We start from the raw sequence: 56,927 nt of genomic DNA, 5'->3' as shown, positions 1-56,927 counted from the left end.
CCTGTTGTGTGGACGTAAAGCGTCAGCAGTCCACACAACAGGCGCCGGAGGGCCGAACCCGCACCCCCCACCACCAGGCGCCCCCGGCCCAACAACCCCACCCCGCCGAAGGCGGAAGAAACAGCAACCCTCACGGCGGGAAAGCCGACAACGTACGGGTCAGCGGGACGAAGTCCTCCGCAGCAGCAGGACATCCGCCGCCCCGCCGAGAACGACATAGTGCGCCCGCGGATGCCGAGCAACGGCATCCGCGACCGCCTGGCGCACCGTGTGCCCGTCCCGCAGCTGAACCGCGATGTAGTCGGGCGCCAAGCCCCCCGTGTTGCCGAGCCAGAAGACCCGCGTGTGGTCGGTGAGGCGGCTCAGGGGGCGGATGTCGGATTCGACGGTGGCGCCGTCGGGGATCCGGGAGAGCAGCCGTGCGGCGGCCGCGACGTCCGGTGGCGTGCGGTACGTCGCGGACTCGGTGAGCCGGGCCAGCGGCAGGTTGGCGGTCAGCGCGAGGGCCGCGGCGAGGACGGCGGCCGGCAGGTGGTGGGCGTAGGAGCGCAGCCAGGGGCGGGCGGAGACCCGGGCGCGGGGGAGCGCGTCGATCAGGGCGAGGAAGACCACCGGCATCAGGACGGCGTTGTAGTGCCAGTCGATGCCCCAGTAGTGGGGTTCGTGGGAGAGGAACCGCCAGCCCAGGGTGGGCAGCGCGACCAGGAGGAGGGGGGAGCGCAGGGCGAGCAGCCCGGTGGTGGGGAGCAGCACCCACAGGGTGGTGCGCAGCGCCGTGTCGAGGGGGATCGTCGCACCGCCGCCGTCGGCGCCGAACTTGCTCCAGTAGTCGTACGAGCCGGACCCGTTGAAGGCGGGGATGAGGACGCCGAGGGTGAGGGCCGCGGCGCCGAGGCCGAAGCCGACCAGGGCGATGGGGAGGGGGCTGGCCCTCCGGGTGCGTATCAGGGCGAGCGCCCCGATGGCGGCGGCGGTGACGCCCAGGTCCTCCTTGACCAGGACCAGCGGCGCCGCCCAGCACACCGCCGCGGTCCAGCGGCCGCGGAGCACCGCTTCGAGCGCGAAGGCCAGCAGCGGCAGGGCGAACGCGATCTCGTGGAAGTCGAAGTCGACGGCCTTCTGGAGGCCCCAGGAGGTGCCGTACGCGATGCCGAGGGCGAGGCCGGGGAGGCGGCCGAGGGCGCGGGCCGCGGCCCGGGTGACCGGTATGACGGACACCGCGAACAGCGCGGCCTGGGCTATCAGCAGGGTCAGTGAGGAGGGGAAGACGCGGTAGAGGGGGGCGAGCAGGACCAGTACGGGGCTGAAGTGGTCGCCGAGGATGTTGGTGCCGGGCCCCTTGAGGTCGACGATCGGCGCCCGGAAGTGGGCGTAGCCGCGTATCGCCTGCTCGAAGATGCCCAGGTCCCAGGAGGACGTGGACAGGGTCTGGAAGCGGTGCAGGGCCAGCAGCGCGAAGGCGAGGAAGAAGAGGAGGGCGGCCCAGTACGGGTCGAGGCGGGGGACCCGCAGCGGCGCCGTGCGGTCCAGCAGGCGGCGGGCGGTGCTCCGGAGGGGGCCGGCGGGCGGCCCGGGGGTGGCGGTCGCGGCCGGGTCGGCGGCGGTCCGGGGCGGTGGCACGGTGTGGCCGTCCTGCCCCAGGTCCCGTCCGGGGGCACCCCCGGCCGTTGCGGCGGCCGTGTCCATCAGGGTCCTCACTCACTCTCAACTGCCGGAAAGGTACCTGACGCGGCCGGCCCGGAGGCCGGGCGCCCGTCGGGCAGTGAGTCAGACGCCGCGCCGGCACGGTCCGTTCCCGCCCGCCGGACGGCGCCGGCCCGGCACCGCGGGTCGCGGTACCGGGCCGGGAGGGGGAGGAGGAAGGGGCAAGACCCCGTGGCGTCAGAGCGCCAGCTTCCAGTTCGCCGGGTCGAGCAGCAGGTCCGGCGTGATCTTGATGTCGAGCTGCTTGGCGGTCGGCGGGGCGTCGAAGACCATCTCCACGCTGTCGGACTCCTTGGGGTCGAGCTGCTTCTCCCAGTCGTGGTGGAGGATGCCGTGCTTGTCGTCGTCGACCTCCTCGGCCTTCTTGCCGTCGGCCTCCGCCTCGGTCGTCATGAGGGGGTTGGTGGCCGCCTTGGTGCCGGTGTTCTTGAGGGTGACGGTGACCTTCCAGGCCTTGTTGCCCTCGGTGTGGCCGCTGATGAGGGTGTTCTTGTCGACCGTGTACGGGGTCGGCTTCGAGACGGTCACTTCGAGGCCGTTGTTGTACTTCGCAGCCGCACCCGCGCCGAGGTCCTTGATGTTGCTGCTGCTGCCCGACTGCTTCTCGTACTCCTTGTGCACCTCGTCGACGGCCTTGTTGACCGCCATCAGGGTGACGATGACCCCGACGACCGCGAGGATGATCGAGAGGGCGCCCAGGATCGTGCCGGTGATCGCCACGCCCTTGTTGGTGGCCTGGCCCTTCTTGGCCCGGCTCATGCCCACCAGGCCGAAGATCAGGGCCAGGATGCCCAGGGGTCCGGCCAGCCAGAACAGGATCATCGGGATGCCGCTGAGCGCGCCGATGATGCCGAGGATCAGGGCGGCGATGCCGAGACCGTTACGGGCCTGCTGGGGGGCGGCGTGCCCCTGCGGGGCGGGCTGGAAGTGCATCTGCTGGGACATGCGTGGGAGCCCCTTCCGGGCTGGTGGATCGAAGACCGTTGCGGTGATGGGTCAATAACAGCAGAGGCTGTGAACCGAGTCAACATGAATGAGCGAAGAGGATTAGTTCACGCTGTGAAGGGGGAGGATCTTGACGGATGGGTATGCTGGCCGACACAGCGTCGGGGGTCACAGGAGGTCGGGGGTTCACGGAATGGGAGTCAGCCAGGTGCCGCACAACGCGTCAGCGGACCAGGGGGCGGACGGCCGCCCGACCGAGGTGACCGCCGCCGGCATCGCCCGGCTCGCCGGCGTCGGCCGGGCCGCGGTCAGCAACTGGCGGCGCCGCCACGCCGACTTCCCCAAGCCCGTCGGCGGCACCGAGACCAGCCCCGCCTTCGCCCTCCGCGACATCGAGCAATGGCTGCGCGACCAGGGCAAACTCGCCGAGGTCCCGCTGCGCGAGCGGGTCTGGCAGCAGCTCGTCGGACACCCCGCGGGCGCCGCCGCCGCGCTCCGCCAGGCCGGCGCCGTCCTGCTGCTGGCGCACGACCGGCCCGCCGCCTGGCAGCAGCTGCGCGGCGCCGCCGACGACACCGAGCTGACCGGTGTGCTGCCCGCGATGCTCGACTCCGTGCTCGTCGCCCGGCTCGGCCCCGGTCACCCCGTCCGCGGCCTCACCCGCGAGGCGCTCGCCCCTTCCGCCGCGCTCGTACGGTCCACCGGCGAGCTCGCGGTCCTGGACGGCGCCCCCGAGGCGTACGCCTTCCTGCTCGGCCGCCACCTCGACGCCAACCCCCGGCAATACACCCTCACCCCGCCCGGACCGGCCGCGCTGATGGCCGAACTCGCCGCCGTGGCCGGCCCGTTGGCCACCGTCCTCGACCCCGCCTGCGGCGCCGGCGCACTGCTCGCCGCCGCCCGCGAGCGCACCGCCGACGAGACCGACGGCACCGCCGTCACCCTCCACGGCCAGGAGTCCGACCCCGACCTCGCCGCGCTCACCGCGCTCCGCCTCGCCCTGAGCGCCCCCGCCGCCGAGGTCCGGGTGCGTGCCGCGGACACCCTGCGCGCCGACGCCTTCCCCGAACTCACCGCGGACGCCGTGCTCGTCCACCCGCCGTTCAACGAACGCAACTGGGGCCACGACGAACTCGCCTACGACGCGCGCTGGGAGTACGGCTTCCCGGCCCGCACCGAATCCGAACTCGCCTGGGTCCAGCACGCCCTGGCCCGGCTGCGCGAGGGCGGCACCGCCGTCGTGCTGATGCCGCCCGCCGCCGCGTCCCGCCGCTCCGGCCGCCGGATCCGCGCCGATCTGCTGCGCCGCGGCGCACTGCGCGCGGTCATCGCGCTGCCGGCCGGCGCCGCCCCGCCCAACGGCGTCCCGCTGCACCTGTGGGTGCTGCGCAAGCCCGGCGGCACCACCCCGCCCACCCCGCAACTCCTCGTCGTCGACACCGCGGGCCCCGCCGCCGGCCCGGCCGCCGGCCGTGACCGGCCCGACTGGCAGACCGTCCGGGACACCGCCGTGGAGGCCTGGCGGGCCTTCGACCGCGACGGCGGCATCGAGGAACGGCCCGGCGTCCGGCGCTCGCTGGCCGCCATCGACCTCCTCGACGACGACGTCGACCTGGCCCCGGCCCGGCACCTCCCGCCGCCCGCCGCGGCCGGCGGCCCGGCCGCACTCGCCGAGGTGCACGACCGGCTGACCGCAACCCTCGTCCGGACCACCCAGCTCACCCCGCGGCCCGCCGACGCCGACGCCGGACCGGCCCGCTGGCCGCTGACCACCGTCGGCGAACTCGCCCGCTCCGGCGCCCTGGTGCTGCGCACCGGCGGCCCCGGCACCGCCCCCGCCGACGGCGCGGACGCGCCCCCGGTCCTCACCGACCACGACGTCATCGCCGGCGGCGCCCCCTCCGGCGCCCTGCCCGAGACGCCCGCCTCCGGGCCGGCCGAGGAACCGGTCCTGATCCGCGAGGGCGACGTCGTCGTCCCGGTCCTCGGCGGCGGCACCATCGCCCGGGTCGTCGACGCGGCCACCGCCGGCGCCGCCCTCGGCCGCAACCTCACCCTGCTGCGCCCCGACCCGGCCGCCCTCGACCCGTGGTTCCTCGCCGGCTTCCTGCGCGGCACCGCCAACAACCGCCAGGCCAGCAGCTACGCCTCCACCGCCACCCGGCTCGACGTCCGCCGCCTCCAGCTGCCCCGGCTCCCGCTGGCCGAACAGCGCCGCTACGGCAGCCGGTTCAGCGACCTGGCCGCCTTCGAGAGCACCCTGCGCCAGGCCACCCGACTCGGCGAACAACTGGTGCAGGGCCTCTACGACGGACTGACGGACGGGTCGGTCAGGCCGGACTGACGGGCCGGTGGGGCGCGCGGCCCGGTGCGTTCTCCGGCACCGAGCGCCCCCGACCGACGGACGGATCGGGTATAGCGGACGGACCGGCGAAAGGGCGGGCCCTGAGGGCCTCCGCGGCCCGCCGGAGGTCGCAGAATGGGCCCGGCACATCGCCCCGGCCCATTCCGTACAACCCCGCACGCGCGGCCGGTGTCGTATATACGCTCGCAAGGCACGTGCGGCGATGGGCGCACCACCGCCGGCGTGCCAGGCCGCCGTGCCAGCACGGCCCCACCGGCCACGAACCGATCCGTCAGGAGCAGTGATGCACGGCCCCGTCCCGGCCCACCCCCCGCACCGTCCGCCGGCGCAGGGCACGGTCATCCTGCTGCGGGTGGTGTTCGTGGCCACCGCGGTGCTCAGCCTGGGGCTGCTGGCCTGGGTGCCGATGCTGCGGGCCGCGATCGTGCAGCGCGGGCAGCTGGGCTGGTGGCTGTTCGGCGGTGACCTGGTGGCGGTGATCGGCGCGTGCGTGCTGATCACCAGCTACGCCGAGACGGACTGGCGCACCAACGTCGGGGTGGGCCTGCTGCTGATGCAGATCGCGGCGGCCGTGGCCTACTACCTCGTCGTCGACACCCGTGCCCGGCGCACCGCCGCACCCGGTGCCGGCCACGCCCCGGCGCCCTACCCGGGCCTCGCCGGCATCCCGGGCATCCCGCCCCTCGCGCAGCCCTACGGCCCGCCGCAGCCGGCTCCACCGGGCGCCTTCCACAGCCGGGAGACCCAGCCGTACCAGGGCCCCCGCCCGGCCAACCCGTACGCCGTGACCGAGACCCGGCTGCCCCCGCCGCCGGCGCCCGGCCACCACCCCGCGCCCGCCCCGTACCTCCCCGCGCCCGCGCCCCAGGAGCGTCCGCAGCCGCAGCGCATCGACCGGGTGCGGGCCGAACTCGACGAACTCAGCGACTACCTCCGCAAGGAGGAAGGGCGGTGAACGGCCGGGTCATCGGCGACCGTTACGAACTCTCCGCGCTGCTCGGGCAGGGCGGGATGGGCCAGGTCTGGATCGGCTACGACCGCCGGCTGGACCGCCGGGTCGGCGTCAAGCTGCTGCGCCCGGACCGGGTGGCCGGGACCCCCGACGGCGAGGAGATGCGGCGCCGCTTCGTCCGCGAGTGCCGGGTCACCGCGCAGGTCGACCACCCCGGGCTGGTCACCGTCCACGACGCCGGCAGCGACGGCGAGGACCTCTATCTGGTCATGCAGTACGTCGAGGGCGCCGACCTCTCCGACCACCTCGCCGAGCACGACCCCTACCCCTGGCCCTGGGCGGTGTCGGTCGCCGCCCAGCTCTGCGCCGTGCTCGCCTCCGTGCACGCGGTGCCGATCGTCCACCGCGACCTCAAGCCCCGTAACGTCATGATCCGCCCGGACGGTTCCCTGGTCGTCCTCGACCTCGGCATCGCCTCCGCGCTGGACACCGACACCACCCGCCTCACCCACACCGGCTCGCCCATCGGCAGCCCCGCCTACATGGCCCCCGAGCAGGCCATGGGCGGAGCCGTCGGCCCGTACACCGACCTCTACGCGCTGGGTGTCCTGCTGCACGAACTCCTCAGCGGCGAGGTGCCGTTCGCCGGGTCGACGGCGCTCGGAGTGCTCCACCGCCATCTCCACGAGGAGCCCGTGCCGGTGCGGAAGCTCCGCCCCGATGTCCCCGAGGCCCTCGAAGCCCTCGTCCTGCACCTCCTGCGCAAGGACCCCCAGGCCCGCCCGGCCGACGCGCAGGAGGTCTACCAGGCCCTGGCCCCGCTCCTGCCCACCGCCACGGTGGGCTCCCCGGCGAACCCGCCCGCACCGCTCGCCCCCATGGACCCCACCCGTCCCTTCCGCCACCCTCAGGCCCCCTGGCCCCTCCGCTCCGCCCACCCCCCGACCTCCACCGCCCTCTCGACCCCCCGGGCCGCGACACCGCCCCCACCCGCCGCCCCGGCCGACCCCCGGGTGTCCGCCCTCTCGGGTGCGCTGACGTCCGGCGGCGCCGTGAACCCGGGCCCCGACGAACCGGGCCCGCCACCGGCAGCGCCCCATACCTCCCGCCCGCCCGGCGCCTGGACCTCCGCCGCCCCCCCCCTGGTGCCCCCGCCCCCGTCCGCTCCCCCCTCCACCGGACCGGACGTCGCCGCCGCCGTCGACGAGGTCAAGAACCTGCTCGACCAGGGCCGGATCACCCACGCCGTGGACATCCTCGGCAACATCCTCCCGGCCGCCGCCGAGCGGCACGGCGCGCACTCCCCGGTCGTCCGCACCCTGCGCAAGCAGTACGCCGCGACCCTCATGGACGACGGCCAGTACCGCCGCGCCCTGCCCGAACTCCGGCTGCTGGCCGAGGAGTACGCCAAGGAATCCGGCGCCGGCGCCACCCGCCAGGCCCTCCAGTTCCACTACGAGGCCGCCCAGTGCCTCGAACAGCTCGGCGAGGTCACCCAGGCCCTGGAGGAATACCGCGCCCTGCTCCCGTACTTCGAGCACTACGCGGACGACCCCCTCCGCCCCCTGGAAATCCGCCGCTCCATAGGCCACCTGCTCCTCGCCCAGGGCGAACGCGGCGCCGCCCAGGAAGCCCTCTCCCGCCTCCTCTACGACGCCGAACGCCTCCACGGCCCCCACCACGCCTTCCCCACCGAACTCCGCCGCACCCTGTACTGGCTGAGCCAGGTCCAGGGCTAGGGGCGCTCGCCGAGACGCTCGTGGTCGTGTCCGCCACCGGCGTCCGCTACGGGCATATCCAGCAGTAAAGGTGCTGCCCGCGGCTGACGGCGCGACGGGCCAGGGCGGCGAGGTCGGTAGTCGGGGACGTCGTCGACGACCACGGAGCCGGCCGCGACGACCGCGTCGTGACCGATGCGGACGCCGGGCATCACCATCGACCGGTGGCCGAACCACACGTCGAGGTGACCTGCGGCTTCAGCAGGACGACCCGGGGCTGTTGCGGCATCGGGTGGAGGACGGTCGGGTCGGCGGGCACACCGGCGGGCCCCTCGGGGACAGCGGTCATGGCGCAGCACTCCTCGGGCGACTTTTCCCACGCGACACCTCACGTGATGTCACACGCGGGCCATGACCGCCGACTTCGGTGCCGGACGCCCGTGCGTTTCAGAGCCGGGCCGGCTCGCAGGTGACCAGGTAGTCCGCGGTGTCCAGGGGCTGGTCGGTGAAGAACCGGACGACCAGGTCGACCACCGCCTGGGCGCGTTCGAGGGCGACCCAGTGGTCGGACTCGGCGATGGTCAGGAAGCGGCTGTCCTCGATGGTGGCCGCGAACGCCCGCTGCTGCGCGGGCGAGGACACCGTGTCGTGCTCACCGCAGAAGACCAGCGCGGGCACCCCGGTCAGCCCGCCCGACGGGTTCAGCTCCTCGGTGGCCGAGCGGTCCAGGACCGTGAAGCCGTGCGGGATGTGCGTGACGGCATGCATGATCAGGCGCTTGACGTAGCGGTGCACCAGCTTGCGGTGGCGTACGAAGCGGCTCTCGTCCTGGCACAGCCACAGCTTCAGCGCCAGATCGACGAACTCCTCCGGCTCCCCGGCCGCCATCCGGGCCGCGGCCTGCCGCCACAACGCCAGCTGGGCGTTGGTGATGTGCGCCGGCACACCGCCGAGCAGCAGCCGCGCGATCCGGTGCGGGCGGCGCTGCGCGAAGGCGAACGCGATCGCCGAACCGAACGAGTAGCCGAAGAGGTTGACGCGGGACACCCCGAGGTCGTCGAGGACGTGCTCGACCGCCCGGCACATGGTCGCCAGGCCCTGGTCGGGGCGGAGCGGATCGGCGTTGCCCGAGCCCGGCAGGTCGATGGTGATCAGGCTCGCCAGCGGTGACACCGGTTCGTCGAGGTGCTGCCAGCCGTATTTGTCCTGCAGCGCGCCGCCCAGCACCAGTACCGGTTCGGTCCGGGGAGCCGGCTGCCGCACCAGACGGTAGGAGTAGGACAGCCCGTCCACCCTCAGGGCGTGGACCGCTTCGTTGGTCATGCGTCTCCTTCGCGTGGGTGCCACGCCGGGACCGGCGGTGGGCTCACCCGCGGCTGACGACCAGGGCGGCGTTGTGCCCGCCGAACCCCAGTGAGGTCTTCACCGCGCAGTCCAGCCGCGCCGGCCGGGCTTCCTTGGCCACCACCTCGACGGGGATGTCGGGGTCGGGCGATACGAGGTTCGCCGTCGGCGGCACCAGCTGGTGCTGCACCGCCAGCACGGTGAACGCGGTCTCGATGGCGCCGGCCGCGCCGAGGGTGTGGCCGGTCATGGCTTTGGTCGAGGTGACCAGGGGGTGTTCGCCGAGCACCCGGCGCAGCATGGTGCCCTCGATCAGATCGTTGAGGACCGTCGAGGTGCCGTGCGCGTTGACGTGCCCGATGTCGGCGGGGGCCGCGCCGGCGTCGGCCAGCGCGGCGCGCAGCGCGCGTTCGGCGCCGGCGCCGTCGGGATGCGGGGCGACCGGGGCGTACGCGTCGTTGGACGAGCCGTAGCCGGTGATCTCGGCCCGGATCCGGGCGCCCCGGGCCCGGGCGTGCTCGGGCCGCTCCAGGACGAGCAGGCCGGCGCCCTCGCCCAGGACGAAGCCGTCCCGGTCGGCGTCGAACGGGCGGCAGGCCGCGGCCGGGTCGTCCCGCCGGGTCGAGAGGCCCTTCATCTTGCACATGCTCGCCACCAGCAGCCGGGAGCAGGCCGATTCGGCGCCGCCGGCGAGGGCGATGTCGCACATGCCGGCCCGCAGCAGCTGCCGCGCCAGGCCGATGGCGTCGGTGCCGGAGGCGCAGGTGGTGTTCACCGCGAGGCTCGGCCCGCGGGCGGCCAGGTCGCGGCAGACGCTCGCCGCGGCGCTGTTGCCGGTGGTGAGCGCGGCCAGCACGGGGGAGACCCGGCGCGGCCCGCGCTCCAGGAGGGTGGTGTGCTGCTCGTCGTAGGCGGGGAGCCCGCCGTTGGCGGTCCCGATGAGGACCGCGACCCGGTCGCCGTCCCACTCGGCGGGGTCCAGCCCGGCGTCGGCCACGGCCTCGCGGGCGGCCAGCACCGCCAGTTGGGAGAAACGGTCCATCAGACGGCGGGAGGCGACGTCCAGGGCCTCGTCGACGTCCAGGCCGTCGACGAGATACATGAAGTCCGTGGGCAGATCGCGCAGTTCGGCCGGCCGGCGCACCCCGGACGGCGTGGTGGTGCGGGTGATCTCCCGCCAGCTCGCCCCGGCCCCGGCGCCGGCGGCGGTCAGCATGCCCAGACCGGTCACGGCAGCCGCGTACGGCTGCTGCGCGGGACCGGTCGCGTACCGGCCCGGGACCGGGTGGGGCTCCCGGCCCGGGCGGCTCACGCGGCCGCCACGTGCACGGCCGCCAGCAGCTGGCCGTAACTGTCCCGGGGCGTCAGCTCGACGTCCTCCAGGTCGACCTGGAGACCGTCCTCGATGAGCAGCCGCAGCTCCTCCAGCGCCAGCGAGTCGACCCCCAGCTTCCGCAACGGGACCTCCGGGCTCACGGAGAGGGGATCCACCCCGAATTTCGTCGTCAACAGGGTCCGCACCTGTTCCGCGATGTCCACTCCAGCCACCTTTCTCACCGGTTGGGGCCCGCCGGACTATGGGGACAACGCCACAGACGCCCGTTGAGTCACGGCACGCCCGGCGTTCGTGGGGCGGCGCGGGCCGCGGACCGCCCGGATCGGGCGGGCGGCCGGGCGGGGCCGGGCGCGGGGCGCAGAAACCGACCCCGGCATAGATCGTTGGCCGAAGCAGTGGCCTGGGCCACGCCGACTTCATAGCATCGATCACTCAAGGTCGAGACTCCGTCGCACGATCTGCCGGGAGGCCATGTGTTCCGCCGTAGGACAGCGCTCTCCGTATCCGCCACCGCCGCTCTGCTGGCCGCGACGCCGCTGCTCGCCGCCTGCGGGAGCCAGCCGCACCCCGGTGCCGCCGCCATCGTGGACGGGAAGCGGATCACCGTCGCCCAGCTCCAGGCGAAGGTCCGGGACGTACGGACCGCGCAGGCCAGGTCGCCGCAGGGCGGCCAGCTGATCATGAACACCGGCCGGCTCAGCCTGGCCACGCTCAACGGCATGATCTTCGACGAGGTGCTGGCACGCGGCGCGAAGGACGCCGGGGTGACGGTCACCCGCAAGGACGTCCAGGCGTGGCGCGGCAAGGCCGAGAAGCAGGCCGGCGGGGCCGAGCGGCTGAAGGCGATGTGGCTGCAGCAGGGCATCGCCCCCGACGAGGTCGACGGCACGGTCCGCAACCAGCTGCTGCTCGACGGCATCGCCCGGCACCTCGGCGCGGACCGCGGCACGCCGCAGGGCCAGCAGAAGCTGGCCCGGTCGCTGGCCCGGACGTCCCGGTCGATGGGGATCGACGTCAATCCGCGCTTCGGCAGGTGGGACGACCAGCAGGTCATCCTCGGCGAGACCAAGGACCCCTGGATCGCCACCGCCCCGGCGCGGCAGCAGACCTGATCCGGGCGGGCGGCGGCGCGGGCACTGCCGGCGGGGAGGTCCGCGTGGCCCGGCGGTGCCGGTGGGGTTGTCGGTGGGGTGCGTTACGTTCGATGCGTGAACGCTGACGCCTCCGCCGCCGATCCCGGCGCCGCCGCCCGCCCCGAGGGCCCCGGCACCGGACGCCTGGTCCTGCTCACCACCAGCCACCGGGTCGCCCCCGGGCTGCTGTCCTGGCCCGCGTGGCAGGTCCTGCGCGCCGCCGAGCGGGTGCTGTGCGCCGATCCGGACCATCCGCAGCTGCCGTATCTGCGCGAGGCCGGCATCGTGGTGGAGACCGCCGTCCCGACCGCCCGCGAGCTGGTCGACCACTGCGTGCCCGAGGACCGTACGGTCGTCGTGCTGACCTCGGCGGAGGGCGAGAGCACGCTCACCGACGGGCTGGCCCGGCTGGCCGGCTCCGGCCGCGAGACCATGCCCGACCTGGAGCTCCTGCCCGGCTCCTACGACCTGCCCGGCGCCCGGCTGCTCGACCTCGTCCAGGTCATGGACCAGATCCGCGCCGAGTGCCCCTGGAGCAGCATCCGGACCCACCAGGACCTCGCCAAGTACGGCCTGGAGGAGGCGTACGAGATGGTCGAGGCCATCGAGGCCGGCGACCGGGTCGAGCTGCGCGAGGAGCTGGGGGACGTGCTCCTCCAAGTGGTCTTCCACGCCCGGATCGCGCAGGACGACCCGGAGGAGCCGTTCTCCATCGACGACGTGGCGGGCACGATCGTGGAGAAGCTGATCCACCGCCATCCGCATGTCTTCGGGGAGGCGGAGGCGGCCACCCCGGAAGACGTCAAGGCGCACTGGATACGCACCAAGGCCGTGGAGAAGCAGCGGGGATCGGTGACCGAGGGCGTGCCGCTGGCCCAGCCCGGCCTGGCCCTGGCGGCGAAGCTGGCGTCGCGGGTGCGCACGGCGGGCCTGGACGTGCCGCTGCCGGCCGGCCGGGGCGTCGGGTACGAGCTCCTGGCCATGGCGGTCCGCGCCGAGGCGGAGGGCACCGACCCGGAGGCGGCGCTCCGCGCGGCGGCCCGCGCCTACCGCGACGCGGTGCTGGCCGCGGAGGGCGGTACTCCTTAGTACCGTTGGTGCAGGGCGTGTCGAGGGGGCGGGCGTGGAAGCGGAGTTGGTGACGCTGGCGGGTGCGGCGGGGACCGCGCTGGTGCAGGCCATGGCGACGGACGCCTGGGCCGACGTCCGGCTGAGGGTCTCGGAACTCTTCCGGCGGGCGGCGGCCGACGCCCCCGCCGACGCCCCCGCCGAGGCGCCGGACCCGGCGGGGACGGCCGCCCCGCAGCAGACGCCGGAAGAGCCGTCCTCCGGTACGGCACCGGAGTCGCCGGACGAGGTGACCGCGCGCTGGCAGGCCGGTCTGCGCGGCCTGCTGGAGCAGCACCCCGAGGCCGCGGTCGAACTCCGGGCGATCTGCGCGGAGCTGACCGGTGAGTTGTCCGACGGCTTGTCCGGCCGGGTGACCGATCCGGCGGCCGATCAGGTGGCCGACGAGTTGACGGTCGGGTTGACCGACGAGCCGGCCGCCGGGCCGGACGGCCATCCCGGCCCCCGGGTGCGCAACTCCATCACCGGTGGCCTCCAGGGCAACGTCATCCAGGCCACCTCCATCAACTCACTGACGTTCCACGCCAGTTCGCTCCAGGGCGCGCCGCCCGACCCGGACAGCTGGCCGCGGGCCGAGGAGGTCGACCCGGTCGCGCTGGGCGTACGCCCCACGCACCGGATCCCGGCCCTCCCGCAGCTGCCGCCGTACGTCCTCCGGGACCGCGACGACGCCCTCCTCGCGGCGGTCACCCGGGCCCGGGAGGCCGGCGGTCTGGTGCTGGTGCTCGGGGAGCCGTTCGCCGGCAAGTCGCGCACGGCGCTGGAGGCGATGGCCCAAGGGCTCGCCGGATTCCGGGTGTTCGCGCCCGCGCGCGGCGCGGACCTGCGCGGTCTGCCCGCCCTGTTACAGGGGCGCGCGGGCCGGTACGTCCTGTGGCTGGACGACCTCGACGGGCATCTCGGCGACACCGGCGGCGGGGGCGGCGGCCTGGAGCCGCGGCTGCTGGCCCAGCTGACCGCGCTGCGCGTGACCGTGCTCGCCACGATGCGCGAGGACGCCTACGACGAGCACCGGCACGCCCCGCACGGCCGGGTACTGGACCTGGCGACCGTCGTCGAACTGGCCCGTGAGTGGAGCCCGGCCGAGCGGGCGCGGCTGGCGCACCGGGCCGGGCGGGCGGGCGACCCGCGGCTGGTCGACGCGCTCTGTTCCAGCGGCCCGGAAGGCGCGGCCGCCTATCTGACGCTCGGACCGCTGCTCTGGGACGAGTGGTGGCGGGCCCGCCGCGCCGACCGTCACCCGCGCGGCCACGCCCTGGTCCGGGCCGCCCTCGACCTGGCCCGCTGCGGGCTGCGCGGCCCGCTGCCGATGGACCTGCTGACCAAGGTGCACGAGGGCTACGCGGACGTCACCGGCATGGACCGGGAGTCGCTGGCGGACGCCCGGGCGTGGGCGACGGAGCGGCGCCACGGGGGGCTGCGTCTCCTGGTCCGCGGCACCGGCGACACCTGGCGGGTCGCGCCCTTCCTCCTGGAGGCGGCCGAGCGGCACGACACCCTGCCGCCGGTGGACGGCCAGATCTGGGGCTGCGCCCTGGACGTGGCGCGGGCGGACGACGCGTACGACTACCCGGCGGTCGCGGCCGCCGCCCGCGAGGCGTTCCGGCGGGCCGCCGAGGCGGGCGACGGCACCGCGCTGCACAACCTCGGGGTACTGGCCGAGTCGCTGGGGGAGCGGGCGGAGGCCGAGGAGTGGTTCCGGCAGGCGGCCGACGACGGGCAGGCGCAGTCCGCGGGGCGACTGGGCCGGATGCTCGCCGACCGCGGCGAGGGCAAGGCCGCCGAACCGTATCTGGAGCTCGCCGCGGAGGCGGGGGACACGGAAGCGGCGACGCTGCTGGGGAAGCTGCTGCGAGCCCGGGCGGAGCGCTGGCTGGGTGTCGGCAAGGAGGGCGGAAGCGCGGAGGCGGCGTACCTCTGGGGTGATCTGCGGCTGGCCGCGGGGGACGACACCGATGCCTTCGACAGCTACCACGACGCGCTCCTGGCCGGCTGCGCCGATGCGGCGGGGCGTTACGGCAGCCTGATCCTGCTGTGGGCCGACCGCAAGATGGCGAAGGTCTGGTTGCGGCGCGCCGCCGACGCCGGTGACAAGCAGGCGGCGGAGCGGCTGTACGACAACTTCGAGGCGCCGCCGTCGGTGGACACGATCGAATCCGAGCTCAACGAGCACGCCGTCAAGGGCAGACCGCTCGCCGCCGCCAACTACGGCGTCTTCCTGGAGCTCCAGGACCGTCCGGACGAGGCCCGACCCTGGCACGTCAAGGCGTACGAGTCCGGCGACCCCTACGGCGCCTTCCGCCTCGCCGAGCTGCACAAGAAGGCCGGCGAGCCCGCCGAGGCCCGGGCCTGGTACCGCAAGGCCGCCGCCCTGGGCCACCCCGGTGCCAAGCGGGCCCTCGACGAGGAGGACGGCACCGTCATCGTGTGACCGGTACCGCCGCGGCGGCCGGCTCCTGCTCCCGCCCCGCCCCGGCCGGCCGGGCACGGCGGCGGCGTACCAGCCGGTCCAGCAGCCACACCGCCACCACGGCCGCCGCCAGTCCGGCCCCCATGACGCACACCCCGCCCCAGCCCGCGGCGGACCACACCACCGAGGTCAGCGCCGAGCCCACCGCGCCGCCCGCGAAGTAGCTGGTCATGTAGGCGGAGTTGAGGCGGTTGCGGGCCTCGGGGCGGACGCCGTAGATCAGGTTCTGGTTGCTGACGTGCAGGGCCTGCGCGGCGAGGTCCAGCACGATCACCCCGGCCAGCAGCGCCGCCAGCGACCAGGCGCCGCCCGCCCCGCCCAGGGCCAGCAGCCCCCAGGAGCCGAGCAGCAGGAACGCCGCGGCGCCGGCGGCGTGGTGGACCAGGCCGCGGTCCGCCAGCCGGCCGGTGGCGGAGGCCGAGAGCGAGCCGGCCGCGCCGACCAGCCCCAGCAGACCGATGGCGGACTCCTGCCAGCCGTAGGCCGGCCCGGACATCAGGAACGCCAGCGCCGTCCACAGCGCGCTGAAGCCCGCGAAGGTCAGCGCGCCCAGCGCCGCCCGCCACCGCAGCACCGGCTCGTGGGCGAACAGCGCGAGGGTGGAGCGCAGCAGCGCCGGGTAGCGCAGTCCCACCGTGGTGCGCAGGGCCGGCAGCCGGAGCCGCAGCAGCACGGCCATCAGCGCCATCAGCCCGGCGTTGACCCAGTAGGCGGTGCGCCAGCCGCCCAGCTCGGCAAGGGTTCCGGAGGCCGTACGGGCGAGCAGGATGCCGAGCAGCAGACCGGTCATGACGGTGCCGACGGTCCGCCCGCGCTCCTCGGGGGCGGCGAGGGTGGCCGCGTACGGCATGACGACCTGCGCCGCGACCGAGGTCAGACCGGTCAGTGCGGTGCCGGTCAGCAGCAGGGCGGCGTTGGTCGCGCTCGCCGTCACGGTGAGGAAGACGGCGGTCGCCGCGCACAGCGTGACGGCCAGCCGGCGCCGCTCCAGCAGGTCGCCGAGCGGGACGAGCAGCAGCAGCCCGAGGCCGTAGCCGGTCTGTGCCACGGTCACCACCAGCGCGGCGGTGGACGCCGAAAACCGCAGGTCATGGCCGATGACGTCGAGCAGCGGCTGGGCGAAGTAGTTGCCGGCGACGGACAGCCCGGTGGCGACGGACATCAGCAGCAGCGTGCCGCGGCCGAGCCGTCCCGGTCGGCCCTGCGCGGACCCGTGTGTGTCCTCGGCTGTCATACCTGACCTCCCCGTTCGTGCCCCGCGGCCACCGTGGCGGCGGGCAGCACCCAGCCTCGGGCCACCACCATCGATGAGTCCAACACATCGTTTTCATCGAATCCATCGCGAATCACGATCGATCCCTTCCGCCGGTGGCAGGATCGGTGGGCATGGAGCTCCAGCAGATGCGCTATGTCGTGGCGGTGGCGGAAACGGGCGGGTTCACCCGGGCCGCCGAGCGGTGCCACGTCGTGCAGTCGGCGCTCAGCCACCAGATCGCCCGGCTGGAGAAGGAGCTCGGTGCGCGGCTCTTCGACCGGACCAGCCGCAGCGTCCGGCTGACCGTCGCCGGTGAGGCGTTCGTGCCCGTCGCGCGGCAGGCGCTGGCGGCGGCCGAGCGGGCCCGGGCCGAGGTGGCGGCGGCGACCGGGGAGGTGCGCGGCCGGCTGGCGGTGGGTGCCATCTCGACCGTGGCGGCCGTCGACCTCGCCCGTGAGCTGGGCGATTTCCGCGGCCGCTATCCACAGGTGCGGGTCGGCCTGCAGATGGAGATGAGCGATCCGCTCATCGAGAAGGTGCGGGAGGGGACGCTGGACGTCGCCTTCGTCGGGCTGGTGCCCGGCGCCCGCCCGTCCGGCGTACGGGAGCGGGTGCTGGCCCGCGGGGAGCTGGTGGCCGTGGTGCCGCCGGGGCATGCGCTGGCGGGGCGGGAGTGGACGACGCTGGCGCGGCTGGCGCGGGAGACCTTCGTGGACTTCACGGCGGGGTCGGCGGCCCGGCGCCAGCGCGACGAGGCGTTCCGGGCGGCGGGGCTGTCGTCGGAGGTGTCCTTCGAGGTGACCACGGTGGAGTTCCTGGCGAAGCTGGTGCGGGCCGGGCTGGGCATCGGCATGGTCCCGGAGGCCATCGCCGCCGAGCTGCCCGGGCTGCACATCGTGCGGGCGCGGCCGGCGCCGGAGCGTACGGAACGGGTGGTGTGGAGCGCCCTGGGGCCGTCACCGGCGGCGGTGGCCTTCCTGGAGGGGCTGGGGGTGGATCCGGGCGGCTCCTGAGGGCGCCGCCGGGTGCCCCGGTGGCGGGCCCGCCGCCCGTGCGCGGGGCGTCTTCCGGGGCGGTTACGGTCAGAGGGTGCACGACGAGCCCCGCCCCACCTCTACGGACCCCACGCCCGCGGACAGCGCTCCGGGCCGCCCCGCGGGCTGCCCGGCCAACCGGCCGGTCCCGCCCGCGCCCGAGCTGTTCACCTGGGAGTTCGCGTCCGATCCGTATCCGGCGTACGCCTGGCTGCGCGAGCACGCGCCGGTGCACCGCACGGCGCTGCCCAGCGGGGTCGAGGCATGGCTGGTGACCCGCTACACCGAGGCGCGGCAGGCGCTGGCCGACGCCCGGCTCTCCAAGAACCCGGTGCACCACAGCGAGTCCGCGCACGGCAAGGGCAAGGTCGGCATCCCGGGCGAGCGCAGCGCCAACCTGATGACGCATCTGCTCAACATCGACCCGCCGGACCACACCCGGCTGCGCCGGCTGGTCAGCAAGGCGTTCACGCCCCGTCGCGTCGCCGAGTTCGCGCCCCGGGTGCAGGAGCTGACCGACCACCTCATCGACGGGTTCGCCGGTCGCGGCGAGGCCGACCTGATCCACGAGTTCGCGTTCCCGCTGCCGATCTACGCGATCTGTGACCTGCTGGGCGTCCCGCGCGAGGACCAGGACGACTTCCGGGACTGGGCGGGCATGATGATCCGCCACGGCGGTGGCCCGCGCGGTGGGGTCGCACGGTCCGTGAAGAAGATGCGCGGCTATCTCGCCGAACTGATCCACCGCAAGCGCGAAACCCTGGAGGGTACCCCCGCCCCGGACGAGGACCTGATCTCCGGGCTGATCCGCGCCTCGGACCACGGCGAGCACCTCACCGAGAACGAGGTCGCCGCGATGGCCTTCATCCTCCTGTTTGCCGGCTTTGAGACGACCGTGAACTTGATCGGTAACGGCACGTACCAGCTGCTCCGGCACCCCGCCCAGCGCGAGCTGCTGCAGAAGTCGCTGGCGGCGGGCGACACCGAGCTGCTGACCACCGGGGTCGAGGAGCTGCTCCGCTTCGACGGCCCCGTGGAGCTGGCGACCTGGCGGTTCGCCACCGAGGAGCTGACCCTCGGGGGGCAGCGGATCGCCGAGGGGGACCCCGTCCTGGTGGTGCTGGCCGCCGCCGACCGCGACCCGGCGCGCTTCCCCGACCCGGACCTGCTCGACCTGACCCGGCGTGACAATCAGCATCTGGGATACGGGCACGGCATCCATTACTGCCTGGGCGCCCCGCTCGCCCGGCTCGAAGGGCAGACCGCGCTCGCCACCCTGCTGACCCGGCTTCCGGACATCCGGCTTGCGGTGGAACCGGCCGAATTGCGGTGGCGTGGCGGGCTCATCATGCGCGGACTGCGGTCGCTGCCGGTGGAGTTCACGTCCGAGCGGCCCTGACCAGCGACGGAGGCCGATGGTGACAGAGCGTCAGGACGTGACCTGCGCGTGATCTTTGCTACACCGACTTGTGACTACCCGTGACCCCGGCTACCTTTCGATCCACGATCGACGGCTCCTCGAACACAGTGCCGAGGAAACCGTCGGATCGCGACAACTCAACCGCCGCGCGAAAGGCATCCGCATGCGTTCCGGGAACGGCCGACACCGTCGCCCCCGTCAAGCACCGGCCATCTTTGTCACGGCGGGAGTGACCGGCTCGGCACTCGCACTGCCTCTGCTCTCCGCCGGTGGCGCCCACGCCGCCGACACCGCGACCTGGGACCGGGTCGCCCAGTGCGAGAGCGGCGGCATCTGGAGCTCGGACACCGGCAACGGTTTCTACGGCGGGCTCCAGCTCACCCAGGACATGTGGGACCGGCACGGCGGCGCGGCCTACGCCTCGCGGCCCGACCTCGCCAGCCGCGCCCAGCAGATCGCGGTGGCCGAGACGATCCTCGACGACCTCGGCCCGGACGCCTGGCCGAGCTGTGCGGTGAACGCCGGTCTGACGAAGGACGGCCGGGTGCCGCGGGTCGACCCGGGCGGCACCAGCACCCCGATACCCGACCCGTCGGACGACGACCGGACCGCCGGCTCCGGCTCCTCCGGTTGGCACGACGGGACGGCCGACGACCCCGGTGGCGACGAGGACGACGGGCCGGCCGGTGACGAGCCGTCGCGGGCCACGCCGTCCCCGTCCACTCCCGACCCCTCGGACTCCGCCGGCACCGGCACGCCGTCCCCCGACCCCGACCGGACCTCCGGCTCGTCCGGGCCGTCCGGCGACGCGACGCCGGGCGACCGGGGCGAGGATCCGTCCGGCACCACCGCCCCCTCCGACGACGGCACCAGCGGCAGCGACGCCAGCGGTACCGGCGACGGCGCCGGTACGGGCAAGGGGGACGGCACGGCCTCCGACGGATCGCAGGGCGGTACGACGACGGACGGCGTGCCGGGCGGTTCGGGCCGGCACCGCGGCGACGCGGACCGGGGCGACGGCGACGGCGGCGACCGGGCCTCCGGCGGGCGGCACGCCTCGCGCGGCGACGACGCGCACCGGACGCCCCCGGCCGAGGGCGACGGGTACACCGTGCAGCCGGGTGACAGCCTGTCAGCGATCGCCCAGGCGCACCGGCTGCCGGGTGGCTGGCCGGCGCTCTACGACCGCAACGAGGACGTCGTCGGCTCCGACGCGGACCTGATCCACCCAGGTCAGCAGCTCGATCTCGGGCAGTCCGCAGGGTAGTTCGCCGGTTTCGGCCCGCTTTGGCGAAAGTGAGACAAGCGTCTCGTTGTGGGGCGGTGGGCCCCGAAGGGTCCACTGCCGTCGCACCGGTCCCCACCTGCGGGTTTGTGACCCCTCCGTGATCAAAAATGGTCAACTCGGTCCAGATGAGGGGGTTTGAACACCCGGGTGGTTCCTGATTACGGTCATCACCGCTCGCCAAAGCGGGCCCCTTCGATCACACGCCGAGTCCTGCCGGTGGTCGGAGGCAGTTGACGCGCAAGCGCCGTAGGCAGGAGCGGGGGAACCAAGGTAGGCGCCGGCCCGGCCCGTGAAAGCGGGTCAGCCGGCTTGGGGTGAAGCCCGGTGCTCATGGCACCGGCCGGGCGACTCACAGTCCGAACCCGACAGCTCACCTCGTAGGCGTCGGTGAGGAAACGAACGAACCATGCTGATCTTCAAGGGCAAGCACCGTCGTCCCTCCAAGGCCGCCCGCGTCGCCACCCTCGCCGGTGTCGCCGGTGCCGCCGTGGCCGTCCCGCTGATGGGCGCCACCTCTGCCTCCGCCGCCTCCGTCGCCACCTGGGACAAGGTCGCCCAGTGCGAGTCCGGCGGCAACTGGTCGATCAACACCGGTAACGGCTACTACGGTGGCCTGCAGTTCTCCAACTCCAGCTGGGCCGCCGCCGGCGGCACCAAGTACGCGCCGCGCGCCGACCTGGCCACCAAGTCCCAGCAGATCGCCGCCGCCGAGAAGCTCCTCGCCCTCCAGGGCCCGGGCGCCTGGTCCTGCGCCGGCGCCGGCGGTCTGACCGCCGGTGGCCCGTCCCCCGACCTGGACAGCAGCACCCCGGTCGCCAAGTCCGCACCGGAGAAGAGCGACGCGGCGGTCAAGCGCACCCCGGCCGCCCCGAAGCACGAGAGCACCCCGGCCGCCCCGAAGAAGAACCAGGGCCACGGCAACTACACCGTCAAGGCCGGCGACACCCTCGCCAAGATCGCCAAGGCGCACGGCACCCACTGGAAGGCCGTCTACGCGGCCAACAAGTCCGTCATCGGCGGCAACCCCAACCTGATCTTCCCGGGTCAGAAGCTCCACGTCTGAGTCGTCCCCGCACCGGGACACCCCTGGTGAGACCGGCCCCGTCCGGCGCGCCCCTCCCCCCGGCGCGCCGCGGCGGGGCTTCTCCGTACCCCGCCGTCCGCGCCGCCGCCGGCCGGACGCTCCGCCGGACTTTCCCCGCTCGGCGAACATTGCGGCAAACATCCCGTGAGCTGGGCCTTTGTGCTGCTTGTGGGGTTATTCCGTCCCACGGAGCGGGCCAAGGGCAGGCGGACCCTCCCCGGGCCGTTAGGCTCGTGCTGCAGAACTCCAGACACCCATGAAGGAGACAACGTGCCGTCCATCGACGTCGTCGTAGCCCGCGAAATTCTCGACTCGCGAGGTAATCCCACGGTCGAGGTCGAGGTCGGCCTCGACGACGGCAGCACCGGCCGTGCCGCCGTGCCGTCCGGCGCCTCGACCGGCGCCTTCGAGGCCATCGAGCTCCGCGACGGCGACCCCAACCGCTACCTCGGCAAGGGCGTGGAGAAGGCCGTCCTGGCCGTCATCGAGCAGATCGGCCCGGAGCTCGTCGGCTACGACGCGACCGAGCAGCGGCTGATCGACCAGGCCATGTTCGACCTGGACGCCACCGACAACAAGGGCTCGCTCGGCGCCAACGCCATCCTCGGCGTCTCCCTCGCCGTCGCGCACGCCGCCTCCGAGGCCAGCGACCTCCCGCTGTTCCGCTACCTGGGCGGCCCGAACGCGCACGTCCTGCCCGTGCCGATGATGAACATCCTGAACGGCGGCTCGCACGCCGACTCCAACGTGGACATCCAGGAGTTCATGATCGCCCCGATCGGCGCGGAGTCCTTCTCCGAGGCCCTGCGCTGGGGCGCCGAGGTCTACCACACCCTCAAGAAGGTCCTGAAGGCCAAGGGCCTGGCCACCGGCCTCGGCGACGAGGGCGGCTTCGCCCCGAACCTGGGCTCCAACCGCGAGGCCCTCGACCTCATCCTCGAGGCCATCAAGGAAGCCGGTTACGCCCCCGGCCAGGACATCGCGCTCGCCCTGGACGTCGCCGCCTCCGAGTTCTACAAGGACGGCAAGTACCAGTTCGAGGGCAAGGACCGCTCGGCCGCCGAGATGACCGAGTACTACGAGGAGCTGGTGGCGGCCTACCCGCTGGTCTCCATCGAGGACCCGCTGTTCGAGGACGACTGGGCCGGCTGGAAGGTCATCACCGACAAGCTCGGCGCCAAGGTCCAGCTGGTCGGCGACGACCTGTTCGTCACCAACCCCGAGCGCCTGGCCCGCGGCATCGAGGAGGGCTCCGCCAACGCCCTCCTGGTCAAGGTCAACCAGATCGGCTCGCTGACCGAGACCCTGGACGCCGTCGAGCTGGCCCAGCGCAACGGCTTCAAGTGCATGATGTCGCACCGCTCCGGCGAGACCGAGGACGTCACCATCGCCGACCTCGCCGTCGCCACCAACTGCGGCCAGATCAAGACCGGCGCCCCGGCCCGCTCCGAGCGCGTCGCCAAGTACAACCAGCTGCTGCGCATCGAGGAGATCCTCGACGACGCCGCGGTGTACGCCGGCCGCAGCGCGTTCCCCCGCTTCAAGGGCTGACGCCCCGGAGCTCGGCGTCCCGCGGTTCCGCCGGGGCGGCTGACCCGAGCCCGAGAGGGCTGATCGGGCGAGCCGACCGCCCAGCGCCCCGTACGTCCCCGGCGACGGTCCCGTACCGTTGCCGGGGACGTACCTGCTTGAAGCAGACCGACGTCCGTCAGTGAAGGGGAGACGACGTGCCCGCGGACCGGTTCTCGACCGCGACCCGACTCAAGGCGCTCGGCGAGCAGGCCGCCGCCCGCGTCTACCGCGCCCGGCCGGCCCGCCGCAACCGCCTCACCGGCCGCGCCGCCCTGCTGGCCCTGGTGATGTGCTCGCTGGTGGTCGCGCTCGCGTACCCGATAAGGCAGTACGTCTCCCAGCGCTCCGACATCGCCGACCAGCGCCGCAAGGCCCGGGACGCGGGCGCCGAACTGGACCGGCTGCGCGAGCAGAAGGCCCGCTGGCAGGACCCGGAGTACGTCCGCCAGCAGGCCCGCCGGCACCTGCACTACGTCATGCCGGGCGAGACCGGATACATCGTCCAGGACGGCTCCGGCACCGCCGCCGCCCCCAAGGGGACGCGGGCCGCGCAGCGCCCCTGGTACGACAACCTGTGGCACGCGGTCGACGCGGCCGACAAGCGGTAGCGCCGGCTCCGCGGGGTGCCGCCGGCCCGTACCGCCGGCGCGCCCGGACCCGTACTGTCGACAGGGACGGCGCGCACCGCCCCGCCGCACCGCCCTTCCGCCCTTCCGCCCTTCCGCCCTTCAGTCCTTCCACTCCTCACCTCACCGAAAGCGCACATGGAAACCCCTCCGCCCCAGACCGAGCCCACCGAGCCCACCGCCGCGGACATCGCCGCCTTCAAGGAGCAGCTCGGCCGCCCGCCGCGCGGCCTGCGCGCCATCGCGCACCGCTGCCCGTGCGGCCAGCCGGACGTCGTCGAGACGGCGCCGCGCCTGGAGGACGGCACGCCCTTCCCCACGCTCTACTACCTCACCTGCCCGCGCGCGGCCTCCGCGATCGGCACGCTGGAGGCCAATGGCGTGATGAAGGAGATGACCGACCGGCTGGCGGCCGACCCGGAGCTCGCCGCCGCCTACCGCGCGGCCCACGAGGACTACATCCGGCGGCGGGACGCCATCGAGGTACTGGAGGGCTTCCCCAGCGCGGGCGGCATGCCCGACCGGGTCAAGTGCCTGCACGTCCTCGTCGGCCACTCGCTGGCGGCCGGGCCGGGCGTCAACCCGCTCGGTGACGAGGCGATCGCCATGCTGCCGGAGTGGTGGAAGAAGGGCCCGTGCGTGAGCCCGTGCAGCGGGACCGACAGCGAGACCGAGGGAGAGTCCGAGTGAAGCGTGTCGCCGCCGTCGACTGCGGTACGAACTCCATCCGCCTGCTGGTCGCGGACGTCGACCCGGCGACCGGCGAGCTGAAGGAGCTCGACCGCCGGATGCAGATCGTCCGCCTGGGCCAGGACGTGGACCGCACCGGGCGGCTGGCGCCGGAGGCGCTGGAGCGCACCTTCGCGGCCTGCCGGGAGTACGCCGCGGTGATCAAGGGCCTGGGCGCCGAGCGGGTCCGTTTCGTGGCGACCTCGGCCTCACGGGACGCCGAGAACCGCGCGGACTTCGTGCGCGGCGTGGTGGACATCCTGGGCGTGGAGCCCGAGGTGATCACCGGCGACCAGGAGGCGGAGTTCTCCTTCAACGGCGCCACCAAGGAGCTCACCGGCCGCGCCGATCTTCATCGTCCGTTCCTGGTGGTGGACATCGGCGGCGGCTCGACCGAGTTCGTCCTCGGTGATGACTCCGTCCGGGCCGCCCGCTCGGTCGACGTCGGCTGCGTCCGGATGACCGAACGGCACCTGGTGCACAACGGCGAGATCAGCGACCCGCCGACCGCCGCCCAGGTCGCCGCCATCAAGGCCGACATCGCCAAGGCCCTGGACCACGCGGAGGAGGCCGTCCCGCTGGCCGAGGCCGCCACCCTGGTGGGCCTGGCCGGCTCGGTGACCACCGTCGCCGCGATCGCCCTGGGCCTCACCCACTACGACTCCGAGGCCATCCACCACTCCCGCATCCCGCTGGCGAAGGTCCGCGAGATCACCGACCGGCTGCTCACCGCCACCCACGCCGAGCGCGCGGCCATCCCGGTCATGCACCCGGGCCGGGTCGACGTGATCGGCGCGGGCGCCCTCGTCCTGCTCGCGATCATGGAACGCACCGGTGCCGAGGAGGTCGTGGTCAGCGAGCACGACATCCTGGACGGGATCGCCTGGAGCATCGCGGACTGAGGCCCGGACGCGGCGCCGCGGGGCCGCACGGACGGCCTGACGGACGGCGTGACGGACGACCGGCAGAGGTGCGGCAACGGCCTCTGCCGGGTGGCTCTTTGAGCGGGCGTGGTGCCGTCCGAGCGGGATTCGGGGGCACTCAGGGGGTTCCTCGGGCGCCCCGTGGAAGAAAGTTCGTGAAATCCTTCACATGAAAAAACCTCCTGTCGGGCGAACAATCTGACGGTGCGACGCTCATTCGAAGGCTTCAGGGCCGTTCGACCCGGAGAATGCGCGGGTCCCGACGGCTCGGCTATGCGCTCCCGCAGGGCGTGGTGGGTCACCCGGATGGCCTACAAGCCCTGATCAACGGGGGTGTCCAACGCCTCGCGTACTACGGTGGTTCCGGCCCGCGCTATGGCGTCCGTCACGAAGCCGGCGGAGTGTAGCAGATGCCCCTCGGGTCCTTGTGAAGGGGCTCACGAGCGACCCCCCATGTGGGGGTGGATACTCGATTGCATGAGCACCACGGAGCGTCCCAGGATCCTCGTAGTAGGCGGTGGGTACGTAGGCCTGTACGCAGCTCGGCGCATCCTCAAGAAGATGCGCTACGGCGAGGCGACCGTCACGGTCGTCGACCCGCGGTCGTACATGACCTATCAGCCCTTCCTCCCCGAAGCCGCCGCCGGCAGCATCTCCCCCCGGCACGTCGTCGTCCCGCTGCGACGCGTGCTGCCGAAGGCGGAGGTCCTCACCGGCCGGGTCACCACCATCGATCAGGACCGCAAGGTCGCCACGATCGCCCCGCTGGTCGGCGAGGCGTACGAGCTGCCCTTCGACTACCTGGTCATCGCGATGGGCGCGGTCTCCCGCACCTTCCCGATCCCCGGCCTCGCCGAGAACGGCATCGGCATGAAGGGCATCGAGGAGGCCATCGGCCTGCGCAACCACGTCCTGGAGCAGCTGGACAAGGCCGACTCCACGACCGACGAGGACGTCCGCCGCAAGGCGCTCACCTTCGTCTTCGTCGGCGGTGGCTTCGCCGGCGCGGAGACCGTCGGTGAGGTCGAGGACATGGCCCGCGACGCCGCGAAGTACTACAACAACGTGAAGCGCGAGGACATGCGCTTCCTGCTGGTCGACGTCGCCGACAAGATCCTCCCCGAGGTCGGCCCGAAGCTCGGTGCGTACGGCAAGGAGCACCTGGAGTCCCGCGGGGTCGAGGTCTACCTCAAGACCGGCATGGACTCCTGCGTCGACGGCCACGTCAAGCTGAACAACGGCCTCGAGGTCGACTCCAACACCATCGTGTGGACCGCGGGCGTCAAGCCCAACCCGGCGCTGGCCCGCTTCGGCCTGCCGCTCGGCCCGCGCGGTCACGTCGACACCGCCCCGTCCCTCCAGGTGCAGGGCACCGACTACATCTGGGCCGCCGGCGACAACGCCCAGGTCCCGGACCTGGTCGGCCGCAAGAACGGCAACGAGAACGCCTGGTGCCCGCCGAACGCGCAGCACGCGCTGCGGCAGGCCAAGGTCCTCGGCGACAACGTGGTCTCCGGTATGCGGGGCTTCCCGCAGAAGGACTACAGCCACGCCAACAAGGGTGCGGTCGCCGGTCTCGGCCTGCACAAGGGCGTCGCGATGATCGTCATGGGCAAGATGAAGATCAAGCTCAAGGGCCGTCTCGCCTGGTACATGCACCGCGCGTACCACGGCATGGCGATGCCGACGTTCAACCGCAAGATCCGGGTCTTCGCCGACTGGACGCTGGCCATGTTCCTCAAGCGCGAGGTCGTCTCGCTCGGCGCCATGGAGAACCCCCGCGAGGAGTTCTACGAGGCGGCCAAGCCGGCCCCCGCACCGGCCGCGGCCGGCTCCGGCGACAAGCCGAAGGCCAAGGCAAGCTGATCCACCGGTCGGGTACCGGAGTACTCCGACCAGCCCGAAGGGCGTCCGCCATCCGTGGGGCGGGCGCCCTTCGGCATGTCCGCAAACGTGTCCGCTCTGGCGAAAACCGTCCCGGGTGAGGTTCTCTTACCAGCGAACGGGACTAACGGGACGCCCCGTTGGCGTTTACGTGGTGGGTGAAACTTCTTTGCCCGACTCGTCAACACGGAGGTGTGCGACATGGCCGACGCCGCTGGACGGCTCACCAAGCTCGCCGAGGAGGTGCTGGGAGCCCCGCTCCCGGTGCGCATCCGCGCCTGGGACCGCAGCGAGTCGGGCCCGCCGGGGGCACCCACGCTCGTCTTCCGCAACCGCCGCGCGCTGCGCCGGCTGCTGTTCAAGCCCGGCGAACTGGGCCTGGCCCGGGCCTGGGTGGCCGGCGACATCGACGTCGACGGCGACCTCTACGACGCGCTCGACCTGCTCGCCGGACTGGTCTGGGAGCGCGGCTCGGACGCCCCCAAGCCGCAGCGGGCCGCCGTCCTGCGCGCCCTGGCCCGCCCGGAGGTCCGCCACGCCGCCCGGGAACTGCTGACCCTGGTCGGCGCGCCGGTCCCGCCCGCACCGCCCGCCGAGGAGTCGCGCCGGCGCCGCGGACCGCTGCACACCCTGCTGCGCGACAAGGAAGCCATCAGCCACCACTACGACGTCGGCAACGACTTCTACGAGCTGGTGCTCGGCCCGTCCATGGTCTACTCCTGCGCCTACTGGGAGGCGCCGGACGCGACCCTGGAGGACGCCCAGCGCGACAAGCTCGACCTGATCTGCCGCAAGCTCGCCCTCCAGGAGGACCAGCGGCTGCTGGACGTCGGCTGCGGCTGGGGCTCGATGGTGCTGCACGCGGCCCGCGAGTACGGCGTACGGGCGGTCGGCATCACCCTCTCCGAGGAGCAGGCCACCTACGCGCGCAAGCGGATCGCCGAGGCCGGGCTCGCCGACCGGGTCGAGATCCGGGTGCAGGACTACCGCGAGATCAAGGACGAGCCGTTCGACGCGATCTCCTCGGTCGGGATGGCCGAGCACGTCGGCCGCGCCCGGTACGCGGAGTACGCGGACGCGCTGTACGCCCTGCTGCGGCCCGGCGGGCGGCTGCTCAACCACCAGATCGCCCGGCGGCCGCTGGCGGACGAGGAGACCTACCACGTCGACGAGTTCATCGACCGGTACGTCTTCCCGGACGGCGAGCTGGCCCCGGTCGGCCGGACCGTGGCCCAGCTGGAGGAGGCCGGGTTCGAGGTGCGGGACGTGGAGGCGATCCGCGAGCACTACGCACTGACGCTGCGCCAGTGGGTCACCAACCTGGAGCGGCACTGGGACGCGGCGCTGCGGCTCACCTCCCTCGGACGGGCCCGGGTGTGGCGGCTCTACATGGCCGCCTCGGCGCTGTCGTTCGAGCGCAACCGGATAGGAGTCAACCAGGTGCTGGCCGTACGGACCCCGGAACCCGGCGCCTCCGGGCTGCCGCTGCGGGCGCGGACCTGGACGGGCTGACCCGCCGGGCCGGAAGAGCGCAAGTGCCGGGTCCCCGCGCGGGGACCCGGCACACGCGCTCTTCCGTGGCTACTCCGCCTTGATCGACGCCAGCATGTTCAGCCGGGCCGCCCGCCGCGCCGGCCAGAGCGCGGCCAGGACGCCGACGAGGGCGGCCAGCGCGAGGAAGATCCCCATCCGGCCCCAGGGCAGGACCAGTTCGTACGTCGCCAGATGGCCGGAGATCAGCTCACCGGCAGCCCAGCCGAAGAAGACGCCCAGGCCGATGCCGAGCACCCCGCCGAAGAGCGAGATCACCAGCGACTCCAGGCGCACCATGCGCTTGACGCCGCGCCGGTCCAGGCCGATGGCCCGCAGCATGCCGATCTCCTGGGAGCGTTCGAAGACCGACATCGCCAGGGTGTTGATGACGCCGAGCACCGCGACGATCACGGCCATGGCCAGCAGCCCGTAGAGCATGTTCAGCATCAGGTTGAACATCTTGGCGATGCCGTCGGAGACGTCCTGCTTGTCGGAGACGGAGATCGCCGGGTTCTTGCCGAGCGCGGTGACCAGCGCGTCCTTGGTGGCGTCGGTGGCGCCGTCCTTCGTCTTGACCATCACCTGCATGTCGGTGATCTGCTTCTGGTGCGGGGCCAGCGTGGCGTTGTCCAGGAGGACGCCGTGCAGCATCTCGTTGCCCTGGTAGACGCCCGAGACGGTCAGCGTGCCCTTCTTGCCGTCCTCGTAGGTCACCGGGAAGCGGGAGCCGGGCCGCCAGCCCTTCTCCTTGGCGGTGGTGTCGTCCACGACCACCTTGTCGCCGCGCAGGTCGCCCAGCGCCCCCTGGGTGAAGTCGAGCCGGGTGAGCTTGCCGAAGTCCGGGCCGTTCACACCGGTCAGGTACGCGGTGCCGGTGCCGATCCGGGCCGGGGAGTTGCGCAGCGGGCTGACCGCGGTGACCTCGTCGAGGCCGCTCAGCTGCTTCTCGACGGCGGGGGAGAGCGGCGTGCGGCTGGCCATGGAGACGACGTAGTCGGCCTTCAGCGCGTCGGTGGCCATCTTGTCGATGCCCTTCTGCACGCTGCCCGCGATCACCGTCATACCGGTGATCAGGGTCAGCCCGACCATCAGCGCGGACGCCGTGGCGGCCGTACGGCGCGGGTTGCGGACCGCGTTCTGCCGGGCGAGGGCGCCGGAGATCCCGAAGGCGCGCAGCACGGGCGCGGCCAGCGCGATCAGCGGGCGGGACAGCAGCGGCGTCAGGATGAACACGCCGATCAGCAGCAGCGCCGCACCGCCGCCCATGACGACCTTGCCGTCGGACATCCCGGTGGCGACCAGCACCCCGGCCGCACCGGCGCCCGCGAACAGCGCACCGATGGTGTTGCGGACCACCAGCGACTTGGTGGTGGCGGTGGCGTGCACGCTGTTCATCGCGGCGACCGGCGGGATCTTCGCGGCCCGGCGGCCGGGCAGCCAGGCGGCCAGCACGGTGATGACGATGCCGACCAGCAGCGAGGTCGCGACCGTCGACGGCGAGACCACCAGGGGCCCGTCGGGGACGGTGGCTCCGGTGGCGCTCATCAGGGCGCGCAGGCCGGCGCCGATGCCGACACCGGCGGCCAGCCCGGTGACCGCGGCGACCGCGCCGACGACGAACGCCTCGATCAGCACCGAGCGGGTGACCTGACGACGCGAGGCGCCGACCGCCCGCAGCAGGGCCAGCTCCTTGGTGCGCTGGGCGACCAGCATGGTGAAGGTGTTGGCGATGATGAAGACGCCGACGAAGAGCGCGATACCGGCGAAGGCCAGCAGGCCGGTCTTCATGCCGTCCATGCTCTCGGCGATCATCTTCGCCTGCTCGTCGGCGAGTTGACGGCCCGTGGTGGCCTCCGCGCCGTCCTTGGGCAGCACCTTGTCGACCGCGGCCTTCAGGGCCGTCTGCGAGGTGCCGGGTGCGGCGGTGACGTCGATCTCGCTGAACGTGCCGGGGGCGGCGAACAGCTTCTGGGCGGTCGGGGTGTCGAACAGCGCCAGGCTGCCGCCGGCCGCCACGGTGCCGTCGTCGGTGGTGAAGACTCCGGTCAGCTTCTGCTCGCGGACCGGTCCGTCGACGGAGATCCGGACGGTGTCCCCGACCTTGTAGCCGGCCTTGTCCGCGGTGTGCGCGTCCAGGGCGAACTCGTGCGGGCCCTTGGGGGCGGTGCCGTCGCGCAGCGGGTAGCGGGCGTCGGTGCCGTCCTTGCCGGGGAAGTAGTTGCCGCCGAGGGTGGAGAAGCCGTTCCCGACCAGCGCGCCCTTCTTGTCGGCGATGGCGGTGAAGCCGGAGACGGTGCCGGTGGCGGAGGCCGCGCCGGGCACCCGGGCGGCCGCGTCGAGCAGCTTCCGGTCGAGCCGCGGGGTCCGGCCGGGCGCGCCCTCGTGGTCGTCGGAGAAACGCGGTTGAACGGCGACGTCGACGCGGCCGAAGCCCTTCTGGGAGCTGGCCTGGTACGCGTCGGAGATGGTCGAGGTGAAGACCAGGGTGCCGGAGACGAAGGCCACGCCGAGCATCACGGCGAGGACGGTCATCAGCAGCCGGGCCTTGTGCGCAAGCACGTTGCGCAAGGCGGTACGGAACATGAGTGGGTCAGTCCTGGAGGAGAGGTCCGGAGTACGGGTGGCTACTGATCAGCTCGTGCGGCCCTTGGCGTCGAAGCCGGGGGTCTGGGGGGCACCCCCGGAAAAACGCAGCATGCGCTCCAGCACCATGTCTGCGGTCGGGTCCGGCATGTCGTCGACGATCCGGCCGTCGGCGAGGAAGACCACCCGGTCCGCGTAGGAGGCGGCGACCGGGTCGTGGGTGACCATCACCACGGTCTGGCCGAGCTCGCGCACGGAGTTGCGCAGGAAGCCCAGCACCTCGGCGCCGGAGCGCGAGTCCAGGTTCCCGGTGGGCTCGTCGGCGAAGATGATCTCGGGCCGGGAGGCGAGCGCGCGGGCGACCGCGACCCGCTGCTGCTGGCCGCCGGAGAGCTGGCTGGGGCGGTGCTTGAGGCGGCCGGCCAGGCCGACGGTCTCCACCACGCGGTCCAGCCAGGCGCGGTCCGGCTTGCGGCCCGCGATGTCCATGGGAAGCGTGATGTTCTCCAGCGCGTTCAGGGTCGGCAGCAGGTTGAACGCCTGGAAGACGAAACCGATCTTGTCGCGCCGCAGCTGGGTGAGCTTCTTGTCCTTGAGGCCGGTCAGTTCGACGTCGCCTATCCGGGCGGAGCCGCCGGAGATCGAGTCCAGTCCGGCCATGCAGTGCATCAGGGTCGACTTGCCGGACCCGGAGGGGCCCATGATCGCGGTGAACTGCGCCTGCCGGAAGTCGACGGAGACCGAGTCCAGGGCGACCACCTGGGTCTCGCCCTGGCCGTAGACCTTGGTGAGATCCGTGGCGCGGGCGGCCACCGCGGTGGTGCGGCCGGCGGTCGGGACACCGGAGTGGGTGGTGGTCACGGGAACGAGCTCCTGTCGGGACGAGGGACCATCGGGGCCGCGCGGCCGGGAGGCACGCCGCGGACGTCATGCGGACGCTTTCCATCGTGGGTCAGCGCAAGGGGGGAGGACGTCAACCCCTGTGACCGTCCTTGACCACCCCTGGGCAGTACCCGCGGTCCGTCCGGTCATCCCAGAGGAGGAGACGAACCCTGAGGCGGGGGCGGCGTACCGGGCGGTGCGACGGGCGTCCCGGTCGGGTGACGGGGGCGGCGGGCAGGCGTCGAGTTTCCGTCAATTCGGGTACTGATTTGCGCCGCGGCGGGGCGTGGCAAAGGGAGGTGCCAGGCATGTGCCCACGGCCTGTACCCAGCGCTGATGCACCCTCAGTTGCCAATAAAATAAGACAACCTCGGGATGAGCGGCCGATCTGCGTCGTGCGCTGCGGGCTACGCTCGTGCTGCCCTCTTTGGGGTGGCATGGGGGATCCCCAAGCCCGGATGGTGGAATGCAGACACGGCGAGCTTAAACCTCGCTGGCCTACGGGCCGTGCCGGTTCAAGTCCGGCTCCGGGCACTCCGCACGTGACCAAGGCGGGGTTCGAAGTCGGGTGCTTACCTGAATTTTCAACGAGAAGGGCCGCCGGGGCAAGCCGGCGGCCCTCGTGCTTTGTTCGGCGGCTCAGCGCTCCAGGAGAGCGAAGAGGTTCTCCCAGCGCCCGACAATCTCGTCGGTGGAGAACCGCTGGATGTTCTCCCGGGCGGCTTCGCCCATCGCGTCCCGGAGCTCCTTGTCCGACATCAGCGTGTCGAGATGCCGGGCGAATTCGGTGATATTGCCCGGGGGAGCGAGGAAACCGTCCTCGCCGTCCGTGATGATCTCGTGGACGCCCGGCGCCACGTCGAACGCCACACACGGCACGGCCGTCGCCATCGCCTCCATCGGCGCCAGCGGAAAGCCCTCACCCCGCGAGCTGAGCGCGAACACCGCACTCTCCCGCAGCGCCCCCGGAACGTCGGAGGTGCGCCCCATCCACTCGACGGACGAGGTCACCCCCAGCTCCGCCGCCAGCTTGCGCAGCGCCTCGGCCTCCTCACCGGAGCCGTAGATCCGCAGCGTCCAGTCCGGATGCTCCGGGGCGACCTGCGCCCACGCCTCCAGCAGCAGGTCGACGCCCTTCTCCTCGTGCAGCCGGCCGATGCTGACCACGCACTTGCGGGAGCGGTCCGACGGGACGTCGGGGAAGAACGGCAGGGGGTTCGGCATGAAACCGACGTTGTCCATCCGCTGGCGGATCCAGCGGTCGGCGTCCTCGCGGGTGAGCGTCAGCATTCGGTCGACGTCCGCGTAAAACCGCTTGACCCGGCCGAAGCGGGAGGACTTGCGGCAGGTCTCGAACGACTCATGGCTCATTCCGACCACCGTCAGCCCGGCGGTGTCGGCCAGCGCGACCCACTCCATCGCCCACACCTGGGTGACGATCACCACCCCGCCCGGCTTCGCCGCCCGGAACAGCGCACTCATCTTCGCCGCCTGCTCCCGCATCCCGGCCTCCCGGGCGGCCCGGCGGCGCTGCTCGGCGACGTTCAGCCGGTCCTTCAGCCCGCGCACCGGGCGGACCGTCGGCGGGTGGTCGCGGTACAGCGTGGTGGCCCTGAACGGCACGTCGTCGGCCAGCTCATGGGCGCGCCCCTCGGGCGCCGGCACGATGCCGATGACGTGCACCCGGTGGCCCCGCTCGCTGAACAGGCGCGCCATCTGGTGCGACCAACTGGTGATGCCGCCCATCTCGTTGACGCTGTTGGAGACGAAGAAGATGTCCCGCGGCCCGGCTGCGTACGACTTGGTCATCAACGGCTCCACTGCGCAAAGAACTGATCGACAATGCTCCGGGCGGCGTCGCCACGGTCGTATTCCCCGAACTTGGCGACGAATTCCGCGCGCTTGCGGGCGTATTCCAGGGACTGCGTCTCGAACGACTTGATCGTCTCGTGGAAATCGTCCTCGGTACGGACCACCGGGCCCGGCGCGTGCGCCAGCAGATCGAAGTAGGTCCCCCGGCCCTCGTGGACGTATTCGTCGTAGTCGTAGGTGAAGAACACCAACGGCCGGTCCAGCAGCGCGTAGTCGAACATCACCGACGAATAGTCGGTGATCAGCCCGTCGGCCAGCTCCAGCAGCGGCGTCACGTCATGGCGCGCCGACACGTCGATGACCCGGCCCTGCACCGTCGGGGGCAGCACCACGTGATTGAGGTAGTGCGAGCGCACCAGCAGGACGTAGCGGTCGCCGAACTGGTCCGCGAACCGCTCGACGTCGAAGGGCAATTCGAAGCGTCCGTGCCGGCCGCCCGCCTTGCGGAACGTCGGCGCGTACAGCAGCACGGTCTTGTCCTCGGGAATGCCCAACTCCGCCGCCAGCGGCCCGCGTTCGCGCCGCCCCAGCTCCTCCTCGCGCTGCCGGGCGCGCACCAGCGCGTCGTTGCGCGGGTACCCGACCCGCAGCAGCGTCTTCTCCTGGAGCCGGAACGCCTTGGCCAGGGTGTGCACATCGTGCTCGGAACGGACCAGGAAGCGGTCGAAGCGGTCCAGCGAACGCTGCTGCTCCTCCTGCTGCTGCCGGGTCTGCGCCTTGAGGGCGGGCTGGTCGAAGCCCATCTTCTTCAGCGCCGAGCCGTGCCAGGTCTGGAGGTACGTGGTCTCGGGACGCTTGGTCAGCTTGAGCGGGTAGCTCTGGTTGTCCACCCAGAACTCCGCCTGCGCCAGCGCCTTGAGGTACGGCAGCGACCAGCGCTTGACCAGCGTGACGCCCTTCGGGAAGTCCTTCGGCGAGCCGGCGTACGACCAGATCGCCTCGAAGTCCAGGCCCTGCCGGCGCATCTCCTCGTAGATCGCGCGCGGGCTGTCGCTGTACTGCTTGCCCAGGTGGCTCTCGAAGACCACCGTGCGCTTCTTGACGGGCAGCCGGCAGAACACCTCGTGGTACGCCCGGAGCTTGTTGTCGCCGGAGGTGACCTTCTTGCGCAGCGCCTTCGCCTTGCGGTAGCCGGTCTTGGCGAGCGTGCCCGGCCTCCCGCGCACCCCGCGGGTGATCAGCTCCTGCATCCGCTCGGCGTTCGCGCCCTCGCTGACCAGCCGGAACGCCAGATGCCCCTTCGCCGAGGCATGCGGCTGCAGACGGTCGGCGACCATCCGCGTCAGCCGCGGCCGGACCGGCAGCGACCCGGTCAGCTCGGTGTCGGCGACGGTGAGCCGGGTGGTGGTGCGCACCCCGTCCACGTCCAGCCGCAGCCGCACGTCCCAGATGGAGTCCACGATGCCCAGCGGGCGCAGCCCGGCGGTGAGGTCCGTGGTGGCCGCCCAGTGGACCGCGTCACCCTCGTGGCGCAGCTCGGCCACCGGGAAGCGGAAGGACTGCAGGCTGCGCCGCCGGGCGCTGAACTCCAGCTCGCCCTTCAGCCGCGCACCGGGCGGGATGACGCCCAGCGGGTTGGTGATCCGCCCTTCCAGGGAGACGGCCCCACCGGACTCCCGGTAACGGGTGAGCTGGTTGCGCAGGAACAGCTGGTTGACCGGCTTCTCGTGGTAGCCGATGTCGGTGACGTCCAGTACGGAGCGGCCGAAGGCGTCGTCGAAGTGGCCCCCGCACCAGTAGATCCGGCCGTTGTGCTCGGCCAGCGGCGAGGAGACCTTGTCGCGGTTGATCAGCGTGTCCACGGCCGGGATCAGGTTCTCCCAGTCACCCCGCTGGAGCAGGTACGCGCAGATGGCCTGGATGGCCGGCACCCGCTCGTACGCCTCGGGGGCGATGCCCGCGAGGTATTCCCGGGAGAGTTCGGCGAACTCGCGGCGGTAGGACTCGTCCCGGAACGGCAGATCGCGCAGATGCAGCACCAGGTCGTGCTTGAGGAATTTGACGTCCTTGGCGAGCTTTATTCCGGACAACCCGCGCTCGGCCAGCAATGCGTCGATGCGCCGGTGGATCTCCAGCCGGTGCGCGTAGTTCGTCATTTCGTGCCGCCGGTTCGTCACCGATTTTACGGCGGCCCGCTCGAATACGTGCCAGTAATAGACCTGATTGGGAATCAGGGTGATGCGCTTCGCCGCGAGATAGGCATCGGCGATGAACATCAGGTCCTCGTAGAACATGCCCTTCGGGAATCGCAGGTCATGTTCGATGAGGAAATCGCGGCGATAGCACTTGTTGGTGGAGAGGGTGTCCCAGACGAACAGGTCCGGCAATTCCGTGACCGACTCCAGGGTCCGGGTCGTGGAATACAGCCAGGAATACCATTCGTCCCGCTTCTGGTTGCGGGTGTCCTTGTGCAGCCGGACGCACAGACCGGAAACGATGTCCGAGTCGGTCGCCTCGGCGGCCTCCAGCATGTTCCGGCAGGCGTTGACCTCCAGGACGTCGTCGCTGTCCAGGAACATGACGTAGCGGCCGCGGGTGTGCTGGATGCCGGCGTTGCGCGGCTCGCCGCCCGCGCCGCTGTTCTCCGGCAGCTGGAAGGCTCTGACTCTCTCCGGGTGCGTGGCGGCGAGCTGCTGTGCCACTTCGAAGGAACGGTCGGTGCTGCAGTCGTCGACGATCACCACCTCGACGTCCCGGAGCGTCTGGTCCAGTACGGACTGGACCGCGGTCGGCAACCGGTCGGCGTCGTTGTAGACGATGACGACTACGGAGACGTCAGGCACAGGGACCTCAACCTCTTTCGCTGCTGTTTGCCGCCAGAATAGCCCCGTCTGTCCCCCCGATTACCACGAATCGCGCCCATGGCACTACGCACAGTGAGCCGCCGGGGGCGCGGGGAAGGGCGCTCCGGCATGCGGATCATGACCAGGTGTCATCTCCGCCGATCCGCCCGGCAGGGGGCTTCCGGCCGGAAGGGAAGACGGCCGCTCCGGTGAATCGGTTGCCTGCTCGGATGTGACGTCCGTTGTGCCCGGGTTCATGAGCGGGGCGTTCTCCGGGCACGTCCGCGGCGTCCCGGACGTCCTCCTCTCGGAGGACGTGTCGCGCCGAGTACGGGGAAAGATCCTGCCCAAGAACGAGCGACGTGTCTTTGCCAAGCCATTACGCTTGCCGTCAAGGCCGCGCAGGGCGGCCATGGAGGAGTGAGATGAGGAGCAGCAACCCGGTCTTCTCGCGACGGGGGTTCAGCCGCGACACCGGCTACGCGGGCTTCAACGCGCAGGCCGGGGGCCCCACCGCGAACCCGTACGCCGGCACCAACCCCTACGCGCAGGGCGGCAACCCCTACGCACAGGCCCCCACCGACCCGTCCGCCCAGGGTCAGCCCATCACCCAGGCACCGCCGCAGTACGCGCCGCAGACCCGGCCGATGACGATGGACGACGTCGTCACGCGCACGGGCCTGACGCTCGGCACGGTCATCGCCGGCGCCACCGTCGGCTGGCTGTTCCTGACCCAGAACCTCGGCTTCGCCGTCGGCGCGGGTCTGGTCGCGATGGTGCTGGGCTTCGTCCAGTCCTTCAAGCGCCGGCCGTCGCCCGCGCTGATCCTCGCGTACGCGGCACTGGAGGGCGTCTTCCTCGGCGCGCTCAGCGGCTTCATCAACGACCTGCCGAAGATGAACGGCGCCCCCATGCAGGCGGTGCTGGGCACGATGGCGGTGTTCGTCGCCATGCTGGTCGCCTACAAGACGCGGATCGTCCGGGTCACCGCCCGCTTCACCCGCTTCGTGCTCATCGCGGCGCTGGGCTTCGTCCTGCTCTCGCTGGTCAACGTGCTGTTCATGGCCTTCGGCGGCGGGGACGGCCTCGGCTTCCGCAGCGGCGGCCTGGGCATCCTCTTCGGCGTCGTCGGCGTGGTCCTCGGCGCGCTGTTCCTCGCCCTGGACTTCAAGCAGGTCGAGGACGGCATCGCCTACGGCGCGCCGCGCGAGGAGTCCTGGCTGGCGGCGTTCGGCCTGACCCTGACGCTGGTGTGGATCTACATGGAGATGCTGCGGCTGATCTCCATCCTCCGGGGCGACTGACCGCACCCCGCGGCGTGAGCAGCACCGCGAAGAAGGGCCCGCAGGCAGCAGCCTGCGGGCCCTTCGGGGTTGAGGACGGCGCCTCATCGCGGATCAGAACTTCCGCGCGGCGCGCCTGAGGTCGTGTTCGTGAACGATCGCCTTGGCGTGCCCGTGGGCGAGGTTGTGCTCGCCACGGAGCCAGCTGACCTTTTCGTCGAAGCGGAAGAGAGCGGGGCCTTCGTCAACGGTGCGGAGCCATTCGGAGATTTCCCGTCCCGTGCACTCGGGGATGCGGGAGAGCATGTTCCGGTGGGTCTCTTCGGAGAAGAGCTGAGACATCGGCGCCTCCGGACGCGGTCGATGCTGGTTCTTCAGCACACCGTGCCTGAGGCTTCCGCCGTTGGCAACCACCCGGGAGTGGCGCATAGGCTCACGATGTGCTTGACGTGACCCCTTTGCAGACCGCCGTGGACGCCCTCGCCGACCGCCTCCGAGCGCTGCCGCAGAGCCGGCTCAGCCAGGGCGCGGCGGCCGAGGGGCTCGCGCTGGCACGGGAGTTGGCGACCCGTGCGCAGCTGATCGAACGGCCCGCGGAGCCGCCGCGCCCGTTCCCGGACGCCGGGATGTTCGCGGTCGGCGACCAGCTCGCGGTGGCCGGTCACGACCTCGTCGAGGCGCTACGCGCCGCGGCCGCCCGCCCGGCCGGTACCGGCCCCGATCCTGACGCGAAAGTGGCCCCCGCCGAAGAGCTGGCGGAGGCCGTGCGATGCGTACGGGCGGCGGCGGAGCGCTGCTAGGGGTGGGCGCCTGCCCCGTGGGCGGTCCCTAAGGGGCGGTCCCTAGGGGGGCGGGCGAACACTTTCCCTAGGGGGTGCATGGGCCCCCTGCGGGGCCACAACGTGGTGGGGGTGGGCGGTATTCCGGCCACCGGGCACCGGCTACCGCGCCGCCGGCTACCGTGCCATCGGCCATCGGCCACCGCGCCATCGGCCACCGCGCCACGGGCGGGAGGGTGGTCAGAGCGAGGCGATGACGCGGTCGGCGAGGATGTAGACGCTGTCCTCGCGGGTCTCGCCCCAGGAGAAGGTCAGGGCGTAGGCGCCGGAGATGCCGGAGCCGCCCAGCAGCACCGGCGTGCGCCCGGCGTGCAGCGCGTCGGCGACCCGGTCCGCGGCCTCGCGCTGGCCGGGGGTCAGACAGAGCGTGGTGCCGTCGGCGAAGACGTACACGTCCAGGGTGCCCAGCGGGCCCGGGCGGACGTCCGCGACCGCGGTGGCGTCCCGCGCCAGCTCCTCCAGACGCGCCACGGTGCGCTCGTAGTCGCTGATCACCGGGGACGGCGAGAAGTCCGGGTGCGAGGGGTGCCGGCGGCGGGCGGCGGCCAGTTCGGCGGACTCGGTGCCCTCGACGGGCTCCAACTCCGGTGCGTCCAGGGCCTCCAGCGCCTCCACGGACTCCAGGGTCTCCATCGCCTCCAGGGCGTCCGGGCCCAGCAGCGGCTCCAGGCCGGCCAGGTCCGCCTGGCGGGGCACGAACGGCTGGAGGTCGAGCCGCTCGGACTCCGGCCGACCGTCACGCGTCAGCCGGCCCTCGCGGCCGTCCAGCGGGCCCTCGTCACCGAGGCCGAGCAGAGTGGGGGCGTCCGCGGCGTCCCTGGCCTCCTGCGCGGCCCAGAACGCCCGGGCCTCGGCCAGCTCCCGCTCGCGCTCCTCGGCGAGCGCGTCGGCGACGGCGGCGCGTATGTCCGCGAGCGGGGTCGCCTCGGCCGGGCTGGTACGGGCGGCGGGGATGGTCGCGGCGGCCTCGGCCGCCTCCGCGCGCGCCGCGGCGTCCCGGCGGGCGGCGACGAGCTCACCGTGCAGCTCGGTGAGCTGGCGGCGCAGCGCACGGGCGGTGCCCAGCGCGACGGCGCCCAGCACCACGGCGACGGCCGCGGCCACGAGCAGGACGAGGGTGGTGACGCTCATGCGCCGACCTCCACTTCGTTCGGCGGCCCACTTCCCTCGGGCCGTGCATCGGTACATGGACTTCCCCCGGCGGTCGGCCGGGGTGACCCCCTTGATGCGCCGCTCACGGGGGTCACCAATGGTGGCGGCTCGCTCACCGGCGTACTCCCGTTAGCAGAATGTTCTCCGACTTCCTACATCAGCCTGCCGGGGGTCGGCGACCGCTCACCGGGCGCTATGTCCCGAAATGCTGGGGGACATGGGCCTCGTGGGATGCGGTGCCCCCATGCTGACCTGCAACAACGCTTCTCCCCCAGGACGTTCATCACAATCCTGGGGGAGATTGGGTCGCGATCTTGTTAACGAGTGAGGCAGGTCACGCGCCGTCGCCGCCCGTGTCCGTACGACAGCGAAGGGTGTGCGCTGGGCGGGAGTTGGTCCGTTCCGCCCGGCGCACACCCTCCGAAGCATCCGCAGAGGCTCGCCAGCTCAGCCGCGCGTGCCCGTGGTCGCGCTGAACTTCGCTTCCGCTGCGCTACAGCTCAGCTCAGCCGCGCGTGCCCGTGGTCGCGCTGAACTTCGCTTCCGCTGCGCTACAGCTCAGCTCAGCCGCTCGATGACCATCGCCATGCCCTGGCCGCCGCCCACGCACATGGTCTCCAGGCCGAACTGCTTGTCGTGCCACTGGAGGGAGTTGATGAGCGTGGTGGTGATGCGGGCGCCGGTCATGCCGAAGGGGTGGCCGACGGCGATCGCGCCGCCGTTGACGTTCAGCTTGTCCAGCGGGATGTCCAGGTCGCGGTAGGAGGGGATCACCTGGGCGGCGAACGCCTCGTTGATCTCGACCAGGTCGATGTCGGAGATGGTCAGGCCGGCGCGGCGCAGCGCCTGCTTGCTGGCCTCGACCGGGCCGTAGCCCATGATCTCGGGGGACAGGCCCGAGACGCCGGTGGAGACGATCCGGGCGAGCGGGGTCAGGCCCAGCTCGCGGGCCTTGGTGTCGGACATGATGACCAGCGCCGCGGCACCGTCGTTGAGCGGGCAGCAGTTGCCGGCCGTCACCAGGCCGTCGGGGCGGAAGACCGGCTTGAGGCCCTGCACGCCCTCCAGCGTGACGCCGGCGCGCGGGCCGTCGTCCTGCGAGACGACCGTGCCGTCGGGCAGCGTGACCGGGGTGATCTCCCGCTCCCAGAAGCCGTCCTTGATCGCCTGCTCGGCGAGGTTCTGCGACCGTACGCCGAACTCGTCCATGTCCTGGCGGGTGACGCCCTTGAGGCGGGCGAGGTTCTCCGCGGTCTGGCCCATCGCGATGTACGCGTCGGGGACCAGGCCGTCCTCGCGCGGGTCGTGCCAGTCGGCGCCCTCCTGCTCGGCGCGCGCGGCCGTACGGGCCTCGGCGTCGGCGAAGAGCGGGTTGTGGGTGTCGGGCAGCCCGTCGGAGGTGCCCTTCACGCTGCGCGAGACCGTCTCGACGCCGGCCGAGATGAAGACGTCGCCCTCACCGGCCTTGATGGCGTGCAGCGCCATCCGCGTCGTCTGGAGCGACGAGGAACAGTAGCGGGTGACCGTGCAGCCCGGGAGGTGGTCCATCCCCATCTGGACGGCCACGATGCGGCCGAGGTTGTGGCCCTGCTCGCCACCGGGGAGGCCGCAGCCCAGCATCAGGTCGTCGATGTCCTTGGGGTCCAGCTCGGGGACCTTGGCCAGGGCGGTCTCGATGATCTTCGCGGTCAGGTCGTCCGGACGCAGGTCCTTCAGCGAGCCCTTGAAGGCGCGGCCGATCGGGGAGCGGGCGGCTGAGACGATCACGGCTTCGGGCATCACGGCTCCAGGAAATCAAGTGGCGCCCTGCGCCTCGTTGAGGGGCGGTGGTCGGGCGACGGGCGGATGAAGGTGCTGGACTGTGAGGGAAGTTACCTGCACGTACTGCTGAGGTCACGGGGTGCGCGTTGTGATGCGGACCTCTTTTCTAAGCGAGCGCTTATGGAACGGCGCGGGGCCGCCGGGTATTCCCCGGCGGCCCCGTGTCCGTTCGGCGTCCTGCGGACCCTCAGCGCGGCAGCGACGGCCGGTCCGCCGACTCCTCCGCGTCCGGCAGCTGGCGCCGCCGCCGGTGCTTGAGCAGCGCCCAGGGTGCGCGGGAGGCGGTGACCTCCGTACCGCCCTCCGAAGCCGCCTCGGCGGCCGCCTGCGCGACCGGGAGGATGCCCTCGCCCCGGGCGGGCTCCGGCCGCTCCTCGTCCGGCCACAGGCCCAGCGAGGCGCACAGCGTCGGCAGCACGGCCATGGCGGCGGTGGCGTACCCCTCCGCCGACGGGTGGTAGTTGTCCGGCCCGAACAGCTCCCGCGGATGCGCCTCGAACTCGGGGCCCAGCAGGTCGCCCAGCGAGACCGTACGGCCGCCGCTCTCGACCACCCCGATCGTCTGCGCGGCCGCGAGCTGCCGCGAGAGCCGCCGGGCCACCCACCGCAGCGGCTGGTAGACCGGCTCGATCGTGCCCAGATCGGGGCAGGTGCCCACCACCACCTCACAGCCCTCGGCACGCAGCCGGCGCACCGCGTCCGAGAGGTGGCGGACGGACTGCGCCGGCGGCATCCGGTGGGTGACGTCGTTGGCGCCGATCATGATCACGCAGACGTCCGGGGTCCGGGTGTCGTCCGCGAGCATCAGCTCCACCTGGCGCGCCAGATCGTCCGACTGCGCCCCGGGCAGCGCCACGTTGCGGAAGTCGACGGGGAGTTCGGCGACCGCGGCGAGGCCGGAGGCGAGCAGCGCGCCCGGGGTCTGCGAGACGCGGTGCACGCCCTGGCCGGCGGCGGTGGAGTCGCCGAGGAAGCCCAGGCGGAGCGGCGGGCGGTCGGTGGGGTGGCCGAAGGCGGCGCCGTAGCGGCCATCGGCGCACGGGGGGATGTCGCTGGAGCCGCCGACCGTACGGCGGGCCAGCCGGACCTCGGTCAGCAGCACACCGACGGCGGCGACGCCGAGCAGCCCGACCCCGCCGCCGCCGACCGCGGCGGCGGTCGCGATCCGCCGTGCCACCCTCGCCCTGGACATCGTCATCGGCATGGGCCGGGCACCTCCCCGTGCAGTGCGGACGCGCCGGACCCGCGGGCCGACGCGCTCTTGAATCGGCAAGAACTCCTACAACAGGGTGTTGCCCGTTCCCGCACGGAACGCAACTCCTCCGTCCTCCGCGCCACCCGGGCAATAGGCTGGCGGCACGGGCGCAGGAGAGCGTGCCCCCGACCGCGGAGACCACCGTGCAGTTTTACGATTCGATGATTGAGCTCGTCGGCAACACCCCGCTCGTGCGGCTCAACAACGTGACCAAGGGCATCCAGGCCACCGTCCTGGCGAAGGTCGAGTACTTCAATCCCGGCGGTTCGGTGAAGGACCGGATCGCCGTGCGGATGATCGAGGCCGCCGAGCAGTCGGGTGAGCTGAAGCCGGGCGGCACGATCGTCGAGCCGACCTCCGGGAACACCGGGGTGGGCCTGGCGATCGTGGCCCAGCAAAAGGGCTACAAGTGCATCTTCGTCTGCCCGGACAAGGTGTCCACGGACAAGATCAACGTGCTGCGGGCGTACGGCGCCGAGGTCGTGGTCTGCCCGACCGCGGTGGACCCCGAGCACCCGGACTCGTACTACAACGTCTCGGACCGGCTGGTGCGCGAGACGCCGGGCGCCTGGAAGCCCGACCAGTACAGCAACCCGAACAACCCGCGCTCCCACTACGAGACCACCGGTCCGGAGCTGTGGGCCCAGACGGACGGGCGGATCACGCACTTCGTGGCGGGCGTCGGCACCGGCGGCACGATCAGCGGCACCGGCCGCTACCTGAAGGACGCCAGCGAGGGCCGGGTCAAGGTCATCGGCGCCGACCCGGAGGGCTCGGTCTACAGCGGCGGCTCCGGGCGCCCGTACCTGATCGAGGGTGTCGGCGAGGACTTCTGGCCGACCGCCTACGACCGCACGGTCGCCGACGAGATCGTGGCGGTGTCGGACAAGGACGCCTTCCAGATGACCCGGCGGCTGGCCAAGGAGGAGGGCCTGCTGGTCGGCGGCTCCTGCGGCATGGCCGTGGTGGCCGCGCTGGAGGTCGCCTCCCGGCTCGGACCGGACGACGTGGTCGTCGTCCTGCTGCCGGACAGCGGCCGCGGCTACCTCTCCAAGATCTTCAACGACGAGTGGATGGCCGACTACGGCTTCCTGGAGGAGGGCGGCACCGCCGCCCGCGTCGTCGACGTGCTGGAGCACAAGGAGGGCGCGCTGCCCTCGCTGGTCCACATGCACCCGGAGGAGACCGTCGGCGAGGCGATCGACGTGCTGCGCGAGTACGGCGTCTCGCAGATGCCGATCGTCAAGCCGGGCGCCGGCCACCCGGACGTGATGGCCGCCGAGGTCGTCGGCTCCGTCGTCGAACGGGAGCTGCTGGACGCGCTGTTCACCCAGCGGGCGTCGCTGACCGACCCGCTGGAGAAGCACATGTGCCGGCCGCTGCCGCAGGTCGGCTCCGGCGAGTCGGTCTCCGACCTGATGGCCGTCCTGGAGAGCGCCGACGCGGCGATCGTCCTCGTGGAGGGCAAGCCGAAGGGCGTGGTGAGCCGGCAGGACCTGCTGGCCTTCCTGGCCCGCGAGGCCGGCAAGTAGCACCGGCCGCGGCGGCCGTCCCCGGTGGCGGCCGCCGCGTCACGCCGTGCCCGCCACGGCGTCAAGTGGCCGTCAGGAAACGGTCCGTCGGCGCAAGGTGTACGTATGCGTCATGTGCTGGCAGCACGGGCTTAACACTCGTCCGGCACATTGATGTGCACGGCGATACGGACCTCCGGAGCGGCTCCCGGACCTCCCAGATCGCCACCCGGACGCGATGACCGGCCCTGACCCGGAACGCGTCCCTGGCGGGGACCGCCGTCGTCCCGCCCCCGGCTCGGCCGGGGTGCGGCGGTCCCCGCCACAACTTCCCTTCCCGGGCTCAGTCCCACTCCCCGTCATGCCGCTCGCCGCGCCCACCGAGCAGCAGGTTCCGCACCCCGACGCTGTGCACGGCGTTGACGCCGACGATGCCGGCCCAGCACACCAGCAGCCCCGGGATCCCGGCGTTGACCACGCCGATCGCGGTCAGCGGGACGGCCAGCACCAGGGAGAGGGCGGCGACCCCGAACCGCTCCCAGAAACGGCGCCCGCCGCCCTCCGGTCGCGGCGGGCGGCCGCCGCGCGCCACCTGGACCTGCTGCTCGGCGAGCTGCCGCCGGACCCTGCGGTCGACGGTGTGGTCCAGCTTCTCCAGGAAGGAATCCACCAGCTCCGCCTCGTACTCGGGCCCCAGCTCCTTGCGGGTCTGGAGCGTCGCGTCGAGTTCCTTGCGCAGGTCGGGGTCGTGTGTCGCCATGGTGCGAGCGTACGGACCGCCGGGACGCGGCGCGGTAGGGCTAACCCCCCGATCCGGCCGGGCTCTGCTGCCCCTGTTCGTCCGGGGCCGCGGCGGGAGCCGGCAGGGGTGCGGCGCCGCGGCGGGCGGCGAGCCCGTACAGGACGGCCGGTACGGCGAGGCCGACGAGCCAGGAGACATCCGCGCCGCCGAGCGGAGCCACCAGGGGGCCGGTGTAGAAGTGCGTGGACAGGAAGGGGAGTTGGGCGAGCACGCCGAGGGCGTAGACGGTCAGCGCCCGGGCGTTCCAGGCGCCGTAGCGGCCGGCCGGGTCGCTGAGCGCGGCGATGTCGTAGCGCTCCTTGGAGATCAGGTAGTAGTCGGTGAGGTTGATCGCCGACCAGGGCGTGAAGAAGGTCAGCAGGAACAGCAGGAAGTCCTTGAAGGACGTCAGGAACGAGTCCTTGCCCAGCAGGGCGACCGCCGTCCCGGCCACCATGATCCCGGCGATGTACCCGGCCCGGCCGCGCGGCGACAGCGCGCGCTGGCCGCGGAACCCGCTGACGCTGGTGACCAGCGACATGAAGCCGCCGTAGGTGTTGAGGACGTTGATGGTCAGCTTGCCGAGCGCGATGACGAAGTACAGGAAGGAGGCGATCAGTCCGGCGCCGCCGAGGCCGACGACGTAACCCACCTCGTGCCCGACGAACGCGTCCGGCGCCGCGGCGGCGGCCAGCGCACCGAAGGTCATCGACCACTGCGCGCCGAGCACCGAGCCGGACAGCGTCCACCAGAACGTGGCGCGGGCCGAGGTGTGCCGGGGCAGATAGCGCGAGTAGTCGGCGACGTACGGGCCGAACGCCAGCTGCCAGGAGGCCGAGAGCGAGACGGCGAGCAGGAAGACCGGCAGCCCGAAGCGGTGGTCGTGCAGCAGTGTGCCGAGGTCGGCGCGCTGCAGGAGGCGGACGCCCAGATAGACGAAGGCCACGGCGCACACCAGGCCGGCGATCCGCCCCAGGGCGTGGACGAGGCGGTATCCGACGGCCGCGGCGACCGCGGTGACCGCCGCGAACAGCACGATCCCCGGCGTCTCGCCCAGGTGCGTCAGCTCGCCCACCGCCTGCCCCGCCAGCACGCTGCCGCTGGCGAAGAACCCGATGTACATCACGATGACCAGCGCCAGCGGGACCACCGCCCCGCGCACCCCGAACTGTGCCCGCGAGGTGATCATCTGCGGCAGGCCGAGCCGCGGGCCCTGGGCGGAGTGCAGCGCCATCACCGCCCCGCCGAGGAGGTTGCCGAGCAGCAGCCCGATCACCCCCCAGAAGGCGTTCGCCCCGAAGACGACCGCCAGCGCGCCGGTGACCACGGCGGTGATCTGGAGGTTCGCGCCCAGCCAGAGCGTGAACTGGCTGACCGGGCTGCCGTGCCGTTCGTCATCGGGGACCACGTCGATCGAGCGCCGTTCCACCACGCCTGCCATGCATCCGCCCCGGGTCGTCGCCTGTATGGATTCATGCAGGATCCGTGTCGGTGAATGGAAGGTCAATAGGTGGGAGCCGGAAAGCGGGGAATTCGCGGTAACGGAGCCGGTGGGAACGGCGGGTGGGCCGGCCGACGGCTCACGCGGCCGGCGACGTCGGATCGCCCATCGGCCGCAGCTCGTCCGCGTACGACACCGAGACCCGGCGCATCAGGCCGTCCTCGGTGATGTCGTACTGGCCCAGGCGCCACAGCGGCGGCGAATAGGCGTGCACCGACACCGCGTCATCGGTCGCCCCGGTGAGCCGGTGGATGTGGTCCGGGCCGAAGCAGAACGACGAGCCGGCGCCGACGGCGGTGGCCAGGTGCTCCCCGCCGATCCGCGGATTGGACTCGGTCAGCACCCCCTGCACGACCCGGACGGCACCGGAGGAGAGGTCGTGGTCGTGCCAGCCGGTGTCGTTCTGCCGGGTCCAGCACAGCAGCCAGACGTCGACGAACTCGTCGCGGTACAGCGACGCGTAGTGCCGTTCGGTGTCGGAGAACGCGACCTGTCCGCGCCACAGGTCCGGACGATCCGCCAACTCGTCGACCAGTGACCGCAGTTCACGCTTGCCGAGATTGCGCTCGGGCAGCGCGGCGAACGGCTGCCCGGCGTCCACGGCCGGACCGGCCCCAGCGGCGGCCTCGGCCCGGGAGGCGGCGTGCGTCATGGTCGGACTCCTTTCGACGGGCCCAGCAGACGGGCCGGATTGACGGTGCGCAGGGCGTGCACGGCGGCCTCGGCACCGAGGTCGGGGATCAGCGGATCAAGGGGTGCGGCACGCAGCGCTTCCGGTGGAGAGTGATGGCGGGCGACGGGTCGGGCATAGGGGCGGTCGCTGCCGCTGACGACGACGTCGATGCCGACGGCCCGTACCAGGGCGTCCACCGCCCGGGTCCCGTACGAGGACGTCTCGTAGAACGCGTCGGGGTCCACCCGGCCCCGCTCCCCGCCGCCGCCCCGGGCCACCAGCCGCTCCCCGTGCAGCGGCGCCAGGCCCGCCAGCGCCGCGAAGCAGACCCGCAGGTCCGGGTGGCGCGGCCGGCCGAAGGCCCGGAACGCGAACCAGGAGGCGTGCATCTGCTGGACGTACGGGACCAGCGCGGGCCACCAGGCGGGTGCGGTGCCCTCGGCGGGCGGGGCCGCGCCCGGGTGCACGAACAGCGGCTTGTCCAGCCCGGCGAGGACGTCCAGCAGGGGCGCGCAGCGGGCCCAGCCGGCGGCGTCCAGCAGGGCGGTGGCGGGCAGTTGCAGGCCCACGCAGCCGCGCCGCAGCTCGCGGTGGAGCGCCCCGGTGTCCGGTTCGGGAGCGGCGAGACAGACCGAGGCCCAGACGCCGAAGGGGGCGGGCAGCTCCAGCGCGCCGTCGTGGAACGCGGTGAGCAGCGGCGCGGCCTCCTCGGGCGGCAGGTACTCGATGCCGAGCGGACTGGAGAGCGAGACCAGCGCCCGGTCCAGCCCGTCCGCACGGGCGAGCCGGACCCGGGCCGCGACGTCGTGGTCGGCCGGATCGACGGCGTACGGCGGCTCACCGGGCAGCTCCAGCGTCCAGCCGTCCAGCCGCGGCGGCACATCGCGGGCCCGCAGCAGCGCCACGAACGCGGGCGGCCAGAGATGCTGATGGACATCGGTGGACACGGTGCGGGAGCCTCCTCAACCGTTTCACTTAACCGATTAACTGATGCGCTTAAGTGAAACGCTTAACCACTGAGGGTGTCAAGGCCCGCGCCCCGGAGCGCTCCCGGCCTCGCCACCGGAGCAGTGCCGTCCCCACCGCTCCCGGCGCCGACCCCGTCCGGACGATGGGGCCCGGCCGTCCCTCCCGCCTTCGGTAGGCTTCCGGACATGGCCAGGCCCAACAAACGCACCACCCTCCGCGAGGTGGCCGAGGCCACCGGACTCTCCACCGCAGCCGTCTCCTACGCACTGCGCGGCAAGCATGTCTCCAAGGAGACCGAGGAGCGGGTGCGCAAGGCCGCCGCCGAACTCGGCTACGAGGCCGACCCGATCGCCCGCGCCCTCGCCAGCGGCCGCACGAGCACCGTCGGCGTGCTCGCCGGCGACCTCCAGGACCTCTGGCAGCAGCAACTGATGGCCGCCATAGGGCGCGAACTGCTGGCCGGCGACCGCTACGCGCTGATCCTCGACGCCGGCGGCGACCCCGAGCGGGAACTGGTCCTCGCCAAGCAGCTGCGCGACCAGCGGGTGGACGGTCTGCTGGTCTCCCCGGTCGACCCCTCGGCCGAGGGCTGGGCGGCGATCGCCGAGGGGGTGCCGGTGGTCTCCATCGGCGACGCGCTGAGCCGGGCCCGCACGGCCGGCGAGGTGCTCTTCGACAACCGCGCCGGCATCGACGCGGTCCTGGACTACCTCCGCGGCCTGGGCCACCGCCAGATCACCGTCCTCACCCCCACCGGCCCCTCCACCCCCGACCGCCCCGCCGACGTCTACGTCCGCGAGGCCGCCGACCGCCTCGGCATCGACGCCCAGGTCCTGCCCTGCCCCCAGGAACTGGGCGAGGCGACCGCGGTGGCCCGGCGGGTACTCACCAACACCCCCGACGGCCGCCGCCCGGCCGGCGCGCTCCCGCCGCCCGCCGCGGTCTTCTGCTTCTCCGACTCCATCGCCTACGGCGTCTACGCGGCCGCCGCCGAGGCCGGACTGACCGTCGGCCGGGACCTGTCCGTCGTCGGCTTCGACGACCACCCGGTCTCCCGCGTCCTCACCCCACCGCTGACCACCGTCGACTGGGGCCTCGGCGAGATCGCCAAGGAGGCCGCCCGCCTGGCGGTCGCGGCGATAGAGGGCCGCCGCGTCCGCCGCAAGCGCATTCTGTGTGCGCCGCGGCTGTCCGAACGGGGTTCAGCCGTCGCTCCGCGCTAGGCGGCCCTCCCACGTACCTGGCTTTCCCGCCGCGGTTCGTCTCGCCGTTGCGCCTGGCGGCGGGCGTTTGTGTGTCGGGTGCGGTGCCGGCCCTCCAGACTTCGTCCTCCGGTCCAGCCCCTCCCGTGAGTGGGAGTTTCGAAGCTGGTTGGGGGCGGGCGTCATCCGTTGCCCGCACGCTCGTGGGCATTACCTGCACCCCCACCGGCTTTGACTTTCCCTCTCACGGGAGGGGACGGGCCGGAGGGGCCGGTTGTGTGGACGTAAAGCGTCAGCAGTCCACACAACCGGCCCCGGAGGCCCGTCACCGCACCCGACAACCCACCTGGCCCGCCGCAGGCGCAACGGCGAACAACACCCGCGGCGGGACGGCCAGGTACGTGGGAGGCGCCGCAAAGCGCGCAACGGCGAGACGACCCGCGGCGCCGCAGACAAGTACGTGGGAAGTCAGCCAAGCTTCCGCTCGGAGAGCCACGCCGCCGCCACCCGGTCCGGGTCCTTCTTGTCCTTGTCGACCTTGCGGTTGAGTTCCGTGAGGTCGGCGGTGGTCAAGGCGTTGCCGAGGGTCGCCAGCGCGCGGCGCACCTTCGTGTCGGCCTTGCGGGCGGCGATCAGCGGGACGATGTGCTGGGCGGGGACCAGGTGCCGGGGGTCGGCCAGCAGCACCCAGCCGTTCTCCTTGATGTCGACGTCGGTGGTGAAGACGTTGGCGACGTCGACGTCGCCCTTCTTCAGGGCGCCCTTGACCAGCGGGCCGGACGAGTCCAGCGCCTTGAACTCCTTGAATTCCACGCCGTACTTGTCCTTGAGGCCGACCAGCCCGACCACCCGCTTCTTCATCTCGGCGGCCGCGCCGAACACCAGCTTGCCGTTGGTCCGGCGCAGGTCGTCGAGCGACTTCAGGCCGTAGCGCTCGGCGGTCTCGCGGGTCACGGCGAAGCTGTCGCGGTCTTCGGCGGCCGCGTACGGGAGCACCTCCAGGCCGTCGGGCACCACCGTGGCCAGCGCGTTCTGCATGGCTCCGGCCTCGGTCTCGGTGGCCTTCTTGTCGAGGTAGAGCAGCAGGCTGCCCTGGTATTCGGGGAGCAGGTCGATGTCGCCGGAGCGCAGCGCCGGGACCACGATCTCGCGGGAGCCGAGGTTGGGCCGGACGGTGGCCTTGACGCCCGCCGCGGACAGCACGCCCGCGTAGAGGTAGCCGAGGATCTGGTTCTCGGTGAAGTTGGCGGTGCCGATGACCAGTCCACCGCTGCTGTTGCCGCTGTCGCCGCCGGCGCCACTCCCCTTGAGGGAGGTGATGCCGGAGGAACAGGCGGCCAGCAGCGGTGCCGAGGCGCCGGCGAGCAGGGTGGTCAGGGCGGTGCGGCGGTTCATGGCGGGGCTCCTCGGGAGGGGCGGGCGTACGGGGCGCGGGGCGTGGCGGTTCAGCGGGCGGTGGCCGGGCGGCCGCGGAACAGCAGCCGGGTCAGCCCGCCCAGGGCCAGATCGGCGACGACGGCGAGCACGGCGACCAGCACCGCACCGCCGAGCACCTGCACCAGATCGCGCTGGGCCAGGCCGTCGAAGACGTAGCGGCCCAGCCCGCCGAAGCTGACGTAGGCGGCGATGGTGGCGGTGGCCACGACCTGGACGGTCGCCAGGCGGATGCCGGTCATGATCAGCGGCAGCGCCAGCGGCACCTCGACCTGCCAGAGGATCTGGCGGCCGCGCAGCCCGACGCCCTTGGCGGCGTCCTTGACCTCCGGGTCGACGGCGGCCATCCCGGCGTACGTATTGGTGATGATCACGGGCACGGCGAGCGCGACCAGCGAGACGTACACCGGCCACACGCTGAGCCCGCCGGCGAGGAAGACCAGGGTGACCAGGCCGACGGTGGGCAGCGCCCGGCCGAAGGAGGAGAGGTTGACGGCGAGGAAGGCGCCGCGGCCGGTGTGCCCGATGAGCAGGCCGACGGGCAGGGCGATCACGGCCGCGGCGAGGGTGGCGAGCACCGAGTACTCCAGGTGCTCCAGGACGCGGGTGGCGATGCCGTCGGGGCCCGCCCACTGGGCCGGGCCGGTCAGCCAGGCCGCCAGGTTCTTCAGCAGTTCGAGCATCGGGCCGTCACGCTCGCTTCCACAGCTTGGGGGCGGACCGGGGCGCGCCGCGCCGCCAGGGGGTGCACAGCCGCTGGACGGTCACCAGCAGGGCGTCGGCGGCCAGCGCGAGCAGCAGGGTCAGGACCACGCCGGCGACGACCGGGGTGGGGAAGTTGCGCTGGAAGCCGTCGGTGAAGAGCTGGCCGAGCCCGCCGTACCCGATGTAACTCGCCACGCTGACCAGGGAGATGGACATCACCGTCGCGACCCGTACGCCCGCCATGATCACCGGGAGGGCGAGCGGCAGCTCGACGGTGAGCAGGGTGCGCAGCGGCCGGGTCCCCATCGCCTTCGAGGCCTCGCGTACGCGTTCCGGGACCGCGTCCAGGCCCTCGACGGTGTTCCGCACCAGGACGACCAGGGTGTACGCGGTCAGGCCGGTGATCGCGGTGGTGCGGGTCAGCCCGGTGACCGGCAGCAGCAGGACGAAGAAGGCGAGCGAGGGGATGGTGTAGAGGATGTTGGACGCGCCGAGGACGAAGCCGCGCAGCGGGCGGACGCGGTGCGCGAGGACCGCCAGCGGCAGCGCGATCAGCAGGCCGAACAGGACGGCGGGGACGGCGGTGGCGAGGTGGTCCGCGGTGAGGCGGGTCAGTTCACCGGCGTGATCGGGGAACCAGCCCCATTCGACGGTCATGCGGGGCGCTCCGCGGCGGCCGGGGCCTCGGGCGCGAGGTCGTCGGGGGTGGGGCCCTCGGCGGCGGGCTCGTGGGGTGTCTCGGCCGCGGTCTGCGTAGCTGCCGTCCGAGTCGCCGGTGCCGTCGGAGTCGCCGGAGCGGCCGCGCGGGCGGCGTCGGCGTGGCTGCGGCCGGCCCGGTCGTGGATGGCGTCGCGGGAGGTGACACCGGTCAGGACGCCGTCGGCGGTGACCCGGGCGACCGCCCCGGCCGGCGAGGAGACCGCTTCGTTGAGCGCCGAGAGCAGCGAATCGGTGTCCCGCAGCGGCCGGACCCCGGCCAGCTCCGCCTCGCCGGCCGTACCGCCGGCCGGCAGCGCGTCGGTGTCCAGCCAGCCCAGCGGTTCACCGCGCGGCGAGGTCACCAGGCGCCAGCGCCCGCCGTCGCGGCCTATCGCGCCGACCGGTTCGTCGGCGCGTATCGCCCGGCCGGGCGCGTGCGGCACGTCGGCGAGGGTGGTGAGCGAGAGCAGCTTCAGACCGCGCTCGGCGCCGAGGAAGTCGGCGACGAAGTCATCGGCGGGACGGGCCAGCAGTTCGGCGGGCTCGGCGCATTGGACGAGCCGGCCGCCGGTGCGGAACACCGCGATCCGGTCGCCCAGGCGGACCGCCTCGTCGATGTCGTGGGTGACGAAGACGACGGTCTTGCGGAGCTCCTCCTGGAGCCGCAGCAGCTCGTTCTGGAGCTGGGTGCGGACGACCGGGTCGACCGCGCCGAACGGCTCGTCCATCAGCAGCACCGGGGGGTCGGCGGCGAGCGCCCGGGCCACCCCGACGCGCTGCTGCTGACCGCCGGAGAGCTGGTGCGGATAGCGCTTGCCGGTGTCCGCGGGCAGGCCGACCAGCTCCAGCAGCTCCGCGGCGCGGGCCCGGGCCTTGCGGCGGCCCCAGCCGAGCAGCAGCGGGACGGTCGCGATGTTGTCGAGGACCGTACGGTGTGGGAAGAGGCCGGACTGCTGGATGACGTAGCCGATGCCGCGCCGCAGCTCGGCGGCGTCCGCCTCCAGGACGTCGCGGCCGCCGACGCTGATGGTGCCGGAGGTCGGCTCGACCATGCGGTTGACCATCCGCAGGGTCGTCGTCTTGCCGCATCCGGACGATCCGACGAGGACGGTGACGCCGCCCTCGGGGAGGTCGAGGGAGAGATCGTCCACTGCGGTGGTGCCGTTCGGGTACCGCTTGCTGACTGCGTCGAATTTGATCATCCGCTGCCCCTTGCCCGGCCTGCATAGTGTCATGCAGAGTCTTAGGCACGTGAATAGAAGTCAATAGGTGGGAGTAAACCCCGTGTTACAACGTGGGTTACCCGAGAGTTCTTCCCGCTCTCCGCTCGGCCACCGTACGGAACCAGGTGTCGGAATTCGGTCCACAAAGCGCGTTATAAGAGGGAGTTGAGCCCCTTGATTTCCCACATGCTGGACAATGCCCGCCGGTCCGGCAGGCGCATCACCCTCGACGGCACCGCGCTGCGCCCCGCCGACGTCGCCGCCCTCGCGGACCGCGCCGCCCGCCCCGCGGCCCCCGATCCCAAGGCCCTCGCCCGCGCCGCGGAATCCTGGGACACCGCCCGCCGGCTCGCCGCCACCGGACGCGTCTACGGCCGCAGCACCGGCGTCGGCGCCAACCGCACCGAGGACGTCGAGGCCGCCGACGCCGCCCACGGGCTCCGGCTGCTGCGCAGCCACGCCGGTGCGATCGGCGACCCGCTGCCCGGCCGCGAGGTCCGGGCGATGCTCGCGGTCCGCGCCAACCAGCTGCTCGCCGGCGGCGCCGGCCTCAACCCCGCGGTCATCACGGCCCTGATCGCCGCCCTGGACGCCGGCGCCCACCCGGTCGTCAACGAACACGGCGCGGTCGGCACCGGCGACCTGGCCGCGCTCGCCCAGACCGGCCTGGCACTGGCCGGCGAACACCCCTGGCACGGCACCCCCGGCGGCCGCGCCCCCGCCCCCGTCGCCCTCGACAACAACGACGCGCTCGCCCTGATCAGCAGCAACGCCCTCACCCTCGGCCAGTCCGCACTCGCCCTGGACGAACTGCGCCGGCTGCTGGCCGCCTCACTGCCCATCGCCGCGCTCTCCCTGCTCGCGGTCGGCGGCTCCTACGAACCGTTCGCCGAACCGGTCATGCTCGCCCGCCCGCACCCCGGCTCCGCGGCCGCCGCCGCCCAGCTGCGCACCCTCTCCGGCGTGCCGGCGCGGCCCAGCCCGCCGCTGGGCCGCATCCAGGACCCGTACGGCTTCCGCTGCCTCCCCCAGATCCACGGCCCGGCGCTGGACACCGCCGACACCCTGGAATCCGTGCTGACCGTCGAGCTCAACGCCGCCGGCGAGAACCCGCTGATCAGCATCGAGGACCAGGCCGCCTACCACCACGGCAACTTCTACGCCGCCCACGTCGTCCTCGCCCTGGACGCCTTCCGGCTGGCCGTCCTGCAGACCGCCCGGCTGTCCACCGCCCGGCTCGCCGCGCTCTCCGAGCCCGACTTCACCCGGCTGCGGCCCTTCCTCGGCGACGCCGCGCCGGCCAGCTCGGGCGTGATGATCCTCGAATACGCGGCCGGCGCGGCGCTCGGCGAGATGCGGGCGGTCTCCCACCCGGCCTCCCTCGGCCACGCGGTGCTCTCCCGCGGCGTCGAGGAACAGGCCAGCTTCGCCTCCCTCGGGGCCCGCCAGACGCTGCGCGCCGCCACGTACTACCGTCAGGTCCTCGCCTGCGAACTCGTCGCCGCCGTAAGGGCGTTGCGGATGCGCTCGCTGGAACCCGAGCCCGGTCTGCCGCTCGCCACCGCCTACGCCCGGGCCGCCGAGGCGCTCGACCCGCGCATGGAGGACCGGCCGCTGACGGACGACGTGGCGGTGGCGGCGGGGCTGCTGGACGAACTGGCGGAGGTGTGAGCGCGGCATGAACGCAGGCAGAAGCGCAGGCAGGAACGCGGACGGGACGGGCCGGCGGTTCGGCGGGCCGGCGCACCACCGCGCGGGCGCGCGCCCGACCGGGTACCGGACCGGCGCCCGGCACGGGCGTGAGGCCGGACGGGTGGCCGGTGTGCCACGGGGCGGGTGCGTGGCCGGACGGGTGGCCGGTGTGCCACGGGGCGGGTGCGTGGCCGGACGGGTGGCCGGTGTGCCACGGGGCGGGTGCGTGGCCGGACGGGTGGCCGGTGTGCCATGGGCCGGGCGCGTGGCCGGACGGGTGGTGGGCCTGCCCCGGCGCGCGGCGGCCCGCGTACCGGCGGGCGGTGGCCGGAACGATCCCGTACGGCCGGATCGTCAGGCGTACCGCGCGCCGTTCCGAGCCAGGAATTCCGTACAGTCGGTCGACACAGGAAAAGGCCCGCACCGGGCCGGGAAGAAGAGGCGATGAGCGGGGACGGGGACAACGGCCGCGGCACCGGCGGCGCGGCCGGCGGTGCGCCGGGGGAGCGGGCCGCGGAGGCCCGGGCCGAGGAGGCGCGGGACGCGACGGCCGGCCGGGTCACGGACGTGGACACCGGCACCGCCGCCCGCCTCCAGAAGCTCTTCGAGGGCCACCGGCTGACGCCCACCCAGCGCCGGATCGCGCACTGCATGGTGCGCCGGGCCGCCGACGCGCCCTTCCTCTCCAGCGTCGAACTGGCCGAACTGGCCGGCGTCAGCCAGCCGTCCGTCACCCGCTTCGCGGTGGCGCTCGGCTTCGACGGCTACCCGGCACTCCGCCGCCACCTGCGCGAGGTCGCGCCCGCGGAGAAGGCCGGCGACGACGGCACCGCCAACGAGTACCAGCAGGCCGTCCAGGCGGAGATCGACAACCTCCGGCACCTGGCCGCCGCGCTGGCCGACCCGTCGCCGGTGATCGAGGCCGGCCGCCTCTTCGCCGCCTCCCGGCCGCTGCCCGTCCTCGGCCTGCGCGCCGCCACCGCCCAGGCCGCCGGGTTCACGTACTTCGCCCGCAAGGTCCACCCGGACGTCCGGCTGCTGGACGAGGGCGGCACGCTGCTCCCCGACCGGATCGACGCCGCGGTGCGGGCCGGCGCCACCACCCTGCTGTGCTTCGCGCTGCCCCGGCATCCCCGCGAGGTCGTCGAGGCCCTCGCCTACGCCCGGGACGCCGGGCTGACCGTGGTCACCGTCGCCGACAGCGCCTTCGCGCCGGTCGCCCGCCACACCGACCTGCTGCTGCCCGCCGCGGTCGGCACCGGCCTGGCCTTCGACACCGCCTGCGCCCCCATGCTCCTGGGCCGCGTCCTGCTGGAGGCGATGTGCGACGCGCTACCGGACGCGCAGGCACGCCTCGAAGAATTCGATGCGCGGGCCGCTGCGCGGGGGCTCTTTGTGGAATAACCCCACGTTTTTGGCTGTCCCGCCGTGGTGGTTTCTCGCCGTTGCGCTTTGCGGCGCCGCCCACGTACTTGGCTGTCCCGCCGCGGGTGTTGTTCGCCGTTGCGCCTGCGGCGGGCCAGGTGGTTGTTGGGTGCGGTGACGGGCCTCCGGGGCCGGTTGTGTGGACTGCTGACGCTTTACGTCCACACAACCGGCCCCTCCGGCCCGTCCCCTCCCGTGA

Annotated in this window: 45 protein-coding genes, 1 tRNA gene, 1 pseudogene and 1 riboswitch; of the genes and pseudogenes, 23 read left to right on the top strand and 24 right to left on the bottom strand. The window is 72.8% G+C overall.

Features of this window, described 5'->3' with window-relative positions; genetic code table 11:
* Positions 1–159: 159 nt before the first annotated feature.
* Positions 160–1,686, bottom strand: coding sequence for a DUF2079 domain-containing protein (locus tag V2J85_RS35900; protein ID WP_330823869.1), 1,527 nt, complete (start codon positions 1,684–1,686; stop codon positions 160–162).
* Between the two features lie 195 nt (positions 1,687–1,881).
* Entirely contained in the window at positions 1,882–2,649 is a 768-nt protein-coding gene (locus tag V2J85_RS35895) for a DUF4190 domain-containing protein (protein WP_261951038.1), read from the bottom strand.
* Positions 2,650–2,842: 193 nt separating this feature from the next.
* Here V2J85_RS35895 and V2J85_RS35890 point away from each other — a divergent pair, with 193 nt between their 5' ends.
* From V2J85_RS35890 to V2J85_RS35880, 3 genes are all read left to right on the top strand, one after another.
* Entirely contained in the window at positions 2,843–4,993 is a 2,151-nt protein-coding gene (locus V2J85_RS35890; RefSeq protein WP_330823868.1) for an N-6 DNA methylase, read from the top strand.
* Positions 4,994–5,297: 304 nt separating this feature from the next.
* Positions 5,298–5,969 carry a hypothetical protein gene (locus V2J85_RS35885; RefSeq protein WP_330823867.1) on the top strand — a complete coding sequence of 224 codons (672 nt, stop codon included), beginning with the start codon at positions 5,298–5,300 and terminating at the stop codon, positions 5,967–5,969.
* Positions 5,966–7,705, top strand: a complete 1,740-nt coding sequence (locus V2J85_RS35880) for a serine/threonine-protein kinase (RefSeq protein ID WP_330823866.1) — start codon at positions 5,966–5,968, stop codon at positions 7,703–7,705. The genes V2J85_RS35885 and V2J85_RS35880 overlap by 4 nt, the downstream gene beginning before the upstream one ends.
* 116 nt (positions 7,706–7,821) lie before the next feature.
* On the opposite strand, the pseudogene V2J85_RS41510 reads toward V2J85_RS35880, so the two are convergent.
* The 5 genes and pseudogenes from V2J85_RS41510 to V2J85_RS35860 form a co-directional block, all read right to left on the bottom strand.
* A pseudogene (locus tag V2J85_RS41510) lies at positions 7,822–7,926 on the bottom strand (antibiotic acetyltransferase); the annotation flags it as partial.
* Positions 7,896–8,033, bottom strand: a complete 138-nt coding sequence (locus tag V2J85_RS35875) for a hypothetical protein (RefSeq protein ID WP_410011378.1) — start codon at positions 8,031–8,033, stop codon at positions 7,896–7,898. The gene V2J85_RS35875 and the pseudogene V2J85_RS41510, both read right to left, overlap by 31 nt.
* 98 nt (positions 8,034–8,131) lie before the next feature.
* The gene (locus V2J85_RS35870) at positions 8,132–9,007 is read right to left on the bottom strand and encodes an alpha/beta fold hydrolase (RefSeq protein ID WP_261951042.1); all 876 of its coding nucleotides are present in this window, start codon (positions 9,005–9,007) and stop codon (positions 8,132–8,134) included.
* A gap of 43 nt (positions 9,008–9,050) precedes the next feature.
* Complete coding sequence (locus V2J85_RS35865) at positions 9,051–10,259, bottom strand: beta-ketoacyl-[acyl-carrier-protein] synthase family protein (RefSeq protein ID WP_330823865.1); 1,209 nt, start codon at positions 10,257–10,259, stop codon at positions 9,051–9,053.
* 77 nt (positions 10,260–10,336) lie between these two features.
* On the bottom strand, positions 10,337–10,567 hold the full coding sequence (locus V2J85_RS35860; RefSeq protein WP_261951044.1) for an acyl carrier protein: 231 nt from the start codon (positions 10,565–10,567) through the stop codon (positions 10,337–10,339).
* Positions 10,568–10,837: 270 nt separating this feature from the next.
* Between V2J85_RS35860 and V2J85_RS35855 the strand changes: the two genes are divergently transcribed.
* The 3 genes from V2J85_RS35855 to V2J85_RS35845 all read left to right on the top strand — a co-directional run bounded on the left by V2J85_RS35855 (position 10,838) and on the right by V2J85_RS35845 (position 15,056).
* On the top strand, positions 10,838–11,476 hold the full coding sequence (locus V2J85_RS35855; protein WP_261951045.1) for a SurA N-terminal domain-containing protein: 639 nt from the start codon (positions 10,838–10,840) through the stop codon (positions 11,474–11,476).
* Between the two features lie 96 nt (positions 11,477–11,572).
* Positions 11,573–12,586: a nucleoside triphosphate pyrophosphohydrolase gene (locus tag V2J85_RS35850; RefSeq protein ID WP_330823864.1), complete on the top strand. Its 1,014-nt coding sequence runs from the start codon at positions 11,573–11,575 to the stop codon at positions 12,584–12,586.
* 34 nt (positions 12,587–12,620) lie between these two features.
* Positions 12,621–15,056 (top strand): tetratricopeptide repeat protein, encoded by a 2,436-nt coding sequence (locus V2J85_RS35845; RefSeq protein ID WP_330823863.1) that lies wholly within the window; start codon positions 12,621–12,623, stop codon positions 15,054–15,056.
* Here V2J85_RS35845 and V2J85_RS35840 read toward each other — a convergent pair.
* Positions 15,046–16,329: an MFS transporter gene (locus tag V2J85_RS35840; protein ID WP_261951048.1), complete on the bottom strand. Its 1,284-nt coding sequence runs from the start codon at positions 16,327–16,329 to the stop codon at positions 15,046–15,048. The genes V2J85_RS35845 and V2J85_RS35840 overlap by 11 nt on opposite strands.
* Positions 16,330–16,481: 152 nt before the next feature.
* On the opposite strand from V2J85_RS35840, the gene V2J85_RS35835 reads away from it, so the two are divergent.
* From V2J85_RS35835 to V2J85_RS35790, 10 genes are all read left to right on the top strand, one after another.
* Positions 16,482–17,363 carry a LysR family transcriptional regulator gene (locus tag V2J85_RS35835; protein ID WP_261951049.1) on the top strand — a complete coding sequence of 294 codons (882 nt, stop codon included), beginning with the start codon at positions 16,482–16,484 and terminating at the stop codon, positions 17,361–17,363.
* Between the two features lie 184 nt (positions 17,364–17,547).
* A complete protein-coding gene (locus tag V2J85_RS35830; RefSeq protein WP_261957096.1) occupies positions 17,548–18,783 on the top strand; it encodes a cytochrome P450 family protein in 1,236 nt (411 codons plus the stop codon).
* Positions 18,784–19,033: 250 nt separating this feature from the next.
* Positions 19,034–20,071 carry a LysM peptidoglycan-binding domain-containing protein gene (locus V2J85_RS35825; protein WP_330823862.1) on the top strand — a complete coding sequence of 346 codons (1,038 nt, stop codon included), beginning with the start codon at positions 19,034–19,036 and terminating at the stop codon, positions 20,069–20,071.
* A 253-nt stretch (positions 20,072–20,324) separates the two neighbouring features.
* A riboswitch (cyclic di-AMP (ydaO/yuaA leader) is annotated at positions 20,325–20,491 on the top strand.
* Positions 20,492–20,498: 7 nt separating this feature from the next.
* The gene (locus tag V2J85_RS35820) at positions 20,499–21,155 is read left to right on the top strand and encodes a transglycosylase family protein (protein WP_315975375.1); all 657 of its coding nucleotides are present in this window, start codon (positions 20,499–20,501) and stop codon (positions 21,153–21,155) included.
* Positions 21,156–21,446: 291 nt separating this feature from the next.
* A complete protein-coding gene (gene eno / locus V2J85_RS35815) occupies positions 21,447–22,727 on the top strand; it encodes a phosphopyruvate hydratase (RefSeq protein WP_261951051.1) in 1,281 nt (426 codons plus the stop codon).
* 176 nt (positions 22,728–22,903) lie between these two features.
* The gene (locus V2J85_RS35810) at positions 22,904–23,356 is read left to right on the top strand and encodes an FtsB family cell division protein (RefSeq protein ID WP_261951052.1); all 453 of its coding nucleotides are present in this window, start codon (positions 22,904–22,906) and stop codon (positions 23,354–23,356) included.
* Between the two features lie 156 nt (positions 23,357–23,512).
* Positions 23,513–24,064, top strand: a complete 552-nt coding sequence (locus V2J85_RS35805; RefSeq protein ID WP_261951053.1) for a DUF501 domain-containing protein — start codon at positions 23,513–23,515, stop codon at positions 24,062–24,064.
* Positions 24,061–25,005, top strand: a complete 945-nt coding sequence (locus tag V2J85_RS35800; protein ID WP_261951054.1) for a Ppx/GppA phosphatase family protein — start codon at positions 24,061–24,063, stop codon at positions 25,003–25,005. Before V2J85_RS35805 ends, V2J85_RS35800 begins: the two co-directional genes overlap by 4 nt.
* A gap of 498 nt (positions 25,006–25,503) precedes the next feature.
* Positions 25,504–26,892, top strand: a complete 1,389-nt coding sequence (locus V2J85_RS35795) for an NAD(P)/FAD-dependent oxidoreductase (RefSeq protein WP_261951055.1) — start codon at positions 25,504–25,506, stop codon at positions 26,890–26,892.
* A gap of 219 nt (positions 26,893–27,111) precedes the next feature.
* Positions 27,112–28,422 carry a cyclopropane-fatty-acyl-phospholipid synthase family protein gene (locus V2J85_RS35790; protein ID WP_330823861.1) on the top strand — a complete coding sequence of 437 codons (1,311 nt, stop codon included), beginning with the start codon at positions 27,112–27,114 and terminating at the stop codon, positions 28,420–28,422.
* Between the two features lie 69 nt (positions 28,423–28,491).
* Here the strand turns inward: V2J85_RS35790 and V2J85_RS35785 are convergent, their stop codons facing one another.
* On the bottom strand, positions 28,492–31,026 hold the full coding sequence (locus V2J85_RS35785; protein ID WP_330823860.1) for an ABC transporter permease: 2,535 nt from the start codon (positions 31,024–31,026) through the stop codon (positions 28,492–28,494).
* A gap of 48 nt (positions 31,027–31,074) precedes the next feature.
* On the bottom strand, positions 31,075–31,887 hold the full coding sequence (locus V2J85_RS35780; RefSeq protein WP_261951058.1) for an ABC transporter ATP-binding protein: 813 nt from the start codon (positions 31,885–31,887) through the stop codon (positions 31,075–31,077).
* 473 nt (positions 31,888–32,360) lie between these two features.
* On the opposite strand from V2J85_RS35780, the gene V2J85_RS35775 reads away from it, so the two are divergent.
* Positions 32,361–32,442, top strand: a tRNA-Leu gene (locus V2J85_RS35775).
* Between the two features lie 105 nt (positions 32,443–32,547).
* On the opposite strand, the gene V2J85_RS35770 is transcribed toward V2J85_RS35775, so the two are convergent.
* Both V2J85_RS35770 and V2J85_RS35765 read right to left on the bottom strand, forming a co-directional pair.
* Positions 32,548–33,717 carry a glycosyltransferase gene (locus tag V2J85_RS35770; protein WP_261951059.1) on the bottom strand — a complete coding sequence of 390 codons (1,170 nt, stop codon included), beginning with the start codon at positions 33,715–33,717 and terminating at the stop codon, positions 32,548–32,550.
* On the bottom strand, positions 33,717–36,563 hold the full coding sequence (locus tag V2J85_RS35765; protein WP_261951060.1) for a bifunctional glycosyltransferase/CDP-glycerol:glycerophosphate glycerophosphotransferase: 2,847 nt from the start codon (positions 36,561–36,563) through the stop codon (positions 33,717–33,719). Before V2J85_RS35765 ends, V2J85_RS35770 begins: the two co-directional genes overlap by 1 nt.
* A gap of 425 nt (positions 36,564–36,988) precedes the next feature.
* Between V2J85_RS35765 and V2J85_RS35760 the strand changes: the two genes are divergently transcribed.
* On the top strand, positions 36,989–37,867 hold the full coding sequence (locus V2J85_RS35760; protein WP_261951061.1) for a Bax inhibitor-1/YccA family protein: 879 nt from the start codon (positions 36,989–36,991) through the stop codon (positions 37,865–37,867).
* A gap of 93 nt (positions 37,868–37,960) precedes the next feature.
* Here V2J85_RS35760 and V2J85_RS35755 read toward each other — a convergent pair whose 3' ends face one another.
* Positions 37,961–38,188, bottom strand: coding sequence for a DUF4287 domain-containing protein (locus V2J85_RS35755; RefSeq protein ID WP_030414336.1), 228 nt, complete (start codon positions 38,186–38,188; stop codon positions 37,961–37,963).
* Between the two features lie 98 nt (positions 38,189–38,286).
* Here V2J85_RS35755 and V2J85_RS35750 point away from each other — a divergent pair, with 98 nt between their 5' ends.
* A complete protein-coding gene (locus V2J85_RS35750; RefSeq protein ID WP_261951062.1) occupies positions 38,287–38,646 on the top strand; it encodes a hypothetical protein in 360 nt (119 codons plus the stop codon).
* Positions 38,647–38,865: 219 nt separating this feature from the next.
* Here V2J85_RS35750 and V2J85_RS35745 read toward each other — a convergent pair whose 3' ends face one another.
* The 3 genes from V2J85_RS35745 to V2J85_RS35735 form a co-directional block, all read right to left on the bottom strand.
* Positions 38,866–39,816 (bottom strand): hypothetical protein, encoded by a 951-nt coding sequence (locus V2J85_RS35745; protein ID WP_261951064.1) that lies wholly within the window; start codon positions 39,814–39,816, stop codon positions 38,866–38,868.
* A gap of 579 nt (positions 39,817–40,395) precedes the next feature.
* Positions 40,396–41,616 (bottom strand): acetyl-CoA C-acetyltransferase, encoded by a 1,221-nt coding sequence (locus tag V2J85_RS35740; protein ID WP_330823859.1) that lies wholly within the window; start codon positions 41,614–41,616, stop codon positions 40,396–40,398.
* A gap of 229 nt (positions 41,617–41,845) precedes the next feature.
* The gene (locus V2J85_RS35735) at positions 41,846–42,862 is read right to left on the bottom strand and encodes an SGNH/GDSL hydrolase family protein (RefSeq protein WP_330823858.1); all 1,017 of its coding nucleotides are present in this window, start codon (positions 42,860–42,862) and stop codon (positions 41,846–41,848) included.
* A gap of 194 nt (positions 42,863–43,056) precedes the next feature.
* On the opposite strand from V2J85_RS35735, the gene V2J85_RS35730 reads away from it, so the two are divergent.
* The gene (locus tag V2J85_RS35730) at positions 43,057–44,445 is read left to right on the top strand and encodes a cystathionine beta-synthase (RefSeq protein WP_261951067.1); all 1,389 of its coding nucleotides are present in this window, start codon (positions 43,057–43,059) and stop codon (positions 44,443–44,445) included.
* A 322-nt stretch (positions 44,446–44,767) separates the two neighbouring features.
* Here the strand turns inward: V2J85_RS35730 and V2J85_RS35725 are convergent, their stop codons facing one another.
* The 4 genes from V2J85_RS35725 to V2J85_RS35710 all read right to left on the bottom strand — a co-directional run bounded on the left by V2J85_RS35725 (position 44,768) and on the right by V2J85_RS35710 (position 48,326).
* A complete protein-coding gene (locus V2J85_RS35725) occupies positions 44,768–45,184 on the bottom strand; it encodes a hypothetical protein (protein ID WP_261951068.1) in 417 nt (138 codons plus the stop codon).
* A gap of 40 nt (positions 45,185–45,224) precedes the next feature.
* Positions 45,225–46,646, bottom strand: coding sequence for a purine-cytosine permease family protein (locus V2J85_RS35720; protein WP_261951069.1), 1,422 nt, complete (start codon positions 46,644–46,646; stop codon positions 45,225–45,227).
* Positions 46,647–46,785: 139 nt separating this feature from the next.
* Positions 46,786–47,358 (bottom strand): cysteine dioxygenase, encoded by a 573-nt coding sequence (locus V2J85_RS35715; RefSeq protein ID WP_330823857.1) that lies wholly within the window; start codon positions 47,356–47,358, stop codon positions 46,786–46,788.
* The gene (locus V2J85_RS35710; protein ID WP_261951071.1) at positions 47,355–48,326 is read right to left on the bottom strand and encodes an amidohydrolase; all 972 of its coding nucleotides are present in this window, start codon (positions 48,324–48,326) and stop codon (positions 47,355–47,357) included. The genes V2J85_RS35715 and V2J85_RS35710 overlap by 4 nt, the downstream gene beginning before the upstream one ends.
* 207 nt (positions 48,327–48,533) lie before the next feature.
* Between V2J85_RS35710 and V2J85_RS35705 the strand changes: the two genes are divergently transcribed.
* Entirely contained in the window at positions 48,534–49,571 is a 1,038-nt protein-coding gene (locus tag V2J85_RS35705; RefSeq protein ID WP_261951072.1) for a LacI family DNA-binding transcriptional regulator, read from the top strand.
* A gap of 447 nt (positions 49,572–50,018) precedes the next feature.
* On the opposite strand, the gene V2J85_RS35700 is transcribed toward V2J85_RS35705, so the two are convergent.
* From V2J85_RS35700 to V2J85_RS35685, 4 genes are read right to left on the bottom strand one after another with little or no spacing between them, the layout of a single operon-like run.
* Positions 50,019–50,945 (bottom strand): ABC transporter substrate-binding protein, encoded by a 927-nt coding sequence (locus tag V2J85_RS35700; RefSeq protein ID WP_330823856.1) that lies wholly within the window; start codon positions 50,943–50,945, stop codon positions 50,019–50,021.
* Between the two features lie 50 nt (positions 50,946–50,995).
* Positions 50,996–51,667, bottom strand: a complete 672-nt coding sequence (locus tag V2J85_RS35695) for an ABC transporter permease (RefSeq protein ID WP_261951074.1) — start codon at positions 51,665–51,667, stop codon at positions 50,996–50,998.
* Between the two features lie 7 nt (positions 51,668–51,674).
* Complete coding sequence (locus tag V2J85_RS35690; protein WP_330823855.1) at positions 51,675–52,346, bottom strand: ABC transporter permease; 672 nt, start codon at positions 52,344–52,346, stop codon at positions 51,675–51,677.
* Positions 52,343–53,590: an ABC transporter ATP-binding protein gene (locus tag V2J85_RS35685; RefSeq protein ID WP_330823854.1), complete on the bottom strand. Its 1,248-nt coding sequence runs from the start codon at positions 53,588–53,590 to the stop codon at positions 52,343–52,345. The genes V2J85_RS35690 and V2J85_RS35685 overlap by 4 nt, the downstream gene beginning before the upstream one ends.
* 207 nt (positions 53,591–53,797) lie before the next feature.
* On the opposite strand from V2J85_RS35685, the gene V2J85_RS35680 reads away from it, so the two are divergent.
* Together V2J85_RS35680 and V2J85_RS35675 are read left to right on the top strand one after the other, a co-directional pair.
* On the top strand, positions 53,798–55,282 hold the full coding sequence (locus V2J85_RS35680) for an aromatic amino acid ammonia-lyase (RefSeq protein ID WP_261957098.1): 1,485 nt from the start codon (positions 53,798–53,800) through the stop codon (positions 55,280–55,282).
* A gap of 465 nt (positions 55,283–55,747) precedes the next feature.
* Positions 55,748–56,707, top strand: coding sequence for a MurR/RpiR family transcriptional regulator (locus tag V2J85_RS35675; protein WP_261951077.1), 960 nt, complete (start codon positions 55,748–55,750; stop codon positions 56,705–56,707).
* Positions 56,708–56,927 lie beyond the last annotated feature (220 nt).

This window comes from Streptomyces bugieae (assembly GCF_036352915.1).
Taxonomy (GTDB): domain Bacteria; phylum Actinomycetota; class Actinomycetes; order Streptomycetales; family Streptomycetaceae; genus Streptomyces; species Streptomyces endophytica.
This window is presented reverse-complemented; position numbering and strand designations above follow the sequence as displayed.

Coding starts and splice junctions, on each gene's coding strand:
- V2J85_RS35900 (WP_330823869.1), bottom strand. CDS start 1,686: ATGGACACGGCCGCCGCAACGGCCGGGGGTGCCCCCGGACGGGACCTG.
- V2J85_RS35895 (WP_261951038.1), bottom strand. CDS start 2,649: ATGTCCCAGCAGATGCACTTCCAGCCCGCCCCGCAGGGGCACGCCGCC.
- V2J85_RS35890 (WP_330823868.1), top strand. CDS start 2,843: ATGGGAGTCAGCCAGGTGCCGCACAACGCGTCAGCGGACCAGGGGGCG.
- V2J85_RS35885 (WP_330823867.1), top strand. CDS start 5,298: ATGCACGGCCCCGTCCCGGCCCACCCCCCGCACCGTCCGCCGGCGCAG.
- V2J85_RS35875 (WP_410011378.1), bottom strand. CDS start 8,033: ATGACCGCTGTCCCCGAGGGGCCCGCCGGTGTGCCCGCCGACCCGACC.
- V2J85_RS35870 (WP_261951042.1), bottom strand. CDS start 9,007: ATGACCAACGAAGCGGTCCACGCCCTGAGGGTGGACGGGCTGTCCTAC.
- V2J85_RS35840 (WP_261951048.1), bottom strand. CDS start 16,329: ATGACAGCCGAGGACACACACGGGTCCGCGCAGGGCCGACCGGGACGG.
- V2J85_RS35835 (WP_261951049.1), top strand. CDS start 16,482: ATGGAGCTCCAGCAGATGCGCTATGTCGTGGCGGTGGCGGAAACGGGC.
- V2J85_RS35820 (WP_315975375.1), top strand. CDS start 20,499: ATGCTGATCTTCAAGGGCAAGCACCGTCGTCCCTCCAAGGCCGCCCGC.
- V2J85_RS35805 (WP_261951053.1), top strand. CDS start 23,513: ATGGAAACCCCTCCGCCCCAGACCGAGCCCACCGAGCCCACCGCCGCG.
- V2J85_RS35795 (WP_261951055.1), top strand. CDS start 25,504: ATGAGCACCACGGAGCGTCCCAGGATCCTCGTAGTAGGCGGTGGGTAC.
- V2J85_RS35790 (WP_330823861.1), top strand. CDS start 27,112: ATGGCCGACGCCGCTGGACGGCTCACCAAGCTCGCCGAGGAGGTGCTG.
- V2J85_RS35785 (WP_330823860.1), bottom strand. CDS start 31,026: ATGTTCCGTACCGCCTTGCGCAACGTGCTTGCGCACAAGGCCCGGCTG.
- V2J85_RS35770 (WP_261951059.1), bottom strand. CDS start 33,717: ATGACCAAGTCGTACGCAGCCGGGCCGCGGGACATCTTCTTCGTCTCC.
- V2J85_RS35760 (WP_261951061.1), top strand. CDS start 36,989: ATGAGGAGCAGCAACCCGGTCTTCTCGCGACGGGGGTTCAGCCGCGAC.
- V2J85_RS35755 (WP_030414336.1), bottom strand. CDS start 38,188: ATGTCTCAGCTCTTCTCCGAAGAGACCCACCGGAACATGCTCTCCCGC.
- V2J85_RS35745 (WP_261951064.1), bottom strand. CDS start 39,816: ATGAGCGTCACCACCCTCGTCCTGCTCGTGGCCGCGGCCGTCGCCGTG.
- V2J85_RS35740 (WP_330823859.1), bottom strand. CDS start 41,616: ATGCCCGAAGCCGTGATCGTCTCAGCCGCCCGCTCCCCGATCGGCCGC.
- V2J85_RS35735 (WP_330823858.1), bottom strand. CDS start 42,862: ATGCCGATGACGATGTCCAGGGCGAGGGTGGCACGGCGGATCGCGACC.
- V2J85_RS35725 (WP_261951068.1), bottom strand. CDS start 45,184: ATGGCGACACACGACCCCGACCTGCGCAAGGAACTCGACGCGACGCTC.
- V2J85_RS35720 (WP_261951069.1), bottom strand. CDS start 46,646: ATGGCAGGCGTGGTGGAACGGCGCTCGATCGACGTGGTCCCCGATGAC.
- V2J85_RS35715 (WP_330823857.1), bottom strand. CDS start 47,358: ATGACGCACGCCGCCTCCCGGGCCGAGGCCGCCGCTGGGGCCGGTCCG.
- V2J85_RS35705 (WP_261951072.1), top strand. CDS start 48,534: ATGGCCAGGCCCAACAAACGCACCACCCTCCGCGAGGTGGCCGAGGCC.
- V2J85_RS35700 (WP_330823856.1), bottom strand. CDS start 50,945: ATGAACCGCCGCACCGCCCTGACCACCCTGCTCGCCGGCGCCTCGGCA.
- V2J85_RS35695 (WP_261951074.1), bottom strand. CDS start 51,667: ATGCTCGAACTGCTGAAGAACCTGGCGGCCTGGCTGACCGGCCCGGCC.
- V2J85_RS35690 (WP_330823855.1), bottom strand. CDS start 52,346: ATGACCGTCGAATGGGGCTGGTTCCCCGATCACGCCGGTGAACTGACC.
- V2J85_RS35685 (WP_330823854.1), bottom strand. CDS start 53,590: ATGATCAAATTCGACGCAGTCAGCAAGCGGTACCCGAACGGCACCACC.
- V2J85_RS35680 (WP_261957098.1), top strand. CDS start 53,798: ATGCTGGACAATGCCCGCCGGTCCGGCAGGCGCATCACCCTCGACGGC.
- V2J85_RS35675 (WP_261951077.1), top strand. CDS start 55,748: ATGAGCGGGGACGGGGACAACGGCCGCGGCACCGGCGGCGCGGCCGGC.